General features: G+C 63.7%; 55 protein-coding genes (2 of these 55 cut by a window edge). 9 read left to right on the top strand and 46 right to left on the bottom strand.

Going from position 1 to position 56,196, the window contains the following annotated elements:
• Positions 1–298, top strand: partial view of an NAD(P)/FAD-dependent oxidoreductase gene (locus tag AC4FS3_RS13235; RefSeq protein ID WP_491020963.1) — the end only. It extends 740 nt beyond the left edge of the window; the window shows 298 of its 1,038 coding nt (coding positions 741–1,038); the start codon falls outside the window, past its left edge; it ends in the stop codon at positions 296–298.
• A 139-nt stretch (positions 299–437) separates the two neighbouring features.
• On the opposite strand, the gene AC4FS3_RS13230 is transcribed toward AC4FS3_RS13235, so the two are convergent.
• A complete protein-coding gene (locus AC4FS3_RS13230) occupies positions 438–1,883 on the bottom strand; it encodes an aldehyde dehydrogenase family protein (protein ID WP_491020962.1) in 1,446 nt (481 codons plus the stop codon).
• A 292-nt stretch (positions 1,884–2,175) separates the two neighbouring features.
• Here AC4FS3_RS13230 and AC4FS3_RS13225 point away from each other — a divergent pair, with 292 nt between their 5' ends.
• A complete protein-coding gene (locus AC4FS3_RS13225; protein WP_283178536.1) occupies positions 2,176–2,832 on the top strand; it encodes a peroxiredoxin in 657 nt (218 codons plus the stop codon).
• 116 nt (positions 2,833–2,948) lie between these two features.
• On the opposite strand, the gene AC4FS3_RS13220 is transcribed toward AC4FS3_RS13225, so the two are convergent.
• From AC4FS3_RS13220 to AC4FS3_RS13170, 11 genes are all read right to left on the bottom strand, one after another.
• Positions 2,949–3,461, bottom strand: a complete 513-nt coding sequence (locus tag AC4FS3_RS13220; protein ID WP_491020961.1) for a CHAP domain-containing protein — start codon at positions 3,459–3,461, stop codon at positions 2,949–2,951.
• Between the two features lie 133 nt (positions 3,462–3,594).
• Positions 3,595–3,816 carry a hypothetical protein gene (locus tag AC4FS3_RS13215; RefSeq protein WP_491020960.1) on the bottom strand — a complete coding sequence of 74 codons (222 nt, stop codon included), beginning with the start codon at positions 3,814–3,816 and terminating at the stop codon, positions 3,595–3,597.
• Positions 3,817–3,895: 79 nt separating this feature from the next.
• Positions 3,896–5,041, bottom strand: a complete 1,146-nt coding sequence (locus AC4FS3_RS13210; RefSeq protein ID WP_092898764.1) for an alpha-hydroxy acid oxidase — start codon at positions 5,039–5,041, stop codon at positions 3,896–3,898.
• Between the two features lie 15 nt (positions 5,042–5,056).
• On the bottom strand, positions 5,057–6,019 hold the full coding sequence (locus AC4FS3_RS13205) for an ABC transporter permease (RefSeq protein ID WP_491020959.1): 963 nt from the start codon (positions 6,017–6,019) through the stop codon (positions 5,057–5,059).
• Positions 6,016–6,948 carry an ABC transporter permease gene (locus AC4FS3_RS13200; RefSeq protein WP_491020958.1) on the bottom strand — a complete coding sequence of 311 codons (933 nt, stop codon included), beginning with the start codon at positions 6,946–6,948 and terminating at the stop codon, positions 6,016–6,018. Before AC4FS3_RS13200 ends, AC4FS3_RS13205 begins: the two co-directional genes overlap by 4 nt.
• A complete protein-coding gene (locus AC4FS3_RS13195; protein WP_491020957.1) occupies positions 6,948–7,667 on the bottom strand; it encodes an ATP-binding cassette domain-containing protein in 720 nt (239 codons plus the stop codon). The genes AC4FS3_RS13200 and AC4FS3_RS13195 overlap by 1 nt, the downstream gene beginning before the upstream one ends.
• Positions 7,660–8,388: an ATP-binding cassette domain-containing protein gene (locus AC4FS3_RS13190; RefSeq protein ID WP_491020956.1), complete on the bottom strand. Its 729-nt coding sequence runs from the start codon at positions 8,386–8,388 to the stop codon at positions 7,660–7,662. The genes AC4FS3_RS13195 and AC4FS3_RS13190 overlap by 8 nt, the downstream gene beginning before the upstream one ends.
• A gap of 58 nt (positions 8,389–8,446) precedes the next feature.
• The gene (locus AC4FS3_RS13185) at positions 8,447–9,634 is read right to left on the bottom strand and encodes a substrate-binding domain-containing protein (protein ID WP_491020955.1); all 1,188 of its coding nucleotides are present in this window, start codon (positions 9,632–9,634) and stop codon (positions 8,447–8,449) included.
• A 67-nt stretch (positions 9,635–9,701) separates the two neighbouring features.
• Positions 9,702–10,826 (bottom strand): ABC transporter substrate-binding protein, encoded by a 1,125-nt coding sequence (locus AC4FS3_RS13180; protein WP_491020954.1) that lies wholly within the window; start codon positions 10,824–10,826, stop codon positions 9,702–9,704.
• Positions 10,823–11,986: a CaiB/BaiF CoA transferase family protein gene (locus AC4FS3_RS13175; RefSeq protein ID WP_491020953.1), complete on the bottom strand. Its 1,164-nt coding sequence runs from the start codon at positions 11,984–11,986 to the stop codon at positions 10,823–10,825. Before AC4FS3_RS13175 ends, AC4FS3_RS13180 begins: the two co-directional genes overlap by 4 nt.
• 555 nt (positions 11,987–12,541) lie before the next feature.
• Complete coding sequence (locus AC4FS3_RS13170; RefSeq protein ID WP_283178546.1) at positions 12,542–13,312, bottom strand: IclR family transcriptional regulator; 771 nt, start codon at positions 13,310–13,312, stop codon at positions 12,542–12,544.
• A 144-nt stretch (positions 13,313–13,456) separates the two neighbouring features.
• Between AC4FS3_RS13170 and AC4FS3_RS13165 the strand changes: the two genes are divergently transcribed.
• Positions 13,457–14,557, top strand: coding sequence for a lactonase family protein (locus AC4FS3_RS13165; protein WP_491020952.1), 1,101 nt, complete (start codon positions 13,457–13,459; stop codon positions 14,555–14,557).
• A 170-nt stretch (positions 14,558–14,727) separates the two neighbouring features.
• Here AC4FS3_RS13165 and AC4FS3_RS13160 read toward each other — a convergent pair whose 3' ends face one another.
• From AC4FS3_RS13160 to AC4FS3_RS13105, 12 genes are all read right to left on the bottom strand, one after another.
• On the bottom strand, positions 14,728–15,567 hold the full coding sequence (locus AC4FS3_RS13160; RefSeq protein WP_491020951.1) for a fumarylacetoacetate hydrolase family protein: 840 nt from the start codon (positions 15,565–15,567) through the stop codon (positions 14,728–14,730).
• Positions 15,568–15,581: 14 nt separating this feature from the next.
• Positions 15,582–16,322: an SDR family oxidoreductase gene (locus AC4FS3_RS13155; RefSeq protein ID WP_491020950.1), complete on the bottom strand. Its 741-nt coding sequence runs from the start codon at positions 16,320–16,322 to the stop codon at positions 15,582–15,584.
• 8 nt (positions 16,323–16,330) lie between these two features.
• Positions 16,331–17,545: a UxaA family hydrolase gene (locus tag AC4FS3_RS13150; RefSeq protein ID WP_491020949.1), complete on the bottom strand. Its 1,215-nt coding sequence runs from the start codon at positions 17,543–17,545 to the stop codon at positions 16,331–16,333.
• Positions 17,542–17,871: a UxaA family hydrolase gene (locus tag AC4FS3_RS13145; RefSeq protein ID WP_171909523.1), complete on the bottom strand. Its 330-nt coding sequence runs from the start codon at positions 17,869–17,871 to the stop codon at positions 17,542–17,544. Before AC4FS3_RS13145 ends, AC4FS3_RS13150 begins: the two co-directional genes overlap by 4 nt.
• A complete protein-coding gene (locus AC4FS3_RS13140) occupies positions 17,868–18,314 on the bottom strand; it encodes a MaoC family dehydratase (RefSeq protein WP_491020948.1) in 447 nt (148 codons plus the stop codon). Before AC4FS3_RS13140 ends, AC4FS3_RS13145 begins: the two co-directional genes overlap by 4 nt.
• On the bottom strand, positions 18,307–19,362 hold the full coding sequence (locus AC4FS3_RS13135) for a Gfo/Idh/MocA family protein (RefSeq protein WP_491020947.1): 1,056 nt from the start codon (positions 19,360–19,362) through the stop codon (positions 18,307–18,309). Before AC4FS3_RS13135 ends, AC4FS3_RS13140 begins: the two co-directional genes overlap by 8 nt.
• Entirely contained in the window at positions 19,355–19,684 is a 330-nt protein-coding gene (locus AC4FS3_RS13130; RefSeq protein ID WP_491020946.1) for an L-rhamnose mutarotase, read from the bottom strand. Before AC4FS3_RS13130 ends, AC4FS3_RS13135 begins: the two co-directional genes overlap by 8 nt.
• The gene (locus AC4FS3_RS13125) at positions 19,681–20,799 is read right to left on the bottom strand and encodes a mandelate racemase/muconate lactonizing enzyme family protein (protein WP_491020945.1); all 1,119 of its coding nucleotides are present in this window, start codon (positions 20,797–20,799) and stop codon (positions 19,681–19,683) included. Before AC4FS3_RS13125 ends, AC4FS3_RS13130 begins: the two co-directional genes overlap by 4 nt.
• A gap of 3 nt (positions 20,800–20,802) precedes the next feature.
• Positions 20,803–21,888, bottom strand: coding sequence for an ABC transporter ATP-binding protein (locus tag AC4FS3_RS13120; RefSeq protein WP_491020944.1), 1,086 nt, complete (start codon positions 21,886–21,888; stop codon positions 20,803–20,805).
• A gap of 3 nt (positions 21,889–21,891) precedes the next feature.
• On the bottom strand, positions 21,892–22,758 hold the full coding sequence (locus AC4FS3_RS13115) for a carbohydrate ABC transporter permease (RefSeq protein WP_283178557.1): 867 nt from the start codon (positions 22,756–22,758) through the stop codon (positions 21,892–21,894).
• 1 nt (position 22,759) lies between these two features.
• Entirely contained in the window at positions 22,760–23,656 is an 897-nt protein-coding gene (locus tag AC4FS3_RS13110) for a carbohydrate ABC transporter permease (RefSeq protein WP_092898800.1), read from the bottom strand.
• 88 nt (positions 23,657–23,744) lie between these two features.
• Positions 23,745–25,055: an ABC transporter substrate-binding protein gene (locus AC4FS3_RS13105; protein WP_491020943.1), complete on the bottom strand. Its 1,311-nt coding sequence runs from the start codon at positions 25,053–25,055 to the stop codon at positions 23,745–23,747.
• A 186-nt stretch (positions 25,056–25,241) separates the two neighbouring features.
• On the opposite strand from AC4FS3_RS13105, the gene AC4FS3_RS13100 reads away from it, so the two are divergent.
• Positions 25,242–26,084, top strand: coding sequence for an amidohydrolase family protein (locus AC4FS3_RS13100; RefSeq protein WP_491020942.1), 843 nt, complete (start codon positions 25,242–25,244; stop codon positions 26,082–26,084).
• 184 nt (positions 26,085–26,268) lie between these two features.
• On the top strand, positions 26,269–26,814 hold the full coding sequence (locus AC4FS3_RS13095; protein WP_491020941.1) for a GNAT family N-acetyltransferase: 546 nt from the start codon (positions 26,269–26,271) through the stop codon (positions 26,812–26,814).
• 119 nt (positions 26,815–26,933) lie between these two features.
• On the opposite strand, the gene dhbA is transcribed toward AC4FS3_RS13095, so the two are convergent.
• Genes dhbA through AC4FS3_RS13065 form a run of 6 tightly spaced genes read right to left on the bottom strand, consistent with a single transcriptional unit; the run spans position 26,934 to position 32,448 of the window.
• Positions 26,934–27,695, bottom strand: a complete 762-nt coding sequence (dhbA, locus tag AC4FS3_RS13090; RefSeq protein WP_491020940.1) for a 2,3-dihydro-2,3-dihydroxybenzoate dehydrogenase — start codon at positions 27,693–27,695, stop codon at positions 26,934–26,936.
• A gap of 1 nt (position 27,696) precedes the next feature.
• Positions 27,697–28,350: an isochorismatase family protein gene (locus AC4FS3_RS13085; protein WP_491020939.1), complete on the bottom strand. Its 654-nt coding sequence runs from the start codon at positions 28,348–28,350 to the stop codon at positions 27,697–27,699.
• A gap of 3 nt (positions 28,351–28,353) precedes the next feature.
• On the bottom strand, positions 28,354–29,538 hold the full coding sequence (locus tag AC4FS3_RS13080) for an isochorismate synthase (RefSeq protein ID WP_491020938.1): 1,185 nt from the start codon (positions 29,536–29,538) through the stop codon (positions 28,354–28,356).
• Between the two features lie 14 nt (positions 29,539–29,552).
• A complete protein-coding gene (locus AC4FS3_RS13075; protein ID WP_491020937.1) occupies positions 29,553–29,735 on the bottom strand; it encodes a hypothetical protein in 183 nt (60 codons plus the stop codon).
• Complete coding sequence (locus AC4FS3_RS13070) at positions 29,732–31,297, bottom strand: DHA2 family efflux MFS transporter permease subunit (RefSeq protein WP_491020936.1); 1,566 nt, start codon at positions 31,295–31,297, stop codon at positions 29,732–29,734. Before AC4FS3_RS13070 ends, AC4FS3_RS13075 begins: the two co-directional genes overlap by 4 nt.
• The gene (locus AC4FS3_RS13065) at positions 31,297–32,448 is read right to left on the bottom strand and encodes an HlyD family secretion protein (RefSeq protein WP_491020935.1); all 1,152 of its coding nucleotides are present in this window, start codon (positions 32,446–32,448) and stop codon (positions 31,297–31,299) included. The genes AC4FS3_RS13070 and AC4FS3_RS13065 overlap by 1 nt, the downstream gene beginning before the upstream one ends.
• A gap of 116 nt (positions 32,449–32,564) precedes the next feature.
• On the opposite strand from AC4FS3_RS13065, the gene AC4FS3_RS13060 reads away from it, so the two are divergent.
• From AC4FS3_RS13060 to AC4FS3_RS13050, 3 genes are all read left to right on the top strand, one after another.
• Positions 32,565–33,266, top strand: coding sequence for a TetR/AcrR family transcriptional regulator (locus AC4FS3_RS13060; RefSeq protein WP_491020934.1), 702 nt, complete (start codon positions 32,565–32,567; stop codon positions 33,264–33,266).
• A gap of 284 nt (positions 33,267–33,550) precedes the next feature.
• Positions 33,551–35,068, top strand: a complete 1,518-nt coding sequence (locus tag AC4FS3_RS13055; RefSeq protein WP_491020933.1) for an aldehyde dehydrogenase (NADP(+)) — start codon at positions 33,551–33,553, stop codon at positions 35,066–35,068.
• Between the two features lie 144 nt (positions 35,069–35,212).
• Positions 35,213–35,902: a class I SAM-dependent methyltransferase gene (locus AC4FS3_RS13050; protein ID WP_491020932.1), complete on the top strand. Its 690-nt coding sequence runs from the start codon at positions 35,213–35,215 to the stop codon at positions 35,900–35,902.
• A 7-nt stretch (positions 35,903–35,909) separates the two neighbouring features.
• On the opposite strand, the gene AC4FS3_RS13045 is transcribed toward AC4FS3_RS13050, so the two are convergent.
• Positions 35,910–37,031 (bottom strand): NADH:flavin oxidoreductase, encoded by a 1,122-nt coding sequence (locus AC4FS3_RS13045; protein WP_491020931.1) that lies wholly within the window; start codon positions 37,029–37,031, stop codon positions 35,910–35,912.
• 168 nt (positions 37,032–37,199) lie between these two features.
• Between AC4FS3_RS13045 and AC4FS3_RS13040 the strand changes: the two genes are divergently transcribed.
• Entirely contained in the window at positions 37,200–37,763 is a 564-nt protein-coding gene (locus AC4FS3_RS13040; protein ID WP_491020930.1) for a TetR/AcrR family transcriptional regulator, read from the top strand.
• Positions 37,764–37,770: 7 nt separating this feature from the next.
• On the opposite strand, the gene argE is transcribed toward AC4FS3_RS13040, so the two are convergent.
• From argE to hemC, 15 genes are all read right to left on the bottom strand, one after another.
• Positions 37,771–38,946, bottom strand: a complete 1,176-nt coding sequence (gene argE / locus AC4FS3_RS13035) for an acetylornithine deacetylase (protein ID WP_491020929.1) — start codon at positions 38,944–38,946, stop codon at positions 37,771–37,773.
• A 115-nt stretch (positions 38,947–39,061) separates the two neighbouring features.
• On the bottom strand, positions 39,062–39,736 hold the full coding sequence (locus AC4FS3_RS13030) for a DUF1028 domain-containing protein (RefSeq protein ID WP_491020928.1): 675 nt from the start codon (positions 39,734–39,736) through the stop codon (positions 39,062–39,064).
• 4 nt (positions 39,737–39,740) lie between these two features.
• Complete coding sequence (locus AC4FS3_RS13025) at positions 39,741–40,163, bottom strand: RidA family protein (protein WP_092898826.1); 423 nt, start codon at positions 40,161–40,163, stop codon at positions 39,741–39,743.
• A gap of 120 nt (positions 40,164–40,283) precedes the next feature.
• Positions 40,284–41,882: a GMC family oxidoreductase gene (locus tag AC4FS3_RS13020; protein WP_491020927.1), complete on the bottom strand. Its 1,599-nt coding sequence runs from the start codon at positions 41,880–41,882 to the stop codon at positions 40,284–40,286.
• The gene (locus tag AC4FS3_RS13015) at positions 41,882–43,525 is read right to left on the bottom strand and encodes an amidohydrolase (protein ID WP_491020926.1); all 1,644 of its coding nucleotides are present in this window, start codon (positions 43,523–43,525) and stop codon (positions 41,882–41,884) included. The genes AC4FS3_RS13020 and AC4FS3_RS13015 overlap by 1 nt, the downstream gene beginning before the upstream one ends.
• Positions 43,526–43,587: 62 nt before the next feature.
• The gene (locus AC4FS3_RS13010; RefSeq protein ID WP_491020925.1) at positions 43,588–44,604 is read right to left on the bottom strand and encodes an extracellular solute-binding protein; all 1,017 of its coding nucleotides are present in this window, start codon (positions 44,602–44,604) and stop codon (positions 43,588–43,590) included.
• Between the two features lie 30 nt (positions 44,605–44,634).
• The gene (locus AC4FS3_RS13005) at positions 44,635–45,435 is read right to left on the bottom strand and encodes an ABC transporter permease (protein WP_283178574.1); all 801 of its coding nucleotides are present in this window, start codon (positions 45,433–45,435) and stop codon (positions 44,635–44,637) included.
• Positions 45,432–46,325 (bottom strand): ABC transporter permease, encoded by an 894-nt coding sequence (locus AC4FS3_RS13000; RefSeq protein WP_283178575.1) that lies wholly within the window; start codon positions 46,323–46,325, stop codon positions 45,432–45,434. Before AC4FS3_RS13000 ends, AC4FS3_RS13005 begins: the two co-directional genes overlap by 4 nt.
• Positions 46,322–47,407, bottom strand: coding sequence for an ABC transporter ATP-binding protein (locus AC4FS3_RS12995; protein WP_491020924.1), 1,086 nt, complete (start codon positions 47,405–47,407; stop codon positions 46,322–46,324). Before AC4FS3_RS12995 ends, AC4FS3_RS13000 begins: the two co-directional genes overlap by 4 nt.
• Before the next feature lie 10 nt (positions 47,408–47,417).
• Positions 47,418–49,499 carry an oxidoreductase gene (locus AC4FS3_RS12990; RefSeq protein ID WP_491020923.1) on the bottom strand — a complete coding sequence of 694 codons (2,082 nt, stop codon included), beginning with the start codon at positions 49,497–49,499 and terminating at the stop codon, positions 47,418–47,420.
• Positions 49,500–49,823: 324 nt separating this feature from the next.
• Positions 49,824–51,314: an aldehyde dehydrogenase gene (locus AC4FS3_RS12985; RefSeq protein WP_491020922.1), complete on the bottom strand. Its 1,491-nt coding sequence runs from the start codon at positions 51,312–51,314 to the stop codon at positions 49,824–49,826.
• A 13-nt stretch (positions 51,315–51,327) separates the two neighbouring features.
• Positions 51,328–52,275, bottom strand: a complete 948-nt coding sequence (locus AC4FS3_RS12980; protein WP_491020921.1) for a LysR family transcriptional regulator — start codon at positions 52,273–52,275, stop codon at positions 51,328–51,330.
• 160 nt (positions 52,276–52,435) lie between these two features.
• Entirely contained in the window at positions 52,436–53,845 is a 1,410-nt protein-coding gene (locus AC4FS3_RS12975; protein ID WP_491020920.1) for an aspartate ammonia-lyase, read from the bottom strand.
• A gap of 70 nt (positions 53,846–53,915) precedes the next feature.
• The gene (locus AC4FS3_RS12970; protein ID WP_491020919.1) at positions 53,916–55,160 is read right to left on the bottom strand and encodes a flavin-containing monooxygenase; all 1,245 of its coding nucleotides are present in this window, start codon (positions 55,158–55,160) and stop codon (positions 53,916–53,918) included.
• A gap of 181 nt (positions 55,161–55,341) precedes the next feature.
• Positions 55,342–56,196, bottom strand: the 3' portion of a protein-coding gene (hemC, locus tag AC4FS3_RS12965; protein WP_491020918.1) for a hydroxymethylbilane synthase. Its footprint extends 96 nt past the window's final position; only the last 855 of its 951 coding nucleotides appear in the window; its start codon lies beyond the right edge, outside the window; it ends in the stop codon at positions 55,342–55,344.

Raw genomic sequence — 56,196 nt, 5'->3', positions numbered from 1 at the left:
CTGGCGGACAGCCGGGCCCGATGCCCAGGCCGAGACACTGATCGCACGCGCATGCGAAGTGCTGCCTGTGCTGCACGGGGCCGAGGTTCTGGAACGCTGGGCCGGCATCCGCCCCCGCGCGAAAAGCCGCGCGCCCGTGATCGGGGCCTGGCCCGGCCGGCCGGGGCATTTCATCGCAAATGGCGGGTTCAAGACCGGCTTTGGCATGGCGCCGGTCTGCGCAGAGCTGCTCGCCGACCTTATAGCCGAAGGGCGCGACTTGATTCCGGCGGCATTTCTTCCGGATACCTTGCTATAGGGGGCACTGCCCCCTCGCCGCTTTGCGGCTCACCCCCGGGATATTTAAGGACAGATGAAATCAGCTAAGGGGTTTCATCTGTCCTTAAATATCCCCGCCGGAGGCAAAGACCGGCCCTGGGGCCGGTCTTACGTCGCGATCAGCCAATCGAGAAGTCGTAGCCAGAAATCGCTTTCGGCTCGAGGAACTCTTCAAGCCCCCAGATGCCGCCTTCACGGGCACGGCCCGATTGCTTCACACCACCAAAGAAGACACCCGCCCCACGCGATTTGCCGTTCATCTCGACCATGCCGGACACAAGCGCGCGACCGAGCCGGTTGGCCCGGGCCTGGTCTTCGGTCTGGACGTAATTGGTCAGCCCATATGGCGTGTCATTGGCGATAGCGACCGCCTCTTCCTCGCTGTCAAAGGGAATGATCGCCAGGACCGGCCCGAAGATCTCTTCGCGTTCGATGGTCATGCCCGGCTTCACATCGGCAAAGACAGTTGGCTTGACATAAAAGCCGCGATTGAAGCCCTCTGGCAGGTCGGGCCCGCCTGCAACAAGGCGGGCGCCCTCTTCGATGCCTTTGCGGATATAGGCCTGGATCTGATCCCACTGACGTTTGTTCACCACCGGGCCGATATGAGGCCCCGCCTGATCCGCCGGGCCAACCGCAATCGTATTCGCGAGATCCGCGGCTTCGGCCACAACCCTGTCATAGACCGGGCGCTCGACCAGCAGACGCGAAGGCGCGTTACAGCTTTGCCCGGTGTTTTCCATCATCCGCGCCACCGACCAGCGCACCGCATCCGGGCGCGCATCGGCGAACAAGAGGTTCGCACCCTTCCCCCCCAGTTCCAGCGTCACCCGTTTCAGCGTCTCAGCCGCCGTTTTCGAGATCGCCCGCCCGGCGCGGGTCGAGCCGGTAAACGAGATCATCTCGACATCCGGATGCGAGGAAAGCTGCGAGCCCACGCCGGCTCCGTCCCCGTTCACAAGGTTGAACACGCCCGCAGGGATCCCCGCCGCATGGCAGAATTCGGCAAACATCATCGCATCCAGCGGCGCCTCTTCCGAGGGTTTCAGCACACAGGTGCAGCCCGCCAGCATCGCCGGAATGGCCTTCAGCGCGATCTGATTGACCGGCCAGTTCCAGGGCGTGATCAGCCCGACGACACCTATCGGCTCCAGCGCGATGGCCGCGCCCGGCGCGTGATCTCCCAGCGGGCGGATCCATTCGATATGCTCAAAGGCGCGCAGGAAATTCGTGGTATGCCAGGGCAGGCAGGGCGCCTGTTCTTCCAGCGCGAAGTCAATCGGCGCACCCATTTCCATCGCGATCACTTCGGCGAATTCCTGCTTTCTCGCCTCATACTGGTCGAGAATGGCCGCCACCAGCCGCGCCCGCTCGGCCGGGGGCGTTGCGCGCCAGGCCGGCAAGGCCGCTTTGGCCGCGGCAACCGCACGGTCTGTGTCGCTCTGATCCCCCAGCGAGATCACCGCGCAGGGCTCTTCATTCGACGGGTTGATCACCTGGTAGTCGCGGGGTTTCGCAGGGGCGACCCATGCGCCGTTGATGTAGAAGTCGCGTTTGGTGAGCATATCCGGCCTCGGTTCTGGGAGTGGCGGTTTCGGACAGATCATGAGGACAGGCCCGAAAGCATTTGATCAAAATTAGCGCTTTCCCGGGCCAGGACGCAAGCCTGCTCTCCCCCATCCCGCCATTCCCGGGGAAGACTGCTGCTGGCGAAACCTGCAAGACACCAAAATCTTTCCGCTGCCTGCGGCCTGGTCAGGAAAGCTGTTCTAATTTGCCGCGACAACATCGTGGGGGGATGAAATATTCTCCCACAAAGCGTAAATCTGGCGCAGGAAATTCCCGAGGAGTGCTTCCATGTCCGTCCGCATAAACGATATCGCCCCCGATTTCACCGCCGACACCACCGCCGGCACCATCAGCTTCCACGACTGGCTCGGGGACAGCTACGGCATCATCTTCAGCCATCCGCGCGATTTCACCCCGGTTTGCACCACCGAATTCGCCGCCGTTGCCCGCCTGATTCCGGAATGGAAAAAGCGCGGCATCAAGGTGATCGGCCTTTCGGTCGATGGCAAAGCCGATCATGAGAAATGGAAGCGCGATATCGAGGCCTTCGGCGGCGCGCCGGCCGATTTCCCGATCATCGACGATACCAGCCTTGCCGTGTCGAAAGCCTACGACCTGCTGCCGGCCGATTACTACATCCCGACCGACGGCCGCACCCCGGCCCATACCGCGACCGTGCGCGCGGTCTATTTCATCGGGCCGGACAAAAAAGTCCGTTTCACGATCTATTACCCGATGTCGGTCGGCCGCAACTTCGCCGAGATCCTGCGCGCGGTCGACGCGGTTCTGCTCACCGATGGCAAGCCGCTCGCGACCCCGGCCGACTGGATCCCCGGCCAGGACGTGATCGTGGCGCTCAGCCTGAACAACGACCAGGCTGCCGAGAAATATGGCGAGCTCGATATCAAACTGCCTTACCTGCGTTTTGCGAAACAGCCGGGCTGAGGCGCCTCAGCTTCCAAAAACGACAGGCATAAACAACAAAGGGGAGGCACGCTGCCTCCCCTTTTCAATTTGATTTACCGGTTGAACAATGCGGGATCAACGATCCCGGAACGGTCTCAGTTCGGATAGATAAAGCCGTTGACCGGATAGGAAGACAATCCCATCTCGCCCGCAACGCGCTCGACCTTGACGTCGCTCCAGTCGTTTTTCCGAGAGATATCAACAACTTTCATATCCATCTGGACCTTGTTTTTGACCCAGTTGGCATGGTTGATGCGGATCTCGCGTTCGGAAATCACTTCCGAGACCACAGCGATATGGCCGCGCGACATTTTCCGCGTTGCCGAAAAAGCCATCACAGCGCCCGCGCGGGGCTGGTTGCCGCGCGCATATTGGCCGGCGGCTGCATTCCACCAGGTTTTCGCATCGCCGCGCAGGTCGACACCGCTCGCGGTGCGGGCAAAGGGAACGCACCAGACGCGCTGACCCTTCGACTGCTTCTGCTTTGCCTCCAGCAGCGCCATCGCCTGACGCCCCGAATCAACGCTGCCGAAAATCGAGCTGTCCGGTCCTTCCGGCGCAATATCGCGGCCCATACAGGCACTCAGCGTCAGAGCGGCACAAAGCACGGCCAAGCTCCGGAGAAGCGGTTTTGCAGCGGTGAAAATCATGTGGTCCCGTTCCGGCGTCGTCTTGTTGATCTGCTCATGGCCCGGTCTGTGCCGGGCTGTTGCAGGACAAAGCCGGGGAACCAGATTTGAATCAAGTTTTTGTTTCGACATATTTCGGCGATTGGCGGATCTTTGCCAGGCGCCGCAATGCTGCAAGCAGAAAGTGGCGCCAATTCAGCCAGTTCCGGCCCAAAAAACCCTGAAATGTGTCCGTAAGCGCCTTTCCGACCAGGCATTTCACCGATCTGGTCCTTTTTCTGCCGATCACGAAAAGCCGGCAATCTGCCTGTTTCTGCATCGCAGCATCGCCCATTCTGACCGCCACCCATGAAAAAGGGGGGCATCAGCCCCCCCGATTCCCCCGCCCGATTCCCCCGCCCTGTCAGCCGCCGTCAGCGGAATCGCAGGTTGTCGCGGTTCAGATCAGAGATGGTCTTCGCCCCCATCAGGCGCATATCGCGGGTCAGCTCGGCCTTCATCTGGCCAAGGGCGCGTTCGATCCCCGCCTGCCCCGCCGCCGCCAGCGCGAAGAGGTAGAATCGCCCGAGCCCCACCGCTTTTGCCCCGAGGCTCAGCGCCTTCAGCACATGCGTTCCGCGCTGGATGCCGCCATCGATCATCACATCGAGCCGGTCGCCCACCGCCTGCACCACCTCATCCAGCTGATCAAAGCCGGTGCGCGAGCCGTCAAGCTGCCGCCCGCCATGGTTCGACAAAACGATCCCTGAACAGCCGATATCTGCAGCGCGGCGGGCGTCATCAGAACTCATCACGCCCTTCAGACAGAACTCTCCGCCCCATTCCTCACGCAGCTCTTCGACATCATCCCAGGTCATCGACGGGTCGAGCATCTCGGTGAAATAGCGCCCGATGGTCAGGCTGTCGCCCTTCATATCGATATGGGCATCCAGCTGCGGCAGGCTGAACTTCTCATGGGTGACATAATTGATCCCCCAGGCCGGTTTGATCGCGAACTGGAACATACCGCCCAGCGTCAGCCGGAAGGGGATCGAAAAGCCGGTGCGCAGATCGCGCTCGCGATTGCCGCCGGTGATACTGTCCACCGTCAGCATCATAACATTGATGCCGGCCTCTTTCGCCGATTGCATCATGGCGCGGTTCAGGCCCCGGTCTTTGTGGAAATAGAACTGGTAGACCTGCGGGCTGCGATGCTTCTGGCGCAGTTCCTGCAGGGAAACGGTGCCCAGAGACGAGCATCCGAACATGGTGCCATAGGCCTCGGCCGCGGCACCGGTCGCGCGTTCGCCCCTGTGGTGAAACAGCCGCTGCAGCGCGGTCGGCGACAGATAGACCGGCAGGTCCAGCTTTTGCCCCATCACCGTGGTTGAAAGGTCAATCTCCTCGACCCCACGCAGGACATTGGGCACCAGATCGACGCTTTCAAAGGCTGCCGTATTGCGGCGCAGCGTCACCTCATCATCGGCCGCGCCGTCGATATAATTGAAAATCGGCCCCGGCAGGCGACGTTTCGCCAGACGGCGGAAGTCGTGAAAATTGTGGCAATCGCTCAGACGCATAAGACGGGTTCCGGTTCAGACGGTTGTGCGGAAATGGCGTTCTCGCCCGTAAAGCGAGACGAGCAGCAGGATGATCGCGCCGAACGCAGCCTGTACCGAGGCAGGCGAGAAGTTCAAGCCGATCAGTAAGGTGTTGATTTCGGTCAGAACCAGCACGCCGGCCAGGGTGCCGATGTAACTGCCGCGCCCGCCCACCAGGGCCGCACCTCCGACAACGACCGCCGCGATGGTCTGGAACAGATAGGGCTGGCCGACATCACCGTAAGCGGACCCGGTAAAGCCCAGAAGCAGGATCCCCGCCAGCGCCGCGAAAAACGCCGATGCGGCAAAGGTCGAGGTCCAGACCCAGAGCGGATTGATCAGCGCATAGGGCGCCGCGCCGGGGTTCGCGCCAAGCGCATAGAGACGGCGGCCCCAGGGGGTCCGCTCCAGCACCAGCACGATCACGATGGTCATCACCAAAAGCGCCGGGATCAGCGCCGGCACCGGCAACGGTCCAAAGGATCCCCCGATCGACACGAAAGACGATACCGCCTTTGGGGCCGATCCTGTCGGGAAGCCCTTGGTCCAGATCAGCACAAGACCCTGGACAATCATGCCGATCCCCATCGTCACGATCAGCGGATGGATGTTCAGCCCGCGTGACAGTGCCCCGTTCAGCGCACCGATCAGGATCGCGAGACCAAAGACAACGAGGCAAACCAGCCCGAAATGCCAGCCCTGGCCATAAAGCTGTGCCGCCGTCACATTGGCAAAGCCGATGATGAAGGGGATCGAGAGGTCGATGCCACCAAGGATCACCACCAGCGTCTGCCCGACCGACGCCACTGCGAGCAGCGCGGCGATGACCAGCAGTGCCCGGATCGCAAAGGGCGCTGAATAGCCCGGGATCAACACGGTCCCGATCAGATGCAGCATTGCCGCGACCAGAAAGGCACCGATGATCCGCGCCTTCATTCCTATGAGATACCGGCTCATGCATGGCTCCTTTTCGTGCCGCGATCCTGGAGCGCGATCAGCACGACCGCCGTGACAAGGATCGCGCCATAAGCGACCTGCAACACATAGGTCGAGACATTGAACGCGGTGAGCAGGCTTTGCAGCAGGAAGATGTCAAAGGCCCCGATGGCCGCCCCCAGCAGACCGCCCTTGCCGCCGGCGAGGCTGACGCCGCCAAGCGCCACTGCGGCAATCGCGATCAGCGTATAATTCGCGCCCACTTTCGGGTCGGCCGATCCGATCAGCGCGGTCAGCATCATCCCCGCCGCTGCCGCAAGCATTCCGGTGATCACATAAGCCAGAAAGCGGACCAGCGAGACCGGCACCCCGGCGGTATAGGCCGCGCGGTCATCCGAGCCTACAGCCATCAGCTGGTCATGGAATGGCATACGGCTCAGCCCCCACCACAAAAGCCCGATCACGCCCAGCGGCAGGAAACTCCAGCCCCCTGCCATCGCCTTCAGCCAGTCCGGCGCAGGGCCGACGGGCGCGGGCAGAATGGTCAGCGTCAGCCCACCAAGGATCAGATAGGTTCCGAGTGTCGCCACAATGGGCTGTACCCGCACGATCACCGCCATGAACCCGTTGAACGCGCCGATCAGTGCCCCGATCAGAAGCGCCGCCGGCCAGAGGATCAGGGGTGAACTCAGCCCGTGATCAAGATAGAGCACCTTGATCACCACCGCCGAGACCAGCGCCATCACCGGGCCGACAGAGATGTCGATGCCGCCCCGCCCGGCCAGGATCACCGGGGTCGAGGCCAGCGCCGCCCCGATCAGCGGCGCGGCCATGCCCAGAAGCGTGCCCCAGGCCGCCGGGTGAAACCGCGCCGGGTTCATCACCAGGTTGGCGACCAGCAGCATCACGAGAATGGCAATGGCGAATGTATAGCGTCCCAGAACCCGCATCAGCCTGCCCTCCCGAACATGGCGGCGATCACCTGATCGGTCTGCATCGCCTCTCCTGACAATTCCGCAGCCAGACCGTGGTCACGGAAGACCAGGACGCGGTGACACAAAGCGAGGATCTCTTCGATCTCGGAGGAGAGGATCACCAGCACCATCCCCTCGCCCGCCAGATCGCGGAACAGATCATAAAGCAGATGCCGCGTCGCCACATCGACACCGCGCGTCGGGTCGTTCAGCAACAGGACCTCCGGCTCGCGCGCCAGAGCCCGCGCCAGCAACACCTTTTGCTGATTGCCGCCGGAAAGTGCGGTGATCGGCGCTTCGGGCGATGGCGCCCTGATCTGCAACCGCTCGCGCCAGATCTCATAACGGGCACGGCGCGCAGCGGGTGAGATCAGCGGGCCGCGCCGGTCACGCCCGGCGGTGGCAATCGCAAAATTGTCGAGGATCGAGAGGCCGGGGAAAATCCCCGTCGCGCGGCGGTCACGCGGCACATAGACGATGCGGGCCCGTTCCGCGTCGCGGAAGCTGCCAATCCGTGCGCCATTCAGCGCGACCTCGCCGCCGGTCTTCCCGAGCCCCGTCAGACTGCGCAGAAAGGCATCCTGGCCGTGGCCATCGAGACCCGCGAGGCCAAGGATCTCGCCAGCACCGATGGTCGCCGAAAAGGCGCGCGCGCCCGGGCGCAGGGTGAGGCCGTTTGCCCTCAGATCAGCCATGACGGCCTCCTTCCGGCGCCATCAGGCTCAAAAGCTCTGAGGGTGTCGCATCAGCGCGCGGGCCGGAACGCACGACCTGCCCCGAACGCAGAACGGAAATATCATCAGACAGGGCCATGACCTCATCCATCCGGTGGGTGATGAACAGAAGCGTCGCGCCCGAAGCGGCGCTGCGCTTCATGAAGGCGAAGACGGAATCGCGGTCGGCAAAATCAAGCGCGGCGGTGATCTCATCAAGGATCAGCACCTTTGGCGTGCGCGCGACGGCACGGGCGAGCACCACCAGCTGCTGCGCCGCCAGCGGCAGCGCGCCCGCCAGCGCCTCGGGGTCGATCTTTGTGCAGGCAAAGCGCGACAGCACCTCTGCCGCCCGGGCGGCACGGCCCGACCGGGGGATATGGCGGCGGAAAAACCCGTCAAGACCCAGGAGGATATTGTCTTTGACCGACCGGTCCGGCGCGATCAGCACCTCCTGGAAAGCGGTGGCGAAACCGGCCTCGCGAAAACCGGCGGGGCTGCGCGCGGTGATCTCGCGCCCCTCCATCCGGATCGTGCCACTGTCGGGGGCCACGATGCCTGACAGCAGTTTCACAAGCGTCGATTTGCCCGAGCCGTTCTCGCCGAGAATCGTGTGGATGGTGCCGGGGCGGAAGGTGATTGTGGCCCCGCTCAGCGCCAGCGTCTCGCCATAGCGCTTTGTCAGGCCGGAAATCTCCAGCATGGTCCTGTCTTTCTTTTGACCGCGCGCCCGTCATCGGACGCGCGGCTTGATGGCGGGATCAGTTGGCGCAGGCGCCGGGGGTCTTCGCGTAATCCCAGGCCGGGCTGGGGCCGGGATTCGTGAAATAGGCATCAAGCCAGTCTTCCGGCATCGGATCGGTCGGCGGCACCGGGAAAACCGACACCGCGTCGGGTGTCATGCAATCCTGGTACCAGGTCGCCAGATCCGCCTCATGCACCGGCGGCAGCGGGATCATCAGCGTGTTCAGGACCGGCTTTTGCCCATCCATGATCCGCGCGGCGGTACGGTAAAGCGTCTGCGCCGTCCAGCCCGGCAGCACGGCATGGCCCTCGAAGCGGAAGCCCTCGGGGCTGGCCTTCCAGTAGCCAAGCGCATCCCCGGTGATCGACGCCGTGATCAGCGGCACCGGGCGACCGGCTTCGGCGAAAGCCTCGGCGATGACGCGGCTTTCGGACCCCGCCGACCAGACCGCATCAATCGGCGCCGGATTGGTGGCAAGCGTTTGCAGCACAACGGTTTTGGTGACATTCGCCGTCCAGTCACCATTGACGACGCGGGCGATTTTCAGGTTCGGATGTTCGGCCATGGCGGCATCGGCGCCAGCGCGTTCCTGCGCCACAATCGGGTGGCCGGCGATGCCTTCAACGATCAGCACATTGCCGCCCTCGGGCAGCGCGCGGCCGATCGCATCCATCATCTCATAGCCCCAGCGGGAATAGTTGCTGTCGACATTCACCGCCGTAGGCGCGGTGACCGAACCCGCCGCCGTCACAAAGGGGATCCCCGCCGCTGACGCCGCCGCAATCGCCTCATCAAGCCCCGTGGCCGAGCCCGGGATCGAGGTGATCACGCCGCAGCCCTTGTCAATGAAAGCGCGGATCTGGCTGATCTGCTGACCGACATCGCCATTGGAATCCGAGATCTCGAAATCCGAGACCACGCCCTCGGCGATCAGCCCGTCCACAAGGCGCTTCAGCTCATTGGTGACCGATACGCGCCAGGGGTTGCCCTGGTAGCTTTCGGAATGGCACCATTTGTAAGGCTTTGCTTTCGGGGTGAAATCCGCGAGCGGCGCGGTGCCGATGGCCTGGGGGGCGCCCTCATATTGCGACTTCAGCCCGTCGGGCAAAGCCGCGATCACCTCTTCCACCGATTGCGCGAATACCGGCATCGCGAATGCCGTCAGTGCCGTCGCAGCGCAGAGCCGCGCCATTCTCTTCGTCATCGGGTTCCTCCTCCCTGAATTACGCCGGCCGGATTGTGTGTTCCGGCGCAGCGGTGATCTCTCCCCGTCAGAAACTCTCCCGGAACAACCGGTTGATATCGGCAATCACAGGGCCGGCGCGCTCTCGCGCGGCCAGCCCTTCGGTGATGCGGGTCGATGCGGCGTGCTGGAATGCCATATAGCCGTCATGGCGCGGTCGGACCCAGGCGCCTTCCAGCGTGGCCCGGGTGGCGCGGTAGAAATCCGAACTGGCGGCGTTGACCGTTTCATCCTGCCAGGCCCCGGCATGACCGGGCTGGCCGCCAGAGGCTGCGAATACCCCCTTCTGCACCGCATCCGAGGCGATCCAGTACGCGAAATCCACCGCCGCATCCCTGGCCCCGGAAAAGGCCGAGACCGCGATCCCGGTGCCGCCAAGCGCGGATCCGACCGGGCCGTTTTCGCCCGCGACCGGCATATCGGCAAAGCGGATCAGCCGGGGGCGGAACCCTGGAATGGCATAATTGACATAGCCATAGATCAGCGGTGCCACCGCAATCCGGCTTTCAGGCCGCGCCATTTCCTCGAAAACCGCAATCGGGTCCTGGCCCGCACAGGCCGGGTCGACCAGATCCGCGATCTCGCGCAGCATCTCCCAGACCCCGGCGCCGGTTGCGGGGGGGATGATCTCTTCCCCTGTCACCTGGCAGGGCGTGCCGATATTGCCTGCAAGCGTGTAAAGCGACATCAGCGAATGCGGCGGGCGCAGCGGCAATGCCACGCGGCCCTCTTTCGCCAGCGCCACCACTTCGGCCCAGCTGGCGGGCGGCGCGTCGATCAGATCCGGGCGCCAGGCCAGCACCTGGGTCGCGGCATCTATCGGAAAGGCCCATTGCCGGCCCTGCCAGGTATAGCTTGGAAAGCTCGCGCCAACGGAGCCGGCCGCCAGCGCAGCAAGATCGGCCTCGCGGCCCGGCAGGTCCAGCGGGGTCAGGCAGTTCTCGCGGGTGATCTGGCCGACATGCGGGTGATCGATCACGATCAGATCATAGGCGCGGGCAAGGTCTTCGACCGGGAAACTCTCGAAATCCTGGAGCGAGCGCTTTTCCCAGGTGATTTCGACGCCGCGCTCTGCCGCCCAGATGGCCGAGCAGGCGACCATCGGATCAAAGCCGCGCGGATGGCTCCAGGTCATGCCTTTAAGCTTTATCACAGGCCGAACTCCTTACGGATGGCGGCGGAATGGGCGCCGATCAGCGGCGCCGCACCGGGTTTGGCGGGGCGGTGCCCGTTCAGCCGCATCGGCAGGCGGGTCGTCTCGATGGACACGCCATCTTCGCGGGTCACGGTATGGAGCATGTCGAGAACGCGCATCCCCTCGGATGCCAGGAGTTCCGGCCAGTCGAGTACTTTGGCGCACCAGATATCCGCCGGCTCCAGCACCGAAAGCCAGTGGTCGACGCCTGCGCTTGCCACCTTGTCGGCGATCAGCTGCTTGATCGTATCGCGCTGCGAGAAGGCCAGTTTCGGGTCATCGCGGTAAGGCGCGAGGCTTTCGATCCCCATCAGGTCAGCCAGCCGCGCGATCGGCGTCATCGCAATCGCCAACCAGCCATCCTTTGCCTCATAAACCCCGTAAGGCGCCGAGAGATAGGCATGGGCCGAGCGGTATTCCGACCGTTTCGGCACCCGGCGACCGTCATTCAGATGGGTCGTCAGCACCTCGAACTGAAAGTCGATCAGCGCCTCCATCAGCGAGGTCTGGACATGCATTCCCTTGCCGGTGATGCCCTTCCTGACAAGCCCCGCAAGAATGCCCTGGCAGCAGGCCGCACCGGCCAGCATATCGGCCACCGCAAGGCCGAAAGGCACCGGCCCCTGCCCCTCATCGCCATTGAGCCACATCAGCCCCGAGCGCGCCTGCGCCAGCAGATCCTGCCCCGGTCGCATCACCCAGGGCCCCTCATCGCCATAACCCGAGATCGAGGCATAAACGAGCGCCGGATTGATCGCGCGCACCGCGTCATAATCGAGGCCGAGGCGTTCGATCACGCCGGGGCGGAAATTCTGGATCAGCACATCGGCCTTACCGATGAGTTTCCGTAGCGCCGCCAGATCGGCGGGGTCTTTCATATTGATTGCAAGGCTTTCCTTGCCGCGATTGATCGCGTGGAAAATCGTGGAATCGCCGCCGATCTCGGTATCCGACAGATAGAGACGGCGCGACAGATCACCGCCATCGGGGCGCTCGATCTTGATCACCCGCGCGCCCAGATCCGCCAGCCTGAGCGAGCAATAGGGGCCAGAGAGGAACTGGCTCATATCCAGCACGACAAGCCCCTCAAGAGGCAGCGTCACGGTCTCGGTCGTCATGGATTCCCCCCCCTGCCGCGCCCCTCCCAAAGGCACTTGGCATTTCGTATGTAAAGGATAATTTCATTTATGGAAGATTGCCGCAAGCCTGAAAACGCCCTCCCCCCCAAACGCACCCCGCAAGCCTCTGCAACAGGTTCCGGAAAAGGCTGCGAAAAATGCAGGCGAATGCCCTTCCTGACCGTCCTTTGAAACCGTCCCATCAACAGCAACAGGAAAGCCCTAGGGCTGGAATCATGGCCTGGATGGCGCTGCGTCTGGCGGGCAGCCACGACGATGCGCGGGCCTTGCATGGTATTGCGCCATCATGACGACTGCGAAGTGACTGGCACCGCCGGTTCGGGATCTTCTGTAGCAAGACGGTCAGTCACATCCTGGGCGGGGCTGCAGGCTGAAGGTGAGGCCGGGGGACTCTGACTGCACCGCTCCGGCGTCACTTTGCTCTATGAGGGCTAAGGCGGGGCGTAAAAAATTAACCGCCGCCCCCGGGGCCGATGCTGCAGGCCATCAGGGCCGTCCGTCCTTATGTTTTTGCCCGGTCAGATGGGATAGCGGTCAGTCCGCCGCCTCGCCCGGGCTGGAAATCTCGCGACAGGTTTCCACGAGGATCCGCAAAACGCGGTCGCGATCAGGCGCATTCGGGTTTTCCAGCCGCCGCACGAAGGGACAGGTCAGCACCGCCTGCACCGCACCATTGGCGCCGAGGATCGGCACCGAAAGGTTGGCCACGGCCGGGGTCTGCTGGCTTTCCATCGACTCATAGCCCTGACGGCGCACATCTTTGAGCCGCTCTTCCAGCCCGGGCGGCGCAACCTCATAGGGCATAGGCTCGTGCTCCTCATACATCAGCGCCTTTTCCTCGGGCGAGGCGAAGGCAAGGAACACATGCCCCGAGCCGGAATTCACCAGCCCGATCTGCGCGCCGACCCGGATGGTGACACCCCAATAGCCCGGCGCCTCGACCTGAGCGATGATCACCAGATCGCCACGGTCATATTTCACCAGATGACAGGCCTGCTCTGCCACATTGGTAAAACGCCGCATCGCCGGCATGGCCTGCGCGATCAGCCGACGGATCTGCGGGCGCTGATGGGCGATCAGGAAAAGCTTCATCGTCAGCTGATAACTGTCGCCATGGCGCGAGACATAGCCCCTGCGCGCCAGCCGGTCGAGCATCCGGTAAAGCTCGGTCGGGGACCGCCCGAGCGCGGTGGCGATGTCTTTCAGCGTCATCCCCTCTTCGCGTGCCGCCAGCAGTTCGATCATGTCGAGCCCCTTGTCCAGCGCCGGCGCCCGGTAGCGGCCCTCGTCTTCAATGTCACTCATGGTTTTACCTGTGAAATCCTGCACTGCGATGCTACGAATTGACGCGAAGAGGTCAACGGGGTTTACTGACAACATAAGATTTTAAATATGGAATACGCCCGCGCAGGAACCAGCGCGAGGCCGTATTTCAAAGGGAGGAAAGAAATGGCCGCGAAACTGCTTCTGGTCATCGGCACCCTGAACCGCGAGACCCCCTATTTTCAGGGCGCGCGCGGTGACGGGCTCCATGTCTTTGCCTTTGACGAATCACTGCTGACCTTCGCGCCGCGCGCGCATTTCCCTGGGATCGACAATCCGACCTTCCTTTCGGTCACGCCGGACGGGCGCCATATCTATGCCAGTTCCGAAGTGGCCGAATGGCGCGAGGGGCTGGTCACCGCGCTGCGCTATGACCACAGGGACCAGCGCCTGACTTACCTGAACACCCAGCCAGGCCTTGGCAGCATCACCGCCCATAGCCTGATCTCGCGCGATGGCAGGCGGCTTTACGTGGTGAATTATACCGTGGGAGAAGGCGGACCAGACCAGTCGCTGGTGGTGTTCGACATCTGCGAGGATGGCAGCCTCTCGCCGGCGGTGGGTACTGCGGCGCATGTGGGTCAGGGCCCGGACCCTGCCCGCCAGGAACGCGCGCATGCCCATAGCGTAGCCGAAACCGCCGACGGACAGCTGATCGTCGCCGATCTGGGAATGGACGCGCTCGTGAGCTACCGGATCGACGCGGCTGGCAGACCGGAGCGACTGTCGCTCACCCCCACCCGCCCAGGCTCCGGCCCAAGACATATGGCGCTGAGCCCCTGTGGTCATTTCCTCTTTGTAATCAATGAACTCGACTCCTCGATCACCTCATACCACCGGGATGACGCCACGGGCGCGCTCTCTGAAACAGACCACCGCCATACGGTTCCGGATGACGCCCTGGCAGGCAATCACTGCTCGGATATCCGGATTTCCTCAGATGGCCGCTTTCTCTATGGCGCCAATCGCGGGCATGACAGCATCGTACAGATCGGGGTCGATCCGGCAACGGGCAGGTTCGGGTCACGACATCTGGTAAGCTGCGGCGGCTCCACACCCCGAAATATCGCGCTGACGCCTTCGGAGCTACATCTCCTCGTCGCCAATCAGAATTCCGACCGGGTGAGCGTGCTGAGGCGCGATGGTGAAAGCGGGGCCCTGTCAGACAGCGGCATATATCTTGAGATCGGCACACCCATGTGTCTGAAATTCGCCGCCTCAGGCTGAGGCCGGAGCGGGGGGCTTTCTGCCCCCCGGCGCCTGACGGCGCTCCCCCCGAGGATATTTAGAGACAGAAAATGAGAAACAGGCGCCACTTTGCTATTTTCTGTCTCTAAATATCCTCAGGGGGTGAATGAGCCTGAAAGGCTCAGAGGGGGCGCGAGCGCCCCCTTTTCTTACGCATCGTTCTCGCAGATCTGACGCTGGGTGCCGAGGCCTTCGATCCCCAGTTCCACCACATCCCCCGCCTTCAGATAGCGCGGCGGTTTCATACCAAGGCCAACGCCGGGGGGGGTGCCGGTCGAGATCACATCGCCAGGATGCAGCGTGAAGAACTGCGACAGGTAAGAGACCAGGAACGGGATCTTATAGACCATGGTCGCGGACGAGCCGTCCTGCATGGTCTCGCCATTCACCTTCAGCCACATATGCAGCTTGTCATGGTCTTTGACCTCATCCCGCGTCACCAGCCAGGGGCCGATCGGGCCGAAATTGTCCGAGCTTTTGCCCTTGGACCACTGGCCCGAGCGTTCGATCTGATAGGCGCGCTCCGAGACGTCATTGCAGACGCAGTAGCCTGCGACATGGTCCATCGCATCGGCTTCCGAGACGTATTTCGCGCGTTTGCCGATCACAATCGCAAGCTCGACCTCCCAGTCGGTCTTGTCCGATCCGCGCGGGATCAGGATCGGATCATCTGGCCCACAAATCGCCGAGGTGTATTTCGCGAAGATCACCGGCTCGGGCGGCACCGCCATGCCGCTTTCGGCGGCGTGGTCGGAATAGTTCAGACCGATACAGATGAATTTGCCGGTCTGGCCGACACAGGCGCCAAGGCGCGGATTGCCCGCAACCAGCGGCAGCGTGGCCGGGTCGATCTTTGCCAGCACCGACAGATCCGCCAGCACATCGCCCGCAATATCAGCCACATGGCCGGAGAGGTCGCGCAGCTTCCCGTCCTCGTCAATCAGGCCGGGTTTCTCGGCGCCACGCGCGCCATAACGTACGAGTTTCATAGCAGCTCCTTCGCTCAGGTGGTCCAGCCACCGTCGATGACATGTTCGGTCCCCGTGGTGAAGCCTGCTTCGTCCGAGGCCAGATAGCAGACCAGTGCCGCGATCTCATCGGCCCGGCCCAGCCGCCCCATCGCCTGGCGGCCGATAAAGGCTTTCAGCGCGCCCTCATAATCGCCGGTGGCCTTCAGCCGCTCATGCAGACTGGGGCTGTCGACAGTACCCGGGCAGATCGAATTGCAGCGGATGCCCTGGGCCACGTAATCGGCGGCCACGGCGCGGGTCAGGCCGACCACGGCGGCCTTGGATGCGGAATAGACCGCGCGGTTGACCGGGCCTTTTTTCGGCCCCGCGACCGAGGACATATTGATGATCGAGCCATTCCCCTTCGCGATCATCCCCGGCAGCACGGCGCGGATCATGCGGAATTGCGCTTTCGCGTTCAGGTCAAAGGCGAAATCCCATTCAGCCTCAGTCGCCTCAAGCACGGTGCCGTTATGGACGACGCCCGCGCAGTTGAAGAGGATATCGACCGGCCCGATTTCAGCGACCAGCGCGGTGATCGCGCCCGGGTCAAGCACGTTCAGCACTTTCGCGGTGATCCCCGGCAGACCCGCCAGTTCCGCCACAAGGCCCTCATTCACATCGGTCGCGATAACTTCGGCGCCCTCGGCGGCCATACGTTCGGCGCTGGCGCGGCCGATCCCCTGCCCGGCCGCCGTGATCAGCGCGCGTTTCCCCGCAAGTCTTTGCATCATGTCTCTCCTCAGGCCGCGCCCGGCAGGCAGGCCGGGCCGATGGGCTCAAATGTCTTATAGGTCAGGATGAACTCGCGATGGCCGAGTTCTTCGGATTTCGTCTGTTTCCCCGCCGCCACGGCGACCACGAGGTCACGGATCTCCTGGCCGACTTCGGGGATCGAGCGGACCCCTTCGATAATGTCGCCCGCATTGACATCCATGTCTTCCGCGAGATTGCGATAGGTGTCGGGGTTGGCGCAGATCTTGATCACCGGCGAAATCGCCGAGCCCACGACCGAGCCGCGCCCGGTCACGAACAGCGTCATATGCGCGCCGGATGCGATCATCTCGACGATTTCGGCATTGTCCGAGATATTCGGAAAGCCGAAGCGCACATCGCCATCGGGCACCACATCCATCAGGTAAAGCCCGCCACGGGGCGGCACATCACCGGGTTTGATCAGCCCCGAAATCGGGCTGTCACCGGATTTGACATAGGCGCCGAGCGATTTTTCCTCGATGGTCGAAAGCCCACCCGCCGCGTTACCGGCCGCGAAAGACCCATAGCCCAGCGTGGCGTAATAGCGCTCGGCCTTATGGACGCTTTCGCGCAACAGGTTCCCCAGCTCGGGCGTTATCGCGCGTTCGGCCATGATTTCTTCGCAGCCGATCAACTCGCCGGTTTCCTCGAAGATGCAGGCGGCCCCTTCGGCCACCAGCAGGTCAAAGGCCTTGCCCGCCGCCGGATTGCCGGAAATGCCGGATGTCCCGTCCGAACCACCGCAGACCGTGCCGATGATCAGCTCATCAACCCCCATCCGTACCCGCGGCACTTCGGAAATCTGCGCCAGCGTCTGGCGGATCCAGTCGGCACCCGCCTGGATGGTCGAGCGCGTCCCCCCCGCCCGCTGGATCACCAGCGTCTTTACCGGGCGCCCCGAGGCATCCACCGCATTGGCCGCCCGCACCTTGTCAAAGCTCTCGCATCCCAGAGACACGAACAGCACCGCGCCGACATTCGGATGCGTGCAGAGCTTTTCCATCATCTGCGCGGCATATTCATTCGGGTAGCAGCCGGGGAAACCGATCAGCTGCACCTCGCCTTCATGGGCCGTATTGCGGAACTGATGCACGATTTCCGAGGCGACGAAATGCGCGCATTCCACCAGATAGGCCACGACCAGCGTGTTGCGGATGCCCTTGCGGCCATCCTCGCGCGAAAAGGCCTGAATCTCACTCATAATGACACCCCCGCGCTGCGGCCATCGGCGTCCTGCAACATATGCGTGGGCGTATAGGCCGAGCGGATATTATGGACATGGACATGCTCGCCCGCGCGGATCGCCCCGGTCGCGATGCCGATGGGCATGCCGTATTTCAGGATCACATCACCTGCCGCGATGTCGTGGCGCGCGATCTTATGGGCCATCGGAATCGGGCGGTTGAGGCGGACCTCGCCCCCCTCCAGCGCAACCACCAGCCCCTCGGGCGAATTCGCGCGGGCGACCAGCACATTGTCTTTGCCGGACAAGAGCAGGAACGGCCCGAATGACGATTTTTCAGTCACTTCCGGCACTCCACCATATAGATATGGTCGGCAACCAGCGCGGTCTCGCCGGTTTGTTTGGTGACGATGAGGCGTTCGGTCACGCGGCCAAAACCGGGGCGTTTTTCCATCAGCTCCTTGCCGATGATCTCGACCCTGGAGCGGAGCGTATCGCCGATGAACACGGGTTTCACAAAGCGCATCCGGTCGTAACCATAGGAAAACGCGACCGGGTTGATGATCGTCGCGGTCAGGCCGACGCCGATGGTGAAGACCATCGTGCCATGCGCAATGCGCTGACCAAAGGGCAGTGTCTTGCAGAATTCCGCGTCCAGATGATGCGGGAAGAAATCGCCCGAATGGCCGGCATGAACGACGAAATCGGTCTCGGTGATGGTGCGGCCAACCGTGTCGCGCGCCTCGCCGATCTCGTAATCCTCGTAATATTTCACCTGTTCAAGCATCGGGAGAAGTCCTGATCGGATGCGCCGGAAGGGCGCTGGATTGGTAGGCGGCCTCGACAAGGGCTATTGTGTGCCAGGCATCTTCGGCGCTGCCTTGCAGCTCAGCGTCTTCGCCGGTGGCAAAGCGCATCACCTGCGTGATCCGGCCGACGAAAGCCTCGATAAACCAGTTGCCGATCAACGGGATCTGCCGCCATTCGCCATCTGTGTTGAGCCAGAATTCATCCGGCTCGCCCTTCGGGTAATCGAGATTGACGCCGAGCTTCAGGTAAGCCGCGCCCTTCGTGCCGCAGATGCGGAATTCACAGGCCTGGAACTGGCGGCCGAAGGCGTGGTTATGATTGATTGAGAGGCTCGCGCGGGCGCGTTGCCCGTAATCGAGGATCATCGAGGACCGCGTATTCGACACGGAAGAGGTCGGATGCCCCATGGTTTTCGCGTGAACCCCATCCGGGTTGCCCAGAATATCCCTAACGAAATCAAGATAATGGATCGAATGCAGCAGGATCTCGACCCGGGGCAGATCTTTCAGGAAGGCCCAGAGATGCCAGGGCGTATCCAGCGCGAGCCAGGCGTCGAAATCGACCACCTCGCCCAGAAGTCCCTTCGCGATCGCATCTTTCAGCGCAAGGCTCATCGGCGCGAACCGCAGCTGGAAATTCACCGCCGCCCGGATCTTGCGGACGCGCAGGATCCGGATGATCTCATCGGCTGCAGCAAGGTCAGACCCCATCGGCTTCTGGATCAGCGCCACGGCGCCTTGAGGCAGAGCATTTAACACAGCCGGAATAGCGGCGGGCGGCACCGCAAGGTCATAGACCGCGCCGGTACCGGCCGCGGTCGCCTCGGCCAGCGAACCATAGGCCACAGCCCCCGGCGGCAGGATCGCGCGGGCCTTGTCCGTGTCGGGATCATAGATCCCCGCCACGGTGAAACCGGCCTTTGCATAGGCGGGCAGATGCGCATCAGACACGATAGACCCGGCACCGAAAATCACAATCGGCAGCGCGGTTTTCGGCGGAGTGATGCTCTGGATCAGCTCAGTCATGATGGAAGATTTCCGACATACCGGCCCACCATTCGCCGGGCGCGCGCGTGTCCAGCGGGCGTTGCAGCGGCTTGTTCACCGCCCACCATTTCTGCGTCTCCGGGTCGGCCGCCATCTTCGCCATATCGGCCTCATAATCGGTGCCCGAATATTCGAAATAGGAAAACAACAGGTTCTCGGGCTCTTTCAGGAAGATCGAATAGTTCGAAATGTGACATTCCGAGATCTTCTCCAGCACCGCAGGCCAGACGGCGGCATGGAGGCGCTTATACTCGGCCTTGCCCTCATCCGAGAGGCCGATGACAGAGGCGTAGCGCGTCATGACTGCGCCTCCGTGATGATCAGATGCGAGCCTTCCGTGACCCGGGCCGCAATCGCTTCATGATCCCAGTCAATGCCCAGCCCCGGCGCGACCGGGGCCAGCGCAAGACCGCCTTCGCGCGCCATAGGGGCCGCGATATCGTCGAGCTGCGGGATATATTCCAGCCAGGGCGCGTTGGGCACCGCGCAGACCAGCGACACATGCAGTTCCATCAGGAAATGCGGGCAGATCGCCAGGTTATGCGCTTCGGCCATATGGGCGACCTTGAGCCAGGGCGTGATGCCCCCGATCCGCGCCACATCGGCTTGGACGATGCCACAGGCCCCGGCCTGGATGTAATCGGCGAACTGGCCCGGGGAATATATCGACTCGCCCACCGCAATCGGCACGCGGGACTGACGCGTCAGGCGGGCATGACCCGCGATGTCATCGGCGGGCAGCGGTTCTTCGAACCAGGCGATGTTCAGGCGTTCCAACAGGTCGAGGCGACGCGAGGCTTCGGGCTGGGTCATCGACTGATTGGCATCGGTCATGATCTCGTAATCATCACCAAGCGCGGCGCGCACCGCCTCCAGCCGGGCGGCGTCACCTGCAACCGTGGGTTTGCCGATCTTGATTTTCGATCCGCGGAACCCTGCCTCGCGCATGGCCAGCGCATCATCGACCAGCGCCTGCGGCTCCAGATGCAGCCAGCCGCCCTCTGTCGAATACATCGGCACCGAGGATTTCGCGCCCCCCGCCATCACATGCAGCGGAAGGCCGGTTTTCACGCCGCGCAGATCCCAGAGCGAGGTGTCAATCGCGGCCTGTGCCAGCGCCATGATCGGGCCGACGGCCGTCGCATGGCTGAGGAACAGCAGATCCCGCCAGATCGCCTCGATCATGCCCGCCTCGCGCCCGATCAGCGCGGGCAGGAAGCTGCGCCGCAGCAGTTCCAGCACGGAATGGCCGCCATCGCCGATCGTATAGCTGTAGCCAAGGCCCGACGCGCCATCGGCATCGGTCAGGCGGACGAAAACCGTCTCCTGGCTCTTGAAGGACTGGATCGCATCGGTGCGTTTCACCTTTGGGATCAGGTCAACGATAAAGGCCTCAGCCCGGATGAGTTTCGCCATGGCTCACGCTTTCAGATTAAGGCCGGTGTCAGCATCAAAGAGGTGGCATTTGTCGAGCGCGATGCCAAAGCGCAGCACTTCGCCGGGGACAAGCGGGCGCGGGTTCAGCATCTTGGCCTGGATCTCGCTGCCGGCGAGCTGGGCATAGACAACTGTTTCGGTCCCGAGCGGCTCGGACAGGGTCACTTTCATATCGACATGCGCCATATGGGCGGTGGGGGGCAGCGCGTGCCCCTCGGGCATGATATTGTCGGCGCGGATGCCAAGCTGCACGCGGCGCCCATCCGCCAGTTTCATCCCCGGCGGCAGCGGGATCACTGTGCCATCCGAGAGGCCCAGCTGATCGCCCTTCACCACACCTGACAGCAGGTTCATCGGCGGCGAGCCGATAAAGGTCGCGACGAAGGTGTTGACCGGGTTTTCGAACACATCAAGCGGCGTTCCGACCTGGACGATATGACCATCGCGCATGATCACGATGCGGTCGGCAAGGGTCATCGCCTCGATCTGGTCATGGGTGACATAGATCACCGTCGAGCCGACCTTCTGATGCAGTTTCTTGATCTCGACCCGCATCTGGGTGCGCAGTTTGGCGTCCAGATTGGAGAGCGGCTCGTCAAAGAGGAATACATCCGGGTGGCGCACGATGGCGCGACCCATTGCGACACGCTGGCGCTGGCCACCGGAAAGCGCGCCGGGTTTGCGATCCAGCAAAGGCGTCAGCGCGAGGATTTCAGCCGCCTCATCCACCGCCTTATTGATTTCGGCCTGCGATTTCTTCGCAATTTTCAGCGAAAAGCCGAGATTCTCGCGCACTGTCATATGCGGATAAAGCGCGTAATTCTGGAACACCATCGCGAGGTTGCGCTCGCGCGGGGGCAGGTCGTTGACAACGCGGTCGCCGATCACGATCTCACCGCCGGAAATATCCTCGAGCCCCGCAACCATGCGCAAGGTCGTCGATTTGCCGCAGCCCGAGGGGCCGACGAGGACGACAAACTCGCCCTCAGCGATCGAGAGGTTGATCGAATGCACGACATCCAGCGCGCCATAGCTTTTCTTGACGTTTTTCAGATGGACCTGGGCCATGGCTTATCCTTTCACGCCGCCGAAGGTCAGGCCGGCGATCAGATGTTTCTGAACGAGGAAGGTCAGGATCAGCGCGGGGATGATCATCAGGACCGCAAGGGCGCACATGCCGCCCCAGTTCAGGGTGAATTGCGAGGTGAAGTCGAGAAGGCCGACCGGCATCGTCTTGGACGACACCGACCGCGTCAGCTGCGAGGCCAGGGCATATTCGTTCCAGGAGGTCAGGAAGGCGAAGATGCCGGCGCTTGCGATGCCGGCGCGGGCGACCGGGAACTCCACCTTCCAGAAGGCCTGCCAGCGGGTGCAGCCGTCGATCTCGGCAGCCTCGGCCAGTTCTTTCGGCACCTGGCGGAAGAAGCCGTCGATCAGCCAGATGGTGAAGGGCACATTCATCGCGACATAGACGAGGATCATGCCGAGATGGGTGTCGATCAGCCCGGTCCGGCCGAAGATGATGAACACGGGCAGCGACAGCGCCACGCCGGGCACGGCACGCGTTGCCATCAGCATGACAAAGGTCATGGCCTTGCCTTTGAACCTGTAGCGGGCAAAAGCATAGCCCCCCGCCATCCCGACCAGCAAAGCGATCACGGTCGAGGTGACCGAGATGATCAGAGAATTGGTGAAATAGGTCCAGACCGGGATACCGCCCTGCCCCGCGCCGCCGAACATGGCGCGGTAATGATCAAGGTTCAGCTCATTCGGGATCCAGACCGGCGGTTTCGCCATGATCTCGACCGTCGGGCGGAAAGAGTTCAGCACCACCCAGAGGCCGGGGATGCAGATCACGCACATCGCAAGGAAGAGGCCGATGAAATGGCCGGTCTTCAGCATACGTTTGCGCAGACGGTGTTGCGAGGCGGATGCCATATCAGTCCCCCATGCCCAGCTCACGCCGCGCGCGTTGCAGCTTGAGGAAGAAGTAAACGGTGAAGGCGATGGAAAGGAGGATCGCGATATAGCCCATGGCATTCGCATATCCCATGCGGGCATCGACATAGCCGGTGCGCCCGATCATGGTCCATAACAGCTCGGTCCGTTTGGCGGGGCCGCCGCCGGTCATCACCTGCACGATGTCATAGGCGCGGGCCACATCAAGCGAGCGGATCGCCATGGCGATATAGATGAAGGGCATCAGGAAGGGCAAAGTCACATAGCGAAAGCTCTGCCAGGGCGTGCAGCCATCGACTTTCGCGGCTTCCAGCGGGTCTTGCGGCAGGGCGAAAAGCCCCGCGAGGATCAGGATCGCGAAGACAGAGGTGCTCATCCAGACTTCGGCGCAGATGATCGCGAAGAGCGCCAGATTGCCATCGACCAGCCAGGGGATCGCGGTTGACGCGAGGCCCATGGATTGCAGCGCGTTGTTTACCAACCCGACATTGTCATTGAAGATGAACTTGAACATGAAGCCCACCAGAATGGGCGAGAACATCATCGGGAACATCATCATCGTGCGCAAAGTGCGCTGGCCGCGCCGCACCTTCGCCACCATCAGCGCAAGGCCAAGCCCCAGCAGCATCTCAAGGTTCAGCGCGATGGTCAGCAAAAGGACCGTGCGCCCGAAGGCCTTCCAGAACCCCGGATCAGTCAGCGCCTTCTCATAGTTGAAGGGGAAGTTGATCTTCCACAGCGTCTCGGGACGGGTCAGGTGATAGGGCGTGAAACTGGAATACAGAGACAGCAAAAGCGGCACCAGCACCACCGCCGCCAGGATCAGGAAGGCGGGCATGAGCAGGAGAAGCCAGGGTGGAAGCTTGGCGCGGGTCATGATTTTTCCGGGCTGAGCGTCCCATCGCGGGGACTGTTATAAAATGCGGGCGGCACCCCTCCGGCGCCGCCCGCAAGGAGGGTTCGGATCAGTAGACGCCGTTTTCCTGCATCAGCTCGTCAACCGCATTCGAGGCATCTTCCAGCGCCTGGTCCACGGTCTTGTCGCCAAGGATCGCGGCCTGCAATTCCGGGAAGATCAGGTTGCCGGATTCGATCCAGTAAGGGGTCGGCGGCACCGGGAAAGCGGTCAGCGCGGTTTCCTGGAAGGCGGCGAGCACTTCGGATTTATATGGATCGTCCTTGGCCTGCGCGATCACATACTCCCAGACCGCCGTCCGCGACGGCAGCGGGCCGGGTGCGGATTCCAGCTTCTGGCTGTCTTCATTGGTCAGGAAATCGACCAGCGAGGCGGCTGCGTCTTTGGTCGGGCAGGCCTCGGTGACCGAGAAGCCGTGGAAACCCGACCAGCCGGTGCGAACGCCTGCCGAGCCTTTCGGCGCCGGTGCCACGCCGACATTGCCCGCCACTTTGGACGCGGCCGGATCGTTGAAGAAGCCCGACCAGCCCGGCCAGTCGAGATTCAGCGCGATGGTGCCCGAGGCGAAACCATTGCCCAGATCGTCCCAGAGGTAGTTGGTGGTGCCCGGAGGCACAGCGCCGGCCTTGTAAAGGTCAACGAACCACTGCAGCGCCTCTTTGCCGGCGGGCGAATTGAAGGCGGGCGACATGTCGTCATTGAACATCTTGCCGCCATTGGCGACGACGAGCTCATAGAAGCGGCCATTGATCGCCTCATCCTTGCCAGCATATTGCGTGCCGTAGAAATTCGGCGGATCGGCAAAGAATTCAGCCTGTTCGCGGAACTGGTCCCAGGTTTCGGGCGGGGCGAGATCATAGCCATATTTCGCCTTGAAGGCTTCGGCTTTGGCCGGATCGGCATAGAGCGATTTCTGGTAATAAAGCGCCGAGACATCAAATTGCGCGCGCGGCAGCATCACGAGTTTGCCGTCAATGGTGGCGGCTTTGATATTGCCGGGGACAAAGCCCGCAACCGACTCCGCCGAAACCAGCGGCGTCAGGTCGGTGAAGAGCGCCGGGTATTGCGGCGCAAAAGACGAATGGTTCGACCCCACGCACCAGCCGGTCGTCCCGGCGGCGATATCGGCCTTATATTCTTTATCCAGCTCGAAATGGTTTTTTTGGCTGACGATTTTGACCGTGGCGCCGGTCGCTTTTTCCCAGTCGGCAATGCGGCTGTAAAGCGCCTCATATTGCTGGCCTCCGATCAGCTTGGCCTCGACCGTGACGCCGGCGAATTCGCCCTCGGCCATGGCGGCCGGTGCGAAACCGAAACTTGCGAGCAGCGCCAGTACAGAACCGGCCCCGAATCCCTTCATGGTATCTCCTCCCGTTATGATGTCCCCGGGCCGCCTCCAGCAGCCATGCGATTTCATATTCAGAACATCTTTTCATAGTTAAACGTGACATGCCAGAGTGAGTCAAGTAACACTGTCGCCCGCGCGCCGGATTCCGTCGTATAAAGCGCCCGGGCGCCGCCGCGCGACGCGGAGGAGGAGGAAAAGATGATCTTCGACACCCATCTTCACCTGATGGACCGCAGCCGGCTCAGCTACCCCTGGCTGGCGAGCGCAGCGGCGCTGGACCGCGACTGGAGCTATTCTGAATATGAGACGGTGGCGCGGCGCAGCGGCATCACCGATGTGCTGCATATGGAAGTCGATGTGGCCGAGAATCAGATCGGGGCCGAAACCGCCTTCGTTGCGGAACTGATGGCGCGACCCGACAGCCTGATCCGGGGGGCGATCTCTTCAGCGCGGCCCGAGACCGAGGGGTTCGCCGCCTGGCTCGACGCCCAGGACCGGCGCGTGGTCAGGGGGATCCGCCGCGTATTGCATGTGATGCCCGATGATCTGTCGCAGCAAAGCCTTTTTCGCGAGAATATCCGCCGCCTCGGCCCGGCCGGCCTGCCCTTTGATCTGTGCCTTCTGGCGCGGCAATTGCCGCTGGGCGCGAGCCTCGCCGATGCGGCGCCGGACACCACTTTCATACTCGACCATTGCGGCACCCCCGATATCGCGGGCGGCGCCTTTGCCCCCTGGGCGGCGGCGATCACCGATCTGGCGCAGCGGCCGAATGTGATGATCAAACTCTCGGGCATCACGGCCTATGGCAAGCCAGACTGGAGCCTCGCAACCCTCACCCCCTGGGTCGGTCATGTGCTGGAAACCTTCGGCCCGGCGCGGATGGTCTGGGGGTCGGACAGCCCGGTCTGCACGCTGCAATCGGGGCTGGCGGAATGGGTGGCGGCAAGCCAGGCCCTGCTTGCAGGGCTGAGCGGGGACGAACGCCATGCAATCCTCGCCGGCAATGCGCGACAGATCTGGATGTCAGGCAGCGACACATAGGGCTTCGCTTTTGGGAAACCGACTGCCCTAGCCTTCTGCCCTCCCCTCTGCAACGATCCGTCCCGACAAACAAGACCATCGCCGGAACCCGGGGTCGGGAACGCAGCCCATCTGATTTTGCCCGGTGGCCGTGATCATGTCATTCGGCTATGCCACTGGCATGACCTTAAAGAGCGATGAGCAAATGACTTCCGGCCTTGCCACCAGGACGTTCGACACAAAGCGTTTCACGATGCGGGCGCTTCTGCGCTCCGATACGGCCGCTCTTTACGGGACGCTTTCTGACGAAGCCCAGTGCCGATACATGTCGCAGCCGCATTTCACCTCTCCGGAGGCCCTGGCCGACTGGCTGACAGACAGCGAATGGCCCGGACGGACATGGGTGGCCATAGACAAGACAGATGGCACGCTTGCTGGTCGCTTTGTCGCCTTCCCGGGGCGCGACGCGGGGGTGCTTGAGCTGGGCTATATCACCATAGCAGAGCGTCAGGGGCATGGTGTTGCGACTGAATGCATGACGGCGCTGGTGGATCACCTCTTCTCCGAGGGTGACTATCGCCGCCTCTATGCGGAAATTGACGCGGAAAACCAGGCTTCGGTGCGGCTCATTGAACGCCTCGGCTTCACCCGCGAAGCTTACCTGCGTCAGCACGAAATCACGCACAAAGGCCTGTGCGATCTGCTGATTTACGGGCTGTTGCGTGATGAATGGACGGGCGCGACAGGATAATCCGCGACCTGCCATGGCCTGACCGGGCTTTGCCGCGGTACGGGGCCAAAGCACCCACATACCGGCTTTGCCGTCCGAAACAGAGCCTTGCGCATCGGCGAGAGGCCGGGCCGCAGGTGTCAGGCCTGTTGTGTGGCGCCGCCATCCACATAGAGATCGGCCATGGTGACGTGGCCGGCCTGATCTGACAGCAGGAACATCACCGCATTGGCGACATCGTCAGGCTCGGCGATCTTGCCAAGCGGGATGCCGGGTTTGAACTGCTCCTGGATGCCCGCAATCACCCGGGCCTCGCCGCTTGCATCGGCCCACATACCGGTTTGCATCGGCGTCCGGGTCGAGCCCGGCGCCACAATATTGCAGCGGATCCCAAGCGGCGCGAGCTCCATCCCGAGCGTGCGCATATACATCGTCGCGGCCGCCTTTGACGCAGCATAGGCCGCCATACCGTAACGCGGCACCCCGGCGGCGTTTGAGGAGACCGCGACCAGCGCACCCTCACCCCTTGGCCCCATCACCCGCGCCAGCGCGCGCGTGAGGTGAAACACGCCGTCGGTATTCACGGAAAACACCCGCCGCCAGTCGGCATCTGAGGTCTCGGTCACGAGGCCGGTCGCCAGCACTCCGGCGACCGAAATCCCGAACCGCACCGGGCCGTGTCGCGCCTCGGTTTCAACGACCAGCCGCTCCACCGCCGCAGCATCCGCCACATCAAGCGCGAGACAGCTGAGCCCCGGCTGCGCCGGCAGATCCGGCACCGCGAGATCCGTCGCCACCACCCGCGCCCCGGCATCAAGCAAAAGCTGCACCACCGCGCGGCCAATGCCGCCGCCCGCGCCCGTCACCAGCGCCAGCGCGCCCTCAAACCCCGTGAGCCGCATCCTATGCCCCTTTTCCGGCGGTGATCGCCGCAATCAGCGTCTCAGTGTCCTGCACCACACCACAGCGCCCCGCCACCCATTTCAGGGCCATGTCATGATCCTCACGGCTGAAATCCGCCAGCGCATCGGCGGCCATGAAGGGTTCGATATCGCGCTGGAAGGCTTCGCCGGCGGTCATCATACAGCCGATATGGGCATAAACGCCGCAGATGATCAGCTGGTCCCGCCCCCGGACCCGCATCAGCTGGTCAAGGTTCGAACGCTGAAAGGCCGAATAGCGGTGTTTGACCAGCACGAAATCCGAGGCTTCGGGCGCAAGCTCCGGGATGATCGCCTGATGTTCGGGCTCTGCCGACATGCCCGGGCCCCAGAGATCGGCCTGGAGGCCACGGTCACGGCGATCCTGATTGCCGTCCTGCGCAGTGTAGAAAACCGGAAGACCGGCGGCGCGGGCGGCAGTGGCGAGTTTTGCGATATTGGCGATGGCGGGGGCAATCGGGCTTTCCCCCGGCGCATAGGGGCGCAGGAAATAGCGCTGCATGTCATGGATCAGAAGCGCCGCACGCGCGGGCGCCAGCTGCCAGGGCCCGCGCGAGGGCGGGATCTCCGCGCCTTGCGGCAGTGGATAGGAAGCGATCTGCGGCAGGCCGGCCATGGTTCAGTCCTTAATGGTGATGGCGCCGTCCTGCCCGAAAGCGGCCAGCATTGCCAGGAATTTGGCATGGGTTTCGGCCTCTTCCGCCTCGGGGTCAGAGCCGCGCACGATGCCCGCGCCGGCGTAAAGCCGCGCCTCATTCCCTTCGATCCCGGCGCAGCGCAGCGCAAGATACCAGCAGCCGTCGCCCCCCGCCTCAAGCCAGCCGACCGCGCCGGCATAAAAGCCCCGCGCATAGCCCTCAAGTCCGGGCAGTGCCGCATCGGCCGCCGCGCGTGGCAGGCCGCAAACGGCGGGCGTCGGATGCAGCGCGGCCAGAAGCGTCGCGCAAGGGGTGGAGGCGTCGCGCAGCACGCCCTCGATCCGGGTGCCCAGATGCCACATCCGCGCGGTCGCGCTGAGGCTCACGCCTTCGAGGGCGGCAAGGCGCGCGCAGAAGGGCGCCAGCGTATCCAGCACCATCTCCGCCGCCATCGCATGTTCGCGAAGGTCTTTGTCGGATCGCAAAAGCGCCTCTCCCGCCGCGCGGTCCTGCGCCGGGTCCGCCGCGCGCCGTGCCGATCCCGCCAGCGGATGCGAGGCCACAAGGCTCCCGCGTTTTTCCACAAGCAACTCTGGCGTGGCGCCGATCAGCCGATGCGGCACCCCGGCCTGACGCGGTGGCAGCGGCACCGAGAACAGCGTCGCCAACCCGTCCTGGCGCAGCATCTGCAACAGCAGATCCGGATCATGCGGGCGTTCTGATGTCAGCACCAGACTGCGCGAGAGCACGATTTTCGAGAATTCCCCTTCGTCAATGCGCCTGACCGCCGCCGCGACCGCCTCGCGGTACTGGCGGGGGGAAGGCTCGGCCCGGATCCGCATCACGGCCTGCGGCGCGGCCAGCGCGACCGCCGCCACCGGCATGTCCAGCACCGAACCGGGCTGGAACAGCCAATCCGCCGCCTCGCGGTCATAGGGCACCGCACCGGCCAGCAGCTGCGGCCCGTCATGACCGGCGGCAAAAAACGCCTCCGCGCGCGCAGGCAGGCTCGCCAGCGGCCCCGGCGGCAGATGGCGCCGCGCGGCTCCAAGCGCCATTGTATGGCGCGGGCCGGAAATCAGGAAATCAGGCGTATCACCGGCGGGCGTCGCACCAGCAGAACTGGTCGCGTCACGAATGGCGGCAGGACAGGCGGGGACAGTCATCAGGCGATCTCGCATCAGCTTAGCCGCAACGGGGCGGCGATCCGGATCGCTTGGGCAGCATTTCCGGGGAAAAGCTGCACCTGGCTGACGTCTCTTACGTGTTCCGGCCCGACTTCCGTCGCGCCAAAGCCACAAAATGTCAAGTTTTCGCGCAAGGCGGCCTGCGAGGCTCGCTCAAAGGTGAAGGCGGTGGTCAATGCCCGCCCCCACCACCCCCTCCGGCCCGGGCCGGAGGCCGCATCGCCAGCGCCATGACGGCAAGCCCCATGAAAAGGAAGGTCAGCAGCGTGAAAATGTCGATAAAGGACATGATCGCCGCCTGGCCCGCCACTTTCCCCGCCATCTGCGCCAGCGCAGCATCCGGGCTCAGCCCATTGGCGACAAGGTTCTGGCGCATCATCTCAAGCTGGCGCAACGCCTCGGGATTGGCCCAGTTCACCGCCTCGTCCAGCCGCGCCGTGTGCAGCGCGCGGCGATCCGTCAGGATGGTGTTGATGGTCGCCAGCCCGACCGCGCCGCCCAGGTTGCGCATCAGGTTGTAAAGCCCCGAGGCGGATTTCATCTTGGCCGGCGGCAGCGTGCCAAGCGCCAGGTTGTTGATCGGCACCATGCAGATCATCAGCGAGACGCCGCGCAGCACCTGGGGCCAGAACAGCTCGTTGAAATCCCAGTCGGCGGTCATATGGGTCAGCATCCAGGACGAAGTGCCAAAGCCGATAAAGCCCAGAAGCAGCATGACCCGGAGGTCAATCTTCGACCCGAGGATCCCGGCCAGCGGCGCGGTGAAAAACATCGCGAGCCCCGAGACGAAAACCGTCTCGCCGATCATCAGACTGTCATAGCCCCTGACCGAGGACAGGTAGAGCGGGTAGAGATAGGTCATGCCATAAAGGCCTATGCCCATCACAAAGGAAAACACCGATCCGACCGCGAAATTCGTGTTGGTAAAGGCCGAGAAATCGACCACCGGCTCTTCGCGGGTAAAGGCCCGCCAGAAGGTGGTGACGCCGCCGACAACCATGACCACGAAGAGGATCGCGACCGCCTCATCCTGGAACCAGTCATTGTTCGGTCCTTCCTCCAGCACATATTCCATCGCGCCAAGGAAGGCGGCCAGCGCCACCAGCCCGGTCCAGTCGAATTTCTGGAACAAAGACCAGTCGGGCTCGTCGAAATCCACGAGCGCCAGTACCCCAAGCGTCACCGCGATGCCCGCAGGGACATTGACGAGGAACAGCCAGTGCCAGGACAAAGCATGGCTCAGATAGCCGCCCACGGTCGGGCCAACGGTCGGCGCGAGCGTCGCCACCAGACCGATCATCGGCGAGACGATGTTGCGCTTTGACGGCGGGAAGATGGTGAAGGCCGCCGCAAAGACCGAAGGGATCATGCCGCCGCCCAGGAAGCCCTGAACCGCGCGCCACAGGATCATCTCATTGATCGACCCCGAGGTTGCGCACAGGAAGGAGGCAGCCGTGAACCCTGCCGCCGACAGCGCAAACAGCCAGCGCGTCGACATCATCCGCCCGAGAAAGCCCGAAAGCGGGATCATGATCACTTCGGCGATCAGATAAGAGGTCTGCACCCAGGAGATTTCATCCGAGGATGCCCCCAGCCCCGCCTGGATCTCGGGCAGCGAGGCCGAGACGATCTGGATGTCCAGGATGGCCATGAACATCCCGAAGACCATGACCAGAAACGCCGCGACCCGGCGCGGCGTCATCTCCGGCTCTGCCGGGATTGCGATGGGGGCGGACATCACTCGGCTCCGGCGACTGCGGTTTCCTGCGGCCCGGTGCGGGTGTCGATCGCAATCTCGACCGAAAGCCCGGCACGCAGGCCAGGGGTGCCTTCCGGCAGTTCGATCCGCACCGGCACGCGCTGCACGATCTTGGTGAAATTGCCGGTCGCATTGTTCGCGGGCAGGAGCGAGAACACCGCCCCTGTCGCGGGCGCGAGCGAGACCACGCGGCCTTCCACCTCATGCCCGTCGAGCGCGTCGATGCCGACTTTAACGCTCTGGCCGACGCGGATTCCGGCCAGCTGGGTTTCCTTCAGATTGGCCTCGACATAAAGCCCGTGATCCGGGATCACCGCCGCCAGTTTTGCCCCGGCGCTGACCAGTTCGCCCTGTTTGATCGCGATATTGGCCACGGTGCCGTCAAAGGGCGCGCGCATCACGGTGAAATCCAGATCGCGCTGCACCTGGGCCACGCCCAGTTCCAGCTCGCGCCGGGTCGATGCGGTCTCGGTCCGCTGCGCTTTCAGCACCTCGACCTGGGCTTTCGCACCGGCAATCGCGGCAGTGGCCGACGTCCGGCTGGCCTCGGCGGTCGCCAGCGCCTCATTCGCCTTGTCAAGATCGGCCTGGCTGCTGACCCGGCGTTCCGCGAGGCCGCGCACCCGTTCGGCATTGCTTTTCGCCGCCGTGAGCACGGCGTCTGAGGCCACGCGCTGCGCATCGGCCTGGGTGACGGTACTTTCGGCCGCCTCGATCTGAGCGTCGATCCGGGCGAGCGTCGCGGTCAGCTCGGTCAGCCGGACCTCGGATTGCTCCAGCGAGATGCGGTAATCGCCATCATCAATGCGGAACAGCACATCGCCCATCTTCACATGCTGATTTGAGGCGACCGCGATCTCCGAGACGTAGCCGGTGATCTTGGACGAGATCAGCGAGAGATCGGCCTGGACATAGGCGTCATCTGTCGTGACCATAAAGCGCCCGTTGGTCCACCAGGACCAGCCCTCATAGCCGCCGGCAAGCAATGCGATCAGCGCCAGCCCGCCCAGCACATATTTCTTGCGCCCGCCCTTTGGCGCTGCGGCAGGAGGCGTCGCAGGCAGAACCGGTGCGGGCGCGGCAGGCGCAATTTCCGGCTGATTGATTTCGGGACGTTCGTGACGGGACATGATCGACTCACCCGGCTGAATTTCATTGAACCCAACGGTTCGATGCGCTCAGATAATCCTGTCTTTGGCAAATTTCAATATTCCATCGAACCGCGTGGTTCGATTATATTGTCGCCATGACCAGCCCCACGCCCCCCTCGCCAGCTTCGCCGCCGCCGCGCGCAAAACGCCATGCCGCCGGGACCGATCCGCGCAAACGCGACCAGATCCTCGCGGGCGCCTGGGAAGAGTTCCGCGCCCATGGCTTTGACGCCACCACGATGAATGGCATCTGCCGCGCGGCTGCGGTCTCGAAGGGCACGCTCTATGTCTATTTTCAGGGCAAAGAGGATCTTTTCGTTGCCCTTGTCGAACAGCAGCGCGACCGGCTGACGGGCCAGCTTGGCTTTGCGCTGTCCGGCCCCGGGGATGTCGCGAGCCGCCTGACCGCCTACGCGGTGACGCTGGTGCAGGTGCTGACCTCGGATGAGATGCTGCGCGCCCAGCGGATTGTTGTTGCCGTAGCCGAGCGGATGCCCGATCTGGCACAGCGGTTCTATGATGCGGGCGGGCGGCATGTGCTGGGGCGGCTCGGGCGCTGGCTGGCCGAGGCCACAGCGGCTGGGGTGCTGGACATCCCCGACCCGCCCCGCGCCGCGCAGCAGTTCAGCGAGCTGGCCATGGCCGGGGTCTGGCGCCAGCGTCTGTTCGGCGTCTTGCGCGAACCGCCGGAGCAAAGCGTGATCGACGCCCTCGCCGCAGATGCGGTGCGGGTCTTCCTGGCCGCCTATGCCGGAGCTGCACCGCCCGACAGCTGGGAAGGCGCGCCTGGCTTCTGAGCCGCGCCCCGACCATCCCGCAAGTGGCGCCGCAGCCCAAATCCTGGGATTGTTGGCTTCGAACCAACACCACCGCAATTATGTCGGGGCCAGGGCCGGCAGGCTCACAGGCGCTGCGTCCCTGAGCGCGCCAGCCGCCGGTCAGCGGCGGTCGGGCCAGAGCGGGGCCTGTCATTCTGGCGCCAACTTCTGTATACATAGTGTCGGCAAATAGCGGCGCGACCTGCTCTGGCTCTGGCCGGGGCCAATCCGGGCGCGCCGCTGCGATCTGCAGAGAGGCTGAAATGACGTATACCCCACATGGAAAACATCTGATCGCTGGCGACTGGGTCTCGGGTGCCGGCACCTTCCGTTCGGAACCGGCGCATGGCCCGGCCTTCGATTTCGCACTTGGCACTGTGGCGCTGGTGGAGCGCGCAGCCCAGGCCGCCGAAGAGGCCTTCTGGTCCTATGGCTGGTCCTCGCGCGAAAGCCGTGCGGTGTTTCTTGAAACCATCGCCGATGAGATCGAGGCCCGCGCCGAAGCCATCACCGAAATCGGCGCGTCTGAGACCGGCCTGCCGACGGCCCGCCTCCAGGGCGAGCGCGGCCGCACCACCGGCCAGCTGCGGCTTTTCGCAAGCCATATCCGCCAGGGCGACTATCTCGACCGCCGCCATGATGTGGCTTTGCCCGAGCGTCAGCCGCTGCCGCGCCCCGATCTGCGGCTGATCGAACGGCCGATCGGGCCGGTTGCGGTCTTCGGCGCCTCAAATTTCCCGCTGGCCTTCTCGACGGCCGGTGGCGACACCGCTGCGGCGCTTGCCGCGGGTTGCCCGGTCGTGGTGAAGGGCCATTCCGCCCATCCCGGCACCGGCGAGATCATCGCCGAAGCGATCCACGCCGCCATCGCGAAATGCGGTGTGCATCCGGGCGTCTTCAGCCTGATCCAGGGCGGCAATCGCGAGGTTGGCGCGGCGGTCGTGCAGCATCCGCTGATCAGGGCGGTCGGCTTCACCGGCAGCCTCGCAGGCGGGCGCGCGCTGTTCGATCTTTGCGCACAGCGCCCCGAGCCGATCCCCTTCTTCGGCGAGCTGGGATCCGTCAACCCGATGTTCGTGCTGCCCGAAGCCGCCAAAGCCCGCGCCGAAGCGCTCGGCACCGCCTGGGCGGGGTCGCTCACCATGGGTGCGGGGCAATTCTGCACCAATCCCGGCATCGCCGTGGTGATCGACGGGCCGGATGCCGACCGCCTTGTCGGCGCGATGAAAGAGGCGCTGGCGAAAACCGCCCCGCAGACCATGCTGACCCCCGGCATCGCGAAAGCCTACCGCGATGGCCAGGCCCGGTTCCAGAGCCGCAACACCGTCAAGCCGGTCTATGAAACCGTGTCCGAGGGCCGCGAAGCCTCGCCCAATCTTTACGAGACGCGCGGCGAGCAGTTCCTCGCCGATCACGCGCTGTCGGAAGAGGTCTTCGGCCCGCTGGGTCTGGTGGTGCGGGTTGGCTCGCTTGAGGAAATGCAGCGTCTCGCACGCGGTTTCGAGGGTCAGCTGACCGCGACCGTCCATATGGATGCGGGCGATACCGAAGCGGCGCGCAGCCTCCTGCCGGTGCTGGAGCGCAAGGCCGGCCGCGTGCTGTTCAACGGCTTCCCGACCGGGGTCGAAGTGGCGGATGCCATGGTTCATGGCGGGCCCTACCCGGCCTCGACCAATTTCGGAGCAACTTCTGTCGGCACCCTGTCGATCCGCCGCTTCCTGCGCCCGGTCTCCTGGCAGAACCTTCCCGAGGCGCTGCTGCCCGACGATCTCGGGGCCTGAAAACGCGCCTGGGCCACAGCTGGCCCGCGCTGATATCCGATCCCGGTCCGCCAGCGCGGGCCGGGATCCGCGCGACAGACCAGGGTGCCGCTTGACGCCGATCACCGCGGGACTACGCTGCCCTTACCTTAAGGGGAAACCACTGTGACCAAAGCCGCAAACGATGCCCCCTTCCGGGATCCGGGCCTGACCCGCTCTTACGCAGAGACCACGCCGGGCCGGGTGCCGGGATTTCACGATCTGCACCGGATGGCGCTGATCCTGCTGTCGCAATCGGCGCCGGCCGAGGCGCGTATGCTGATCCTCGGCGCCGGGGGCGGGCTGGAGCTACTGGCCTTTGCCCGTGCCCGCCCGCGCTGGTCCTTTCTGGGTCTTGACCCGTCCGAACCGATGCTGACCGAAGCCGCCGCACTTCTCGGCCCATTGGCCGCACAGGTCGACCTGCAACAGGGCGTCATCACCGACGCGCCCGCCGGTCCCTATGACGGGGCCACATGCCTGCTGGTGCTGCACTTCCTCGATCGGGCAACGCGGCTTGCCACCCTGACCGCGCTGCGCCAGCGGCTGAAACCCGGCGCGGCCCTGATCATCGCGCATCACAGCCACCCCGAAGGCGAAGCGGAGGACTGGCTGACCCGCTCGGCCCTGTTCGCGCAGGGGGATGCAGCCGATCCCGCCCAGGCCGCCGCTTCGGCGCGGGTCATGGCGGAACGGCTGACGCTTCTGACCCAGGCCGAAGAGGAAGCGCTGCTTTGCGAGGCCGGTTTCACCGCCCCCGCTTTGTTTTATGCCGGATTGTCCTTCCGGGGCTGGGTCGCCCGCGCCCCGGAGTAACGCCGCTTCAGACCAGTTCCTTCATCGCTTCGCCCGAGAAGCCCCGAAGATCGTCAAAGCGACCGGCCTCGACCTTGGCCGCCCAGTCCGGATCAGCCAGCAGCACCCGGCCCACGGCGACCAGGTCGAACTCGTCCCGCGCCATCCGCTCCAGCAGATTGCTGATCGGCGCTGCAGCCGAGCCCTGCCCCCGGAAAGCACCGAAGAATTCGGTATCGAGGCCCACGGAGCCGACCGAAATCGTCGCGGCCCCGGTCAGTTTTTTCGCCCAGCCGGCAAAGTTCAGCCCGTTCTCGCCATCAAGTTCGGGGAATTCCGGCACCCAGACCCGGCGCTGCGAGCAATGGAGGATATCCACCCCCGCCTCGACCAGCGGCGCAAGCCAGGCGGTCATTTCATCGGGCGTCGTGGCGAGGCGCGCATCGTAATTTTGCTGTTTCCACTGGCTGACGCGCAGGATCAGCGGGAAGTCGGGGCCGACCGCCGCACGTACCGCCCGCACTGCCTCGGCTGCAAAGCGCGAGCGCTCTGCGATGGTCGCGCCGCCATAGACATCCTCGCGCTTATTGGTGCCGTCCCAGAAGAACTGGTCGATCAGATAGCCATGCGCGCCATGCAGCTCGACCGAGTCAAAGCCCAGCCGTTTCGCATCCGCCGCCGCGCGGGCAAAGGCCGCGACCGTATCGGCGATGTCTTCCTCGGTCATCGCCACACCGCGCGGCTCCTCCGGCCCGACAAGACCCGAGGGGCTTTCAACCGGCGCCTTCGGCTCCCATTTGCCGGCGCGGGTCGATCCGGTATGCCAGATCTGCGGGGCGATCCTGCCGCCCGCGCCATGGACCGCATCCGCCACGCCCTTCCAGCCCGCCAGCGCCGCCTCGCCATGGAAGAACGGGATGCCGTAATGGTTGCGCGAGGCCGGGCGGTCGATCACCGTGCCCTCGGTCAGGATCAGCCCGACATCCCCCGCCGCGCGCCTGCGGTAATATTCGGCATTGGCGGGGCCGGGAATGCCCTCGGGCGCCATGCAACGCGTCATCGGCGCCATCACGATGCGGTTCTTCAGCGACAGGGTCTTCAGCGAAAAGGGGCGAAACAGCGCTTCGGTCGATTGCGGTTCAGAGGTCATCATCGGGTTCCGGATCTGGGGCGCCGCGCCCCTGAGGGGGGATCGGCGAGAGGCTGGGCAGGTTGTCATGGCCGCGTAAGCGGGATATAAACATGACAGCCATCATGTTTGATTATTCATGATGACGGTCATGTATTTTGTCAACCAGGAAACCGGTAAGGGGGGCCAATGAAGGTCAGTCGCGCGCAAATGGCTGAAAACCGGTCCAGAATCCTGGAGGCGGCCTGCCGTATGTTTCAGCAGAAGGGCTTTGACGGCGTGACGCTGGCCGAGGTGATGAAAGCCGCTGGCCTGACCCATGGCGCGTTTTACGGCCATTTCCGGTCAAAAGAGGATCTGATCGCGCAGATCCTGCAGCACCGTTGCGAGAAGATGCGCGAAACGCGGCCCAGCCTCGAAAGCTTTCTCGACAGCTATCTGTCGCCGGGGGTCTGCACCGATCCGACGCGCGGCTGCCATATCCCGGCGCTCGCCCCGGCGCTTGGGCCGGATATGGTGCATCACTCGCCCGAAGCGCGCGCAGCGCTGACGGAAAGCATCCGCGTGCAGATCGACCGGCTGGGCGCCGCCTTCCCTGAAACTGCCCCGGGCGAACAACGCCGCGCCGCGATCAGGACATGGGCCGCGATGGTGGGCGCGCTGTTGCTGGCAAAGGCCAGTGACGACCCCGATCTTGCGACCGAGATCCTGAGTGAGGTGCGGGTGGGAATCGTCTCGGGCAGCACGGCCTGAAAACGGGTCAGAGACCGCCCTGCCGCAGTCGTTCGACCAGCGAGCCCAGCATAGCGTCACAGGCGGCAAGCTGGTCCTGGCTGACATATTCATCGGGCTTGTGGCCCTGATCCATCGAGCCCGGGCCACAGATCAGCACCGGCAGACCCAGCGCCTGATCGAAAAGCCCGCCTTCGGTGCCAAACGCCACTTTGATCAGCCCGGCATCCGGCCCCAGAAGCCTCCGCAGCCAGGCCACCGCCGGACTGTCCTGCGGCGTATCAAGGCCGGGATAGCCCGAGACCTCGTCAATCGCGATCCGCGCGGTGGGAAAGCGGTTGCCGTGGCGGGCTGCGATCTCATCCGCCGCGCGGCGGATCCCCGCCAGGATCAGGTCGGGGTCATCAGCAGCGATATTGCGGATCTCGAAATCGATCTCACAGAGGTTCGGCACGATGTTCAGCGCGGTGCCGCCCTGCATCACCCCGGCATGAATGGTCGAATAGGGAATGTCGTAATCCGGGTCCTGCGCGCCGGACTCACGCAGCTGCGCCTGGGCCGCGTCAAGCGCCAGGATGAACTCCGCCCCCAGATGCAGGGCGTTCAGCGCCTTTGGCGCCAGCGCCGAATGCCCCTCGACCCCGTGGCAACAGGCTTTCAGCCCGCGTTTGCCCTTATGACCGGTGGCGATCTGCATCGAGGTCGGCTCGCCGATGATACACAGCGCCGCCCGGTCCGCGCGTCCCGCCAGGGCCTCGATCAGAGAGCGCACGCCGATACAGCCGATTTCCTCATCATAAGACAGCGCCAGATGCAGCGGCACCGCGAGGGGCGCCTGCGCCGCCAGCAGCATGGCGCGGATCGCGCTTGCGACAAAGCCCTTCATGTCGGCTGTGCCGCGCCCGTAAAGCCGGCCGTCACGCGCCGTCAGCGAGAACGGGTCCATGGTCCAGGCCTGGCCCGCAACCGGAACCACATCGGTATGGCCCGAAAGAATGACGCCCCCAGGCCCCTCCGGCCCGATCGTGGCCCAGAGATTGGCGCGGCTGCCATCGGGGGCGGCAAAACGCTCGATCCGCGCGCCGGCAGGCGCCAGCAGCGCCTCGACATACTCCAGCAGCGCGAGGTTCGGCTGGCGTGACAGCGTCGGCTCGGCAATCAGCCGGGCGAGAATATCGGTGGTTTCGGGGATCACATCAGACATCTGGCAGGGTCCGGCAAGGGCAGAAGCAGCGGTCGGGGAAGCGGGAGCCATTGCCCCCGACCGCCCTCAGAGGAAGCAGAGCGCCTCCCCGAAAGCAAGTATCCTGGATCTTCCGTCACGGGTCTCCGGGCACGCCGTAACCCGGCGCGGCCGAAGGGTTCAGCGCGCGGGTGACATAGGCGTCCATCTCGGGTTGCCAGCGCGCCCAGAGGGCGGCACATTCGGCAATCGGGTCGCCCTCGGTCCAGTCGACGCGCAGATCTGCGACATTCCAGGACACTTTATCGACCATGACGAGGCCCATGGAATGCACCGGGCCTTCCTCGCCCCCGGCATCCATCGCGGCGCGCATAGCGCCGAGCAGCCGGTCGCCGAGATGCCCCTTTGCAGCGGTGAAAGCCGCAACCATCGTGGCGGGAATGGTGTCTGAGGACAGCATATTGCCCGCAGCCACCACGCCCTCGCCCCGCGCCGAAGCGTGACGGCCAAGCGTCCGGGCGCCGGAATAGCTGGCGGTGCCGCCGGTCCGGTCCACGAGCGCGAGCTGGCGGTAGTCGATATGCGGTGCCTCTGCCACCAGCTGCGCCAGTGCCTCTGTAGCTGAAAGACCGGCGGCCATCAGGTCCAGCCCTTTCGGCCCCAGCGACGGGTCGGTGATGTTCTGGGTCGAGACCGCCCCCACCCCGGCCCGCACATGGGCGCAGCGCGCCGCGACCGAAGGCGAGGACGAACTGACCGCGATCCCGAACATGCCGGTATCAGCGCAGCGGGCCGAGATGGAGAAGGTCATGGGATTATGCCTCGTCCGGGATAACGGCAGTGGCCTCGATCTCGACCAGCCATTCCGGGCGGGCTAGGGCCGAAACCACGAGACCGGTCGAGACCGGGAAGACGCCCTTCAGATATTCGCCCATCACATTATAGACCGCCTCGCGGTAGCGGATGTCGATCAGATAGATCACCACACGACAGATATGGGTCAGATCCGAACCGGATTCCTCCAGCAGCATCTTGATGTTTTCCATGGCCTTACGCGCCTGGCCGGCCACGTCACCGATGCAGACGCTCTCGCGGGTGTCGAGGTCCTGGCCGATCTGGCCGCGCACGAACACTGTCGCCCCGCGCGCCACAACGGCCTGGCAGAGGTCGTTGTTCAGCTTTTGCTCAGGGTAGGTTTCTTTGGTGTTGAAGGGGCGGATCCGCGTGTGGACGGGCATGTCATGCTCCTGAAGGGTAAAGCCTTGGCCAAGATGTAGCGCGCTTGCCCCGGCCAGGGGATGAATATTTGTTGACCCTGTGTTTCAGCGAAACCTATGCCACTGGCCCGCCCCGCCCCGTTACGCGGCAAGGATCGCCCTTGCTGCCTTTTCACCGATCATCTGGCTGGGCGCATTGGTATTGCCGCCGATCAGCGTCGGCATGACCGAGGCATCGGCGACGCGCAGCCCTTCGATCCCATGCACCTTCATCGAGACCGGATCGACCACCGCCATCGCATCCACCCCCATCTTCGCGGTGCCGACCGGGTGATAGACGGTCAGCGCCTCGGCGCGAAGATAGGCGAGGATCTCGTCATCGGTCACGACGCCGGGCCCGGGCAGGATCTCGCGACCCTGAAGGCTTGCCATCGGGGCCGCACCAAAGATCCGGCGCGAGAGTTTGATCCCTTCGACCAGCACGCGCGCATCACGGAAATCGCTGAAGAAGCGGTGATCGATCTCATGCGTGATCTGATCGCCCTCGCGGCGCAGCCGGATCTCGCCGACCGAACGCGGGCGCAGGACGCAGGTGTGAACGGCGAAACCATGGCCCCATTCGACCAGCCGGCCGCGATGGCTGCGATAGCCGGGGACGAAATGGAACTGCACATCCGGCAGGTCATCTTCGGCCAGAGGTGTGCGGCCAAAGCCGCCTGCGACCACGTAATTTGTCGACAGCATCCCCTTACGGTTTGCGGCGAAACGGAAGGGCGCGGCCAGCAGTTTCAACGCGTTGCGCAGCGAAAAGCCCAGCGTCCTGGTCGAATCTGATCGCACCGTGATCATGCCGTCGACATGGTCTCGCAGATTCTGACCAACTCCGGCCAGGTCATGTACCACGTCCACCCCCTGCCCCTGCAAGGCCGCGCCGGGCCCGATCCCCGATGCCATCAGCGCCATCGGTGTGCCGATCGCTCCGGTCGAGAGCACGACCTCGCCCCGGCAATGGATGATCTCGCGGGAACCGCCGCGCGTGACCTCTACCCCGGTGACGCGGCGGTCCTGCAGGATCAGGCGCTTCAGATCGGTGCCGGTCATGATGGTGATGTTCGGGCGGCTCCGCACCGGCTCAAGATAGGCATTATAGGCGGAAAACCGGATGCCGTTCTTCTGCGTCACATCATAGATGCCCAGGCCGAGCTGGCTGGCACCGTTGAAATCCCGGTTGCGCGGCAGGCCGATCGCCTCGCCCGCGCGGATGTAATCCTCGCAAACCGCGTTCGGATCTTTCGGGCGGGCCACGATCAGCTCGCCTTTGGTGCCATGCAGGCGCGGGTCCTGGCCGACCTGGTTCTGTTCGAGATGCTTAAACAGCGGCAGAACATCCGACCAGGACCAGCCCTGACAGCCAAGCGCAGCCCATGCGTCGTAATCCGCAGCAGCGCCCCGGATATAGAGCATCGAATTCAGCGAAGAAGACCCGCCCAGCATCCGCCCCCGGTTGACCGGAATATTGCGGTTGTTCAGCTCGGGCTGCGTCACGCCGGTATAGCCGTAGTCAAAGCGCTTGCGGCCATACATCGCAAGGATTCCGGCCGGCACTTTCACGCGGATATCACGATCCGAGCCGCCGGATTCGATCACCAGCACCGAGGTTTTCGGATTTGCGGAAAGCCGGTTCGCCAGCACACAGCCCGCCGCCCCGGCCCCGATGACGATATAGTCGAAAGCATCCATCAAAGGGCTCCATAGGTGATTTTGCCGGCGCAGACCGTCAGCGCAACCGAGGCTGCGCTCTCGCTGTCGGCGAGGCCTTCCAGGCTGCCATCAAGCAGCACCAGATCGGCGTCAAAGCCGGGGGCCAGCCGCCCGGCGCGGTTTTCCGCGAAATCGGCATATGCGCCGCCGGTCGTATAGGCGGCGAGGCAGTCGTCAAGGCTGAGGCGCTGATCGGGCAGATCCGCGCGCCAGGGCTTACGCGTCAATGCGCAATGGATCGCGTAAAGCGGTGAGAGCGGCGAGACCGGCCAGTCAGTGCCGAAAGCCAGAGGTACATCGCGGGCCTTCACCATCGCCCAGGGGAAGGCGGTGGGCCAGCGCGCCGCGCCCATGATGGTGATCGTGGGCTCCAGCGGCAGGCCCGCCGAACCCGGAGGATGCACCGGCTGCATCGAGGCGGTGATGCCAAGGGGGCCAAGCCGGCCCAGGTCTGCAGGCGTGATCGTGTCGATATGTTCGATCCGGTGGCGCGCGTCGCGCGGGCCATTGGCGTCGCGTGCCGCCTCATAGCCGTCGATCACCGCGCGCACCGCGCCGTCGCCCACCGCATGGGTGGTGATCTGCAGCCCCCTCTGGTCGGCCTCGACACAGATCGCGTTGAACTGATCCAGCGGGATCAGCGGCTCGGACCGGAAGCCGGGGCGGTCGGGGTAATCGGTGACCGTCAGCGCGGTCCAGGTATCAAACACCCCGTCCATGAACAGTTTGATGCGGGCAAATGACAGCCAGCCCGGCACGTCCGGTCCGAATTCATCCAGCAGGTCAATGCCCTGGACCCCGTCTTTCGCCTCGAGCATCAAAGGCAGGCTGACCCTGACCGGCATCTCGCCCGCCAGCGCCAGATCGCGCATCAGACCGGCCTGCCAGGCATTGCCATCCATATTCACCGCGCGCGTGATGCCATGGCGGGCGCAATAGTCGCCTGCCGCGCGGATCACCGCCCGGTCATGTTCGCGCGCGCCTTCGCCTTCGGCGCCGGTCATGCGGTAATCCATCGCATCGCGCCCTTTCAGGCGAGAGAGCATCTTAATCCGGTTCATCGCGGCAAATTCGCGCAACTCACCACTGGCCAGCCCGTCTGCGCCCATCACCACCTCGGACCCCGCCCCGAGATCGGCGCCATGGAGAATCCCTGCCAGCTCCAGCGCCTTTGTATTGGCCCAGGCGCAATGGAGGTCGGTGGCAATCAGGCAGAGCGGGCGATCACCGATGATCCGGTCGAGGATATGGCGATCAGGCCTTTCTTCGCCAAAGATCACATAATTCACCGCATAGCCGAACAGGATCCCCTCCCCGGGCTGGCGGGCCGCGAAGTCCAGAAGCGCCTCCCGCACCGGGTCGAACCCGAAAAGCGCACCCATATTCAGCATCGAAAGCGAGGCGCCGCCCATCATCAGATGCAGATGGCTCTCGATGAAGCCGGGCATCAGCTCGCGCCCGGCGGCGTCGATCACCTGGGTCGCCGGGCCGATATGCGCGCGGATCGCGCGGTCATCCCCAAGCGCCAGGATCACACCATCCGCCACCGCAATCGCGGTGGTGCCGGGGGCGGCAAAAAGCGGGCGCAGGCGCGCGTTCAGGATCACCAGATCGGCGGTCATCGGTCTCTCCGGCAGCAAGGGGAAAAGGGGCCGGGGTTACGCCCGGCCCTCGTCTGAACGGCTTATTGCAGCAGCTGGGTCCAGACCCGGTTCACCAGATCCTGCGCCGCAGGCGAGCAGGTGCGCGAAAACTCAACCGGCACTTCCGGATAAAGCTCGGGCGCTTTTTCCTTGGTATAGACGACCTTATCCGCGACCAGCGTCATCGGCGAGGAATGGGCGTAGAAGTTCATCTGCTCGGTCGCATTTTCCGGCTCCGACATGAATTCGATGAACTTGATCGCATTCTCGCGGTTCGGGGCGCCATTCGGGATCACCATCGAGTCAATCCAGCCCACCAGGCCCTCTTTCGGCAGCGCATAGGCGAAAGGCGCGCCATTGACGCGGGCCTTCAGCTCTTCGCCATCCCACCAGAAATGCGCCGCAACCTCGCCCGAGGCCAGACGGCTTGCGATATTATCCGAGGAATAGGCGGCGACCGCAGGCTTTTGTGCCGCCAGCAGATCGTAGACCCGCTTCATCTCATCGGCATTTTCCGAACAGAACGGCACACCGAGGTAAAGCTGCGCCGCACCGACCACCTCATCGGGATAGGACAGCATCGCGATCTTGCCGGCCAACGGGGCTTCGGGTTCGAGGAAATAGCTCAGGCTGTCGAGCGGGCCGGTATATTCATTGGTATTGACCGCGAAACCGGCCGTGCCATAGGCGACCGGGATCGAATAGGCCTGGGTCTCATCCCACCACTGGTTCTTCCAGCGCGGGTCGATCAGCTCATAGGCTTTCAGCTTGCTTGCGCCGTAATCCTGGATCAGCCCCTCATCGATCATGATGCGCAGGAAATGCTGCGAGGGGGTCGAGACATCATAGCCCGAAGACCCGGCCTGAAGCTTTGTCAGCAGATCCTCATTCGAGGTATAGCCGTCGACATTGACCTTAACATCATATTCTTTCGAGAATTTCTCGATCAGCTCAGGCGAAAAGCTTTCCGACCAGACATAAAGGTTCAGCTGGCCTGCGGCATCAGCGGCAGTCGCAGCGCAAAGCGCGAAGACAGAGGCAGTGACGAGGTTTTTCATTATAACTTCCCTTGTTGGTTTGTTTTTTATTCAGGTGTTTTTGATGCCCCGCCGGGCGACGAGCAGTGCAATGGTGGCAAGGATCAGAGAGGCCAGGATCATCAGCGTGCCGATGGCATTCAGCTCGGGCGAGGTGCCGGCGCGGATCAGCGAGAAGATATAGACCGGCAAAGTGGTGGTGCCGCCCGAGGCCAGCATGTTCGAGGTGATGAAATCATCCATCGAGATCAGGAAGGCGAGCATCGCACCGGAAAACACCCCCGGGAAGATCAGCGGCAATGTCACCCGGCGAAAGGTCGTCCAGCGGCTGGCATAGAGATCGGCGCTGGCCTCTTCGAAATCCAGCGACATGCCCTGAAGCCGCGCCCGGATCGGAAGAAAGGCGAAAGGCGTGCAAAAGGCCGAATGGGCGAGGATCAGCTTCAAGAGCCCGTTTTGCAGCCCGACCAGCGAGAACAGGATCAAGCTCGCCACTGCCAGAACGATCTCGGGCAGCAAAAGCGGCAGGTTCACCACCGTTTCGGACAGCCGCCGGAACCGCACATTCTTACCCCGGATGATCGCGAGCGCCGCCATCAGCGCCACGGTCGTTGCGACCGCCGTCGCGATCAGCGCCACCAGAACCGAGGTTTTCAGCGCATTCATTAAGGGGCCATTGTTCAGCGCGGCCACATACCAGTCGAGCGAAAATCCGGTCCAGACACCGGCAATGCGGTTCGCGTTGAAGGAATAAACCACCACGACCAGAAGCGGCAGATAGAGCCAGACGAAGAAGACAATCGTCAGAAGACCAAAGCCCGGATAGCGTTTGACATCATGATGGCGGCTCATGCGCGTGCCTCCATCCCGGCGGTACGTCGTGCAGCGCGCAGCGCGGTGAAGATCAGGAACAGCATCACCAGCCCCATCAGCACCATCGCAATCGCGGCGCCAAACGGCCAGTTGCGCCCGCCCCCGAATTGCAGCTGGATCAGTGACCCCATCATCATCTGCTTGCCACCGCCCATCAATGTGGGCTCCAGCACCGCGCCCAATGCGGGAACAAAGACAAGGATCGCGCCCGAGACGATCCCCGGCGCGGTCAGCGGCAGGATCACGCGGCGGAAGGTGGTCAGGCGGTTCCCGTGCAGATCATGCGAGGCTTCGATCAGCGTCAGGTCAAGTTTCTCGATCGAGGCATAGATCGGCAGCACCATCAGCGGCATACAGGTATAGACCATCGCCACCAGCGTCGCGGTATCATTGAACATGAAACTGGTTCCGGGCGCGAGGCCGAAGGTCTCAAGGAACCGCGGCAGCGGGCCGTCTTTGCCCAGGATGATCATCCAGGCATAGACCCGCAGGATCATCGAAACCCAGAAGGGCAGCGTCACCAGATAGACCAGCAGCGCCCGCATCCCCGGCGTCTGGCGCGAGATATACCAGGCGACCGGCAGTGCGAAAACCAGACAGATCAGCGTCGTAAGCCCCGCGAGCAGATAGGTCCGCCCGATGATCAGAAGGTATTGCGGCGTGAATTCCAGCTCGCCCGACCAGCCCTCGTTAAAGAGGATCTGGCTGTAGCCCGACAGGTTGAAATCCCAGGTGAACCCGCCATGCGAGCCGCGTGTGGCCACCGAGACGGCGGCAATGATCAGGATCGGCAGGATCAGCGCGAAGCCCATCAGCGCCCAGGCGGGCATTAGCCCCCAGAAGGGCAGATTACTGGCAAGCCGCCTCATGATGCCAGCACCCGCACCGATGCCGGCAGGAAGCCGATGGTGACCTCGTCCCCCGTCCCGACCAGGTCGCCCTGGCGCGACGCATTGCGGCGCGAGGCGCGCAAGGACACGCCCCCGGCCTCAAGCGTGTAATGGGTAAAGCCGCCCATGTAATTCTGGCTGATGACACGCGCCGGAAGGGTGATCCCCTGCGCCTGATCGCCGAGATTGATCTTTTCGGGCCGGATCGACAGCGTCGCGCGGCCGGGTTGCAGCCGGGCGGTCGCCGGCGCCTCGAAAATGCCAAGCGGTGACCGGACAGTCGCCAGGCCCTCGCGCGTCTCCAGCACCTCGACATCAAGGAAATTGGTTTCGCCCACGAAATCCGCCACAAAGCGGTTCACCGGCTCTTCATAAATCGCGGTGGGCGTGCCGATCTGCTGCACCTCGCCCGCGCCAAGGACCGCGATCCGGTCCGACATATCGAGCGCCTCTTCCTGGTCATGGGTGACAAAGACAAAGGTGATGCCGGTATCGCGCTGCAGATTGCGCAGCTCATCGCGCATCGCCTGGCGCAGTTTCAGATCCAGCGCGGATAAAGGCTCGTCCAGCAAGAGGATCTCCGGCTCGGGCGCCAGCGCCCGGGCCAGGGCCACGCGCTGGCGCTGCCCGCCGGACAGCTGGCCGGGCTTGCGGCCCGCCATGGCCGACATATGGACGCGTTCCAGCATCTCACCCGCACGGGCGCGGATCTTTGCCCGCGCCCAGCCCAGGTTTTCAAGGCCGTAAGCCACGTTCTGTTCCAGCGTCATATGCGGAAACAGGGCGTAAGACTGAAACACCGTATTCACCCGGCGCTTATGCGGCGGGATCGAGGTTACCTCGCGCCCATGCAGCAAGATCGCGCCTTGATCGGGGGATTCGAACCCTGCAAGCATCCGCAAAAGCGTGGTCTTGCCGCAGCCCGACGGGCCGAGCATGGTGAAAAACTCGTTCTCTCCAATGTCAAAACTGACCGATTTCAGCGCCTGGTAGGTGCCGAAATGCTTCGAGACGCCCCGAACCTCGACGGCCTTGTCCGAAACGGCCTTATCCTGGTCCATGACCATTCCTTCAGAGCGGTTCGAGTTCGGTAACTTCGCGGCGGAACGGCAGCGCGTCGCCAATATCGGGGGTGTCGAGCTCGCGGGCATAGCGGTGGCCGGCATAGGTCGCCCAGGCGATGGGCGCAGGTGCCGCCGCGTCGCCGATCAGTTTGACCGAGCGGATGCCGGCATCGGCCCATTCGGCCTCACGCGCCATAAGATCGTTGTAAAGCGCATCATCGCCAAGGCGGGAGGCTACCATCACCAGGGCATCCGCCGTGAGTTCCTGGCGGCGGTCGGTATAGGTGCAATTCACCTCGACCGCGCCCGCCCGCACTGCCGTCATGCCGGTATTTAGGCGAATGTCGACGCCCAGATCCGCGAGCCGCAGATGGATCGCCCCTTGTTCCAGCGTGTTGCGCGTCCAGTCCGACACATAGGCCGAGGGGGTCACGAGGATCACCTTCGCACCGGCCTTCGCCATGACCTCGGCCATGACGCCGCCCATGTAATAATGGTCGTCATCATAAACGACGACCGTCCTGCCGCTCAGATCGGCGGGATGTTTCCCCGCCATCACATCATCAGGTGTCCAGACGGGCATGGCCGCATCAATCGCCATCGGCACCACATGCTGACGCGCGACACCATCGGCCCGCCAATGTGCCCCTGTCGCGATACAGATGTTCTGGAAGCCGAATTCAAGGATCTCGGCCGCGCCCAGACGGCTGTCGAAATAGGTCTCGACATTCGGGCGCTGGCTGATCTGGTATTGCCGGTAATCGACCACGCGACCCCAGGCGGAAAGCCCGGGCAGCAGGCGTTCCCGCGCGACACGTCCGCCAAGGGTCGTGGTCGCCTCGGCCATGGCCACGTCATAGCCCCGCAGGGACAACGCGCGGGCGGCCTCCAGCCCGGCAGGGCCGGAGCCGACGATCAGCACGGTCGAGCTGTCGCCTTTGGCGTTCATCTTTTCGGGATGCCAGCCCTTGCGCCATTCCTCCATGAAGGTCGGATTCTGAGTGCAGCGTGAGATCGACATCGTCATATCGCCGGTGATGCAGATATTGCAGCCGATACATTCGCGGATATCCTCGACCCGCCCCTCGTCGATCTTTTTCGGGATGAACGGATCGGCAATCGAGGGCCGCGCGCAGCCGATGAAATCCAGCACGCCCTGGCGGATCATCCGCGCCATCACATCGGGCGAGGTGAAGCGGCCCACACCTACCACGGGTTTCGATGACAGCTCACGGATGCCCGAAACCAGCACTTCCTGCGCCGCTTCCTCTTTGAAGCGCGAGGGGCCGGAACAATCCTCCCATGCGCCCTGGGCCAGATCCCAGAGATCGGGAAGATCGCCGTTCAGTTCGACGAATTCGCGCACCTCAGCATTGGAAAAGCCAAGATTGCCGATATTTTCGTCCAGGCTGACGCGCATGGTGATCGCCATCGTATCACCCACGGCATCGCGGATATCCGCGACCACTTCGCGGGCAAAGCGCGAGCGGTTTTCCAGGCTGCCGCCATATTCGTCGCTGCGCTGATTGGTGGCGCGCGACAGGAAATGCTGGAAAATGCCGAAGCCATGCGCGCCGTAAAGGCAGATCAGGTCGAACCCGGCCAGTTTCGAACGTTTCGCGGCATTGACGAACCAGCGCCTGAGATCGGTGATGTCGGATTTCGACAAAGCGCGCGCCGAGACCGGGTCATTCGTGAAGGTGCGGATCGGCAGGGCCGAGGGCGCCAGCGGCACCTCTTTGGTGTAGAAATTAGGGCCATTGATCCCGGAATAGGCCAGCTGGATCCCCGCCAGCGCGCCATGGGTCTTCATCGCATCCGACATCCGGCGAAGCCCCGGAATGTCTTTGTCTTCCCAAAGCCTTAACTCGATGAAAGGTGTGATTTCCGAACTGTGATGCATCTCGGTCTGTTCGGTGAAAATGACCCCCCAGCCGCCTTCCGCCTTGATGCCACGCATGGCAGCAGCAGCAGATGGATCGCGGTAGCCGCCCCCATTGCAATGCGGCACCTGGTAAAAGCGGTTCTTCGCCACAAGCGGGCCAATGGCCAGTGGCTCGAACAGGATATCATATTTCGGGTCGCGCATCTGGGGACATCCTTGATGCAAGGTCAGGGGAAAAAGCGGGATCTGCCCCATAGGATTGCCGGGGCCTGGTCTGGTAAATGATGGGTTTCGGAAGCCTTGCTTAGACTGCGCCTAATCAGCACCTCACCTGGACGGGATGCCTGGGCATAGCGCGGTTCAAGACAGCGGAAAACAATACCAATTATAAGAAAAGAAACAACTATTCGCAGGGTTGCGACGTTTCAGCCGCGCATGCGGTTCTGCCCCGCCGCAAGCCGGGATGCGACGGGGGAACGGGCCGGACCCAGGCTTCCCGGCCTGCGCCCGAAAAAGAGGCTTAGCTGCTTAGTATTTGATCCAGATTGTTTTCAGCGCCGAATATTTGTCAAAGCTGTGCAGGGACAGATCGCGGCCGTATCCCGATTGTTTCATACCGCCAAAGGGTGTCATTGCCGAAAGCGCATCCACCGTATTGACCGAAACCGTCCCGGCATGGAGGCGGTCCGACACCGACAGGGCCCGGCTCAGATCCCGGGTCCAGACCGAGGCGGCGAGGCCATATTCGCTGTCATTGGCGATCTTCAGCGCCTCATCCTCGCTGTCGAAGGGTGTCACGGCCAGGACCGGGCCGAAAACCTCTTCTTTCGCGATCCGGGCCTCTGGCGCGACATCGGCAAAGATCGTGGCGCCGATATAACAATCCGATCCGTCACGGGTCTCTCGGTGGCCGCCATGCACCAGCCGCGCCTCGGCCTTGCCGATATCGATATATTGCGCGACCTTGTCGGCATGGGCTTTCTCGACAAGCGGCCCCATGCGGGTGGCCAGATCCAGCGGGTCTCCCAGAGGCCAGGCGGCGGTGGCCGCGATCAGCTTTTCAGTGAATTCCTCCTGCACTTCGCGCGCGACCAGGATGCGGGAATTGGCAGAACAGACCTCGCCCGAATTGAACAGGATGCCGAAGGCCGCCATGGTTGCGGCCTGATCCAGATCGGCATCGGCAAAGATCAGGTTCGGGGATTTGCCTCCGGTTTCCAGCCAGACCTGTTTCATATTGCTTTGGGCGGCATAGTTCATGAACCGCTTGCCGGTGGCGGTCGATCCGGTGAAAACCAGCGCATCAACATCGCCGTGCAGCCCAAGTGCCTGGCCTGCTTCGGCACCATAGCCCGGGACCACATTCAGCACCCCGTCAGGCAGCCCGGCCTCAGAGGCAAGCTCGGCAAGGAACAAAGCCGACAAAGGCGATTGCTCCGCCGGTTTCAGCACCACCGAATTCCCCATCGCCAGCGCGGGCGCCAGTTTCCAGGTCGCCATGTCGAGCGGGAAATTCCACGGCACCACCGCCCCGATCACGCCCAGGGGCGCGCGCCGGATCAGCGCCAGATCGCGGCCCCCGGTGGGCGCGACCTCGTCGTAAAGCTTGTCGATGGCCTCGGCATGCCACTGGAAGAAATGCGCCGATCCGGGCGCGTCGATGGTCGAGCTGTCACCGATGGGCTTGCCCATATCCAGCGTTTCCAGCAGCGCGAGCTCCGCGACATTCTCGCGGATCAGGCCCGCAAGCTTCAAGAGCACTTCTTTGCGCGCCGATGGCGTCTGGCGCGACCAGCGCCCGTCGTCAAAGGCCCGCCGCGCCGCCGCCACCGCCAGATCAATATCCGCCGCCATGCCGCGCGACACTTCGGTCAGCACCGAGGCATTCGCGGGGTTCACCGTGGCAAACCGCCCCCCCGCCTGCGCATCCCGGAACGCCCCGTCGATATAAAGCTGGTTGCGAAAGCGCAGGCTGTCTGCGCGGGTGCGCCATTCGGCAGAGGTGGCGGGAAGGGTCATGGTCTTGCTCCTGTCAGTTCTCGGGCGGCACCGAGAGGCGGCGAATTCCGGGATGCACCCCTTCCTTCAGCTTCTCGCTGCAAAATTCGATGAAACGGCGCACGGTCAGCGATTTCGCCGCGTCGCGCATGGTGATGATCCCCAGCCGCATCGGGCGCGGATTGCCGCTCAGCGGGATGTCGATCAGCCGCCCGCCATCCAGCGCCAGATCAATCGCGGGCCGGATATTTGCGATGGAATAGCCGAAGCGATTGGCCACCAGGGCGCGCATCACCCAGATGTCGCGGGTGCGCTCGACGATATTGGGGCTGCAACCGGCCTCGCGGAAGAGCGATATGAAATAGCTCGCGCTATAGGGCAGATCGAGCAGGATCATCGGATGTTCTGCCAGTTCATCAAGGCTGACACTGTCCTGGCCCGCCAGCGGGTGGCCCACATGCAGGACGGCATGGGGCGGCAGGGCGCCAAGCTCGTGGAATTCCATATCGGACGGGATATCAAGGTCATAGCTCAGCGCGAGGTCAAAGCGCGCGAGCCGCAGGCCTTCGATGATACCCGCATGATCCAGCTCGTTCTGCGCGAATTCCACCTCGGGATAGCTTTCGCAGAAGGTGCGGCGCAACGCGGGGATCACGACCTGTGCAAAGGTCATCAGGCAGGCGACATGCAAAGGCCCCCGCACCTGCCCCGTGACCTCATTCGACAGCGCATTCAGCGCAGCCGCCTCGGTCAGGATGCGGCGCGCCTGTTCGACAAAGCTGCGCCCGGCCTGGGTCAGCGACAATCCATGCGCATGGCGTCGCACGAAAAGCGTGATGCGGAATTCGCGTTCCAGCTGCGATATCGCCGCGGAAACCGAGGGCGCCGAGACATTCACCCGCTCTGCCGCCTCGGTGACCGAGCCGTAATCCCCCACCGCCACCAGATATTCCAGCTGTCTGAGCGTGAACCTGAGCGCCATCCCTGCCCCTTTCCGATCCCCTGTTGCGGGCAGAGCATAGACCAGACCCTGGCCCGACCGCGAGACTTGCACGGCGCCGGCGGACGAATTTGCAACAGGATGCCCGCCAGAGATCATCGCTCCGGCACCCGGATATGGCACATGGGCGGCCTCATCCCCCTCACCGCGGCCCTGGCGGCAGGGTCGGACGGGTCAGGCTTTCCGGGCTGAGGATCGCGGTCAGCAGCGCCTCGGGCAAAAGCCCGCGCTCCAGCACCAGCTCGCAGACGCCCCGGCCCGAGGCAAAGGCCTCACGCGCCAGATCGGTCGCGTTCTCATAGCCGATATAGGGGTTCAGCGCGGTGACGATGCCGATGGAATGCGTCACCGCGCGTGCCAGCACCTCATGATTGGCGGTAATGCCGCTGATACAATGCGTCCGCAGGGTCTCACACCCCGCCGTCAGATGGCGGATCGAGCGCGAGATGGTACAGGCGATCACCGGCTCAAAGGCGTTCAGCTGCAATTGCCCGGCTTCGGCGGCCATGGTGATGGTGATGTCATTGCCGATCACCTCGAAAGCGATCTGGTTCACCACTTCGGGGATCACCGGATTGACCTTGCCCGGCATGATTGAAGACCCGGCCTGGCGTGCGGGCAGGTTGATCTCGCTGAAGCCGGCGCGGGGGCCCGAGGATAACAACCTGAGATCGTTGCAGGTTTTCGAAAGCTTGACCGCCACCCGCTTCAATACACCCGAGACCTGGACAAAGACGCCGCAATCCTGGGTCGCCTCGATCAGGTCCGGCGCTGTGATCAGCGGAATGCCGGTCAGCGCCTCAAGACGGGCGCGGGCCAGGGCGGCGTAACCGGGATGCGCGGTCAGGCCGGTGCCGATGGCCGTCGCGCCAAGGTTGATCTCGCATAACAGCGCGCGGGCCTCGGAAAGGCGCGCCTCGTCTTCGCCGAGCATGGTGGCGAAGGCGCCGAATTCCTGACCCAGGGTCATAGGGACCGCTTCCTGCAGCTGGGTACGGCCCATCTTCAGGACATCGCTGAACTCCGCCGCCTTGGCCGCGAAAGCCTGCCGCAGATCCGCCATCGCGATCAGAAGCCGGCCAATCGCCGTCCAGGTCGCCAGCCGCAGCGCGGTTGGATAGACGTCATTGGTACTTTGGCCCAGATTGACATGCTCATTCGGGTGCAGATGCGCGTAATCGCCTTTCGCGCGGCCCATCAGCTCCAGCGCGCGATTGGCGATGACCTCATTCGCATTCATATTGGTCGATGTGCCGGCACCGCCCTGGATCTGATCGACCACGTACTGGTCGTGCAGCGCGCCCGCCATGATCTCACGGCAGGCGGCAATGATCGCCGCAGCGCGGCTTGCCTCCAGCAGGCCGAGATCGCGATTGGCCTCGGCCGCCGCCAGTTTGATCGCGGCCAGCGCATGGATCAGATCGCCCTCTTCACCGATCACCCGGCCCGAGATCGCGAAATTCTCGCGCGCCCGCAGGGTGTGGATGCCCCAATAGGCCGCGCCGGGCACCTCACGCGGGCCAAGCAGATCCTGTTCGATGCGGACGGTCATTGCGGCTCCGGCAAGCGGGGTCAGTCCCGGGCGACGACCCGCCCGGGGAGATATCACAACATGCCCGGGCTCAGGCCGGAACCGCCCGCTCTGCCGCGATATGGCCGGCAAGCCGGTCGGCATCATGCCAGACCCCCCAGATGAAGGAGGAGCCGCGCATCGACAGCCAGGGCAGACCGAGGAAGTAAAGCCCCGGCACCGCCGAGACGCCGCCTGAATGCGAGGGGCGGCCGCGTTCATCGAAGATGTCGGCCTTGATCCAGCTGAAATCCAGCGCATAGCCGGTCGCCCAGAGGATCGTGGTGATGCCCTCTTTCGCCAGATCCAGCGCCAGCACCGGATCGGTGAGGCAGCCAGGATCCGCGCCGATCAGATGCGCCTCTGGTTCCTCAGGCAGGTCGAGACCCTGGCGCGCCACATGGGCATCGGCCTGCTGCAAAAGACCGAGGTAATTCGCATCGCCCTGCGCCACATTCTTCGCGAGATCGGGCGCGAAATGCATCACGCCGTTCTCATAGCGCACGGTCATGCCAACAAGCCCCATGCCCTCATTCGCGAGGCGGCGGAAATCGACGGTCTGGCCGCCGCGCGCGCCGCTCACGGCGATGGTCACATGTTCGGTGCCGGGCGTGGGCGTGGTGGTGTCCCAGATGCCAAGCGCCCCCAGCCACCAGACGAAATCCTTGCCGCGATAGCGCCGTGGCGGGCGGTCATGCGCCCCGACCGAGAGCCAGACTTTGCGGCCCGCGCGCCGCAGCTCATCGGCGATCTGCACCCCCGAAGACCCGGCGCCGACCACAAGCACACCGCCTTCGGGCAGCTGATCGGGGTTCTTATAACCATGCGAATGCAGCTGATGCAGGCCGGCGCTTGCAGGCACCACCGGCGGGATCACCGGTTTCTGGAACGCGCCGGTGGCCGCCACAACATTCTGCGCCTCGATCACGCCTTCGGAGGTCTCGACCCGGAACCCCGCGTCAAGCGGCTGAACCGAAGTGACTGTCACACCGCAGCGCACCGGCGAGTTGTTTTGCGCCACGCAGGCCTCGAAATAGGCCGCAACCCGGTCGTGATGGGCAAAAGCGTCGGGGTCAAGCTCCTCGAAGGTCAGCGTCGGAAAGCGGTCATGCCAGACCGGGCCATTGGCCACCAGCGAATCCCACCGCGCCGTGCGCCAGCTTTCCGCGATGCGGTTCTTTTCCACCACCAGATGCGACAGGCCGCGCCGGCCCAGATGCTCGCTCATCGCGACGCCGGCCTGGCCGGCCCCGATCACGAGAGTATCGACTTTTTCGACAGACGTTTCGGCGGACATTTCGGCTTCCTCACGCGGAAAGTGACAGAGGGTGACCGCCGGATCGGCCGGTCGCCTGAGGAAATGATGCCGCTGAAAAACCTGATTTGCCTATGAGCGTTTCTTGCAGCCCTGATTAGGGCCGCGCTAAGCCGCATCTTCGCGGCCCATCAAAGCAGGATGTGCAAAAGAGGGCGCGGCCTCAGCCGCAGGGACGTTTCCAGTCGAAAAAGCCCGGGCCCGCGCGACTCAGCAGATCGCGCGCCAGGCGCGCGCCAAGCGCTGCGGCCTCTGCGGCGGGGCAGCTGCCCTCGACCGTCATGCGCTCGGCGCCATTGGTGCGCAGGATCTCGCCTCGGAAATGGATCACGTCATCGCGCAGCCGTGCGAGGCCCGCGATCGGGGTCTGGCAATTCCCTTCAAGCGTCCCGAGAAAGCTGCGCTCGCAGGCCATTTCGCGCTCGCAGACCGGATCATGCAGCGGCATCAGCAGATCGCGCACCCAGAGATCGCCCTTGCGGCGCTGGACCGACAGCGCGCCCTGGCCGATGGCGGGCAGCATCTCTTCCGTCCCGATCACCGTCCAGCTTTCAGCGGACATTCCAAGCCGGTTCAGTCCCGCCAGTGCGAGGAAGGTGCAATCCGCAAGGCCCTGCTCAAGTTTGGAAAGCCGCGACTGCACATTGCCCCGGAAATTCACGATGCGCAGATCGGGGCGCGCGAACAATGTCTGCGCGCCGCGCCGCATACTGGATGTACCGACCGAGGCGCCCAGAGGCAATTCCTCCAGGCTGCGATACTTATGCGATATCAGCACATCACGCGGGTCTTCGCGCGGCAGGAAAATATCCGAGACCAGCCCTTCGGGCTCGGCCACCGCCATATCCTTCACGCAATGAACCGCAAGGTCGATGCGGCCATCCAGCAGAGCCTCTTCCAGTTCTTTGGTGAAAAGCCCCTTGCCGCCGATCTCTTTCAGGAGCTTGTCGAGCACCCGGTCAGCCGTGGTCTTGATCACCACAATCTCGAAAGCCTCGACCGGCAGATCGTACTGCGC

This window comes from Pseudogemmobacter sp. TB195, from assembly GCF_058313095.1.
This window is presented reverse-complemented; position numbering and strand designations above follow the sequence as displayed.

What these genes read in the sequence shown, in the direction of transcription:
- AC4FS3_RS13230 (WP_491020962.1), bottom strand. Translation starts at nt 1,883, where the DNA reads ATGCTCACCAAACGCGACTTCTACATCAACGGCGCATGGGTCGCCCCT.
- AC4FS3_RS13225 (WP_283178536.1), top strand. Translation starts at nt 2,176, where the DNA reads ATGTCCGTCCGCATAAACGATATCGCCCCCGATTTCACCGCCGACACC.
- AC4FS3_RS13215 (WP_491020960.1), bottom strand. Translation starts at nt 3,816, where the DNA reads ATGGGCGATGCTGCGATGCAGAAACAGGCAGATTGCCGGCTTTTCGTG.
- AC4FS3_RS13210 (WP_092898764.1), bottom strand. Translation starts at nt 5,041, where the DNA reads ATGCGTCTGAGCGATTGCCACAATTTTCACGACTTCCGCCGTCTGGCG.
- AC4FS3_RS13205 (WP_491020959.1), bottom strand. Translation starts at nt 6,019, where the DNA reads ATGAGCCGGTATCTCATAGGAATGAAGGCGCGGATCATCGGTGCCTTT.
- AC4FS3_RS13200 (WP_491020958.1), bottom strand. Translation starts at nt 6,948, where the DNA reads ATGCGGGTTCTGGGACGCTATACATTCGCCATTGCCATTCTCGTGATG.
- AC4FS3_RS13195 (WP_491020957.1), bottom strand. Translation starts at nt 7,667, where the DNA reads ATGGCTGATCTGAGGGCAAACGGCCTCACCCTGCGCCCGGGCGCGCGC.
- AC4FS3_RS13190 (WP_491020956.1), bottom strand. Translation starts at nt 8,388, where the DNA reads ATGCTGGAGATTTCCGGCCTGACAAAGCGCTATGGCGAGACGCTGGCG.
- AC4FS3_RS13185 (WP_491020955.1), bottom strand. Translation starts at nt 9,634, where the DNA reads ATGACGAAGAGAATGGCGCGGCTCTGCGCTGCGACGGCACTGACGGCA.
- AC4FS3_RS13175 (WP_491020953.1), bottom strand. Translation starts at nt 11,986, where the DNA reads ATGACGACCGAGACCGTGACGCTGCCTCTTGAGGGGCTTGTCGTGCTG.
- AC4FS3_RS13170 (WP_283178546.1), bottom strand. Translation starts at nt 13,312, where the DNA reads ATGAGTGACATTGAAGACGAGGGCCGCTACCGGGCGCCGGCGCTGGAC.
- AC4FS3_RS13165 (WP_491020952.1), top strand. Translation starts at nt 13,457, where the DNA reads ATGGCCGCGAAACTGCTTCTGGTCATCGGCACCCTGAACCGCGAGACC.
- AC4FS3_RS13160 (WP_491020951.1), bottom strand. Translation starts at nt 15,567, where the DNA reads ATGAAACTCGTACGTTATGGCGCGCGTGGCGCCGAGAAACCCGGCCTG.
- AC4FS3_RS13155 (WP_491020950.1), bottom strand. Translation starts at nt 16,322, where the DNA reads ATGATGCAAAGACTTGCGGGGAAACGCGCGCTGATCACGGCGGCCGGG.
- AC4FS3_RS13150 (WP_491020949.1), bottom strand. Translation starts at nt 17,545, where the DNA reads ATGAGTGAGATTCAGGCCTTTTCGCGCGAGGATGGCCGCAAGGGCATC.
- AC4FS3_RS13140 (WP_491020948.1), bottom strand. Translation starts at nt 18,314, where the DNA reads ATGCTTGAACAGGTGAAATATTACGAGGATTACGAGATCGGCGAGGCG.
- AC4FS3_RS13135 (WP_491020947.1), bottom strand. Translation starts at nt 19,362, where the DNA reads ATGACTGAGCTGATCCAGAGCATCACTCCGCCGAAAACCGCGCTGCCG.
- AC4FS3_RS13130 (WP_491020946.1), bottom strand. Translation starts at nt 19,684, where the DNA reads ATGACGCGCTACGCCTCTGTCATCGGCCTCTCGGATGAGGGCAAGGCC.
- AC4FS3_RS13125 (WP_491020945.1), bottom strand. Translation starts at nt 20,799, where the DNA reads ATGGCGAAACTCATCCGGGCTGAGGCCTTTATCGTTGACCTGATCCCA.
- AC4FS3_RS13120 (WP_491020944.1), bottom strand. Translation starts at nt 21,888, where the DNA reads ATGGCCCAGGTCCATCTGAAAAACGTCAAGAAAAGCTATGGCGCGCTG.
- AC4FS3_RS13115 (WP_283178557.1), bottom strand. Translation starts at nt 22,758, where the DNA reads ATGGCATCCGCCTCGCAACACCGTCTGCGCAAACGTATGCTGAAGACC.
- AC4FS3_RS13110 (WP_092898800.1), bottom strand. Translation starts at nt 23,656, where the DNA reads ATGACCCGCGCCAAGCTTCCACCCTGGCTTCTCCTGCTCATGCCCGCC.
- AC4FS3_RS13105 (WP_491020943.1), bottom strand. Translation starts at nt 25,055, where the DNA reads ATGAAGGGATTCGGGGCCGGTTCTGTACTGGCGCTGCTCGCAAGTTTC.
- AC4FS3_RS13100 (WP_491020942.1), top strand. Translation starts at nt 25,242, where the DNA reads ATGATCTTCGACACCCATCTTCACCTGATGGACCGCAGCCGGCTCAGC.
- AC4FS3_RS13095 (WP_491020941.1), top strand. Translation starts at nt 26,269, where the DNA reads ATGACTTCCGGCCTTGCCACCAGGACGTTCGACACAAAGCGTTTCACG.
- dhbA (WP_491020940.1), bottom strand. Translation starts at nt 27,695, where the DNA reads ATGCGGCTCACGGGGTTTGAGGGCGCGCTGGCGCTGGTGACGGGCGCG.
- AC4FS3_RS13085 (WP_491020939.1), bottom strand. Translation starts at nt 28,350, where the DNA reads ATGGCCGGCCTGCCGCAGATCGCTTCCTATCCACTGCCGCAAGGCGCG.
- AC4FS3_RS13080 (WP_491020938.1), bottom strand. Translation starts at nt 29,538, where the DNA reads ATGACTGTCCCCGCCTGTCCTGCCGCCATTCGTGACGCGACCAGTTCT.
- AC4FS3_RS13070 (WP_491020936.1), bottom strand. Translation starts at nt 31,297, where the DNA reads ATGTCCGCCCCCATCGCAATCCCGGCAGAGCCGGAGATGACGCCGCGC.
- AC4FS3_RS13065 (WP_491020935.1), bottom strand. Translation starts at nt 32,448, where the DNA reads ATGTCCCGTCACGAACGTCCCGAAATCAATCAGCCGGAAATTGCGCCT.
- AC4FS3_RS13060 (WP_491020934.1), top strand. Translation starts at nt 32,565, where the DNA reads ATGACCAGCCCCACGCCCCCCTCGCCAGCTTCGCCGCCGCCGCGCGCA.
- AC4FS3_RS13055 (WP_491020933.1), top strand. Translation starts at nt 33,551, where the DNA reads ATGACGTATACCCCACATGGAAAACATCTGATCGCTGGCGACTGGGTC.
- AC4FS3_RS13045 (WP_491020931.1), bottom strand. Translation starts at nt 37,031, where the DNA reads ATGACCTCTGAACCGCAATCGACCGAAGCGCTGTTTCGCCCCTTTTCG.
- AC4FS3_RS13040 (WP_491020930.1), top strand. Translation starts at nt 37,200, where the DNA reads ATGAAGGTCAGTCGCGCGCAAATGGCTGAAAACCGGTCCAGAATCCTG.
- argE (WP_491020929.1), bottom strand. Translation starts at nt 38,946, where the DNA reads ATGTCTGATGTGATCCCCGAAACCACCGATATTCTCGCCCGGCTGATT.
- AC4FS3_RS13030 (WP_491020928.1), bottom strand. Translation starts at nt 39,736, where the DNA reads ATGACCTTCTCCATCTCGGCCCGCTGCGCTGATACCGGCATGTTCGGG.
- AC4FS3_RS13025 (WP_092898826.1), bottom strand. Translation starts at nt 40,163, where the DNA reads ATGCCCGTCCACACGCGGATCCGCCCCTTCAACACCAAAGAAACCTAC.
- AC4FS3_RS13020 (WP_491020927.1), bottom strand. Translation starts at nt 41,882, where the DNA reads ATGGATGCTTTCGACTATATCGTCATCGGGGCCGGGGCGGCGGGCTGT.
- AC4FS3_RS13015 (WP_491020926.1), bottom strand. Translation starts at nt 43,525, where the DNA reads ATGACCGCCGATCTGGTGATCCTGAACGCGCGCCTGCGCCCGCTTTTT.
- AC4FS3_RS13010 (WP_491020925.1), bottom strand. Translation starts at nt 44,604, where the DNA reads ATGAAAAACCTCGTCACTGCCTCTGTCTTCGCGCTTTGCGCTGCGACT.
- AC4FS3_RS13005 (WP_283178574.1), bottom strand. Translation starts at nt 45,435, where the DNA reads ATGAGCCGCCATCATGATGTCAAACGCTATCCGGGCTTTGGTCTTCTG.
- AC4FS3_RS13000 (WP_283178575.1), bottom strand. Translation starts at nt 46,325, where the DNA reads ATGAGGCGGCTTGCCAGTAATCTGCCCTTCTGGGGGCTAATGCCCGCC.
- AC4FS3_RS12995 (WP_491020924.1), bottom strand. Translation starts at nt 47,407, where the DNA reads ATGGACCAGGATAAGGCCGTTTCGGACAAGGCCGTCGAGGTTCGGGGC.
- AC4FS3_RS12990 (WP_491020923.1), bottom strand. Translation starts at nt 49,499, where the DNA reads ATGCGCGACCCGAAATATGATATCCTGTTCGAGCCACTGGCCATTGGC.
- AC4FS3_RS12985 (WP_491020922.1), bottom strand. Translation starts at nt 51,314, where the DNA reads ATGACCCTTCCCGCCACCTCTGCCGAATGGCGCACCCGCGCAGACAGC.
- AC4FS3_RS12980 (WP_491020921.1), bottom strand. Translation starts at nt 52,275, where the DNA reads ATGGCGCTCAGGTTCACGCTCAGACAGCTGGAATATCTGGTGGCGGTG.
- AC4FS3_RS12975 (WP_491020920.1), bottom strand. Translation starts at nt 53,845, where the DNA reads ATGACCGTCCGCATCGAACAGGATCTGCTTGGCCCGCGTGAGGTGCCC.
- AC4FS3_RS12970 (WP_491020919.1), bottom strand. Translation starts at nt 55,160, where the DNA reads ATGTCCGCCGAAACGTCTGTCGAAAAAGTCGATACTCTCGTGATCGGG.